We start from the raw sequence: 56,944 nt of genomic DNA on the forward strand, positions 1-56,944 counted from the left end.
CCGGATCGGCGGAGCTGAGCACGGTGACCGCACTGGTCAGCTGGATCCGCTCGGTGCGGGCCGCGATGGCCGCCAGCACCACCGCGGGTGCGGAGGCGGCGAAGTCCTTGCGGTGGTGTTCGCCGACGCCGTAGACGTCGAGGCCGACGCGCTCGGTGGCCACGGCTTCCTCCACCACTTCGCGCAGGCGTTGCCCGGCGCTGGGCGCGGGCTGCTCGCCGACCGGCATGACCTCGGCGAATGTTGTCAATCCCAGTTCCACGGCGGGGTCCTTGTCTGTGCGTGGGGACGTTGTCTAGCGGCTTAAACGGACCTTGGTCCGGATCTATTCCCCGGGTCGATCCGTCCAGCCGCCACCACCCCTCATCGTCGCGCTTCGCGCCGCTAGTCTGTCTACATGGCAGTTCGCACCCGCAAACCCCTAGTCCCCGGCACGCAGTCGCCCATCCGTGAAGTGCCGCGTTCCATCGAGCGGCCCGAGTACGCGTGGAAGAAGACCGTGAACGAGGGCAGCGAGCCCTGGGTGCAGACTCCCGAGACGATCGAGAAGATGCGGATCGCGGGCAAGATCGCGGCGCAGGCGCTGGAAGAGGCCGGCAAGGCGGTGGCGCCGGGCGTCACCACCGACGAACTGGACCGGATCGCCCACGAATTCCTGTGTGACCACGGGGCCTACCCGTCCACGCTGGGCTACAAGGGATTTCCGAAGTCCTGCTGCACCTCGCTCAATGAAGTGATCTGCCACGGTATTCCGGACTCGACCGTGATCGAGGACGGCGACATCGTCAACATCGACGTCACCGCCTACCTCGACGGAGTGCACGGCGACACCAACAAGACCTACCTCGCCGGCGACGTCGACGAAGAGGTGCGGCTGCTGGTGGAACGCACCGAAGAGGCCACCATGCGGGCGATCAAAGCGGTGCGGCCCGGCCGGGCGCTGAATGTCATCGGCCGCGTCATCGAGTCCTACGCCAACCGCTTCGGCTACGGCGTGGTGCGCGACTTCACCGGCCACGGCGTCGGCCCCACCTTCCACAGCGGCCTGGTCATCCTGCATTACGACCAGCCCGCCGTCGACTCGGTCATCGAAGAGGGCATGACCTTCACCATCGAACCGATGATCAACCTCGGCGGCATCGACTACGAAATCTGGGACGACGGCTGGACCGTGGTCACCAAGGACCGCAAGTGGACCGCCCAGTTCGAGCACACCCTGGTGGTCACCGAAACGGGCGCGGAAATCCTCACCCTCCCGTGAGCGGGGGCCTGCGGGCGCGCTGTGCGGAGCGCGGCTGGTGAAGGGCGCGCTGCTGGTCGCGGGCACCACCTCCGACGCCGGGAAAAGCGTTGTGGTGGCCGGGCTCTGCCGGATGCTGGCCAGGCGCGGGGTGCGGGTGGCGCCGTTCAAGGCGCAGAACATGTCCAACAACTCCGTGGTCACCGTGGACGGCGGCGAGATCGGTCGCGCTCAGGCGCTGCAGGCGCAGGCGTGCGGGTTGGAGCCGAGCGTGCGGTTCAATCCGGTGCTGCTCAAGCCGGGCAGCGACCGCCGCTCCCAGCTCGTGGTGCGCGGCAAGGCGATCGGCACCGTCGGCGCGCGCGACTATTTCCAGCATCGGCAAGATCTGCGGGAAATCGTTGCCGCCGAACTGGATTCGCTGCGGGCGGAATTCGATGTGGTGATCTGCGAGGGCGCGGGCTCGCCCGCCGAGATCAATTTGCGCGCTACCGATCTGGCGAACATGGGGCTGGCAAGGGCAGCCCGGCTGCCGGTCGTCGTGGTGGGCGATATCGATCGCGGCGGTGTGCTGGCACACCTGTTCGGCACCGTCGCGGTCCTGGAACCCGAAGACCAGCAACTGATCTCGGCCTTCATCATCAACAAGTTCCGTGGTGACGTCGAACTCCTGCAGCCCGGCTTGGACCGCCTCACCGAACTCACCGGCCGCCGCACGCTCGGCGTCATTCCCTACGCCGACGACCTCTGGATCGATGCCGAGGATTCCCTGAGCACCGTCGCCGATGCCCCCGTCGGCCGTCCCCGCCCGCCCCGCGGTACCGAATGGCTCACCGTCGCCGCCATCCGCCTGCCTCGCATCTCCAACTCCACCGACATCGAAGCCCTGGCCTGTGAGCCGGGTGTTTCGGTGCGCTGGGTCACCGAACCCTCCCGCCTCCTCGACGCCGACCTCGTCGTGCTGCCCGGCAGCAAGGCCACCGTCGCCGACCTGGAATGGCTGCGCGGCAATGGATTAGCCGCCGCGCTCCAGGCGCGCGCCGCCGCGGGCCGCCCCACCCTCGGCCTCTGCGGCGGCTACCAGATGCTGGGCAACCGCATCGACGACGCGGTCGAATCCGGCGCGGGCACCGTCGCGGGCCTGGGTCTGCTCGACCTGGACATCGAGTTCGCCGACCCCAAGGTGCTGCGCCGAGCCACCGGGCACGGCGCGGGAATTCCCGTGCAGGGCTACGAAATCCACCACGGCCGGGTGATCGCCAACAACGACCCGGCGTGGCTGCAGGTCGAGGGCGCACCCGAGGGGAGCGTCAACGGGTCCGTCTGGGGGACGCACCTGCACGGCTTGCTGGAATCCGACGCCTTCCGGCGCGCCTGGCTGCGCGAGGTGGCAGCGGCGGCGGGTCGCTCAGGTTTCGCGGTCGCCGAGGACGTCTCCGTTGCCGCCGTTCGCACCGCCCAGTTGGACCTACTCGCCGACCTGATCGAGCGGCACCTGAACATGGCGCAAATCACCGAACTCATCACCCGGGGTGCGCCTGCGGACCTGCCGCGGATCACCGCCGCCCTGCACCAGCCGGAACCGCGTTGATCGGCTGGCCCGAGCCGAACGACCGGACGATCCCTGGAGCGGCTCGGTTCCGCGCCGCGACCGGCCACGGCCGAGTGCGACGGCTCGGTCGCTGCCGGGTGTGACGGCTGGCGCGAAAGACCAGACGCGCGGGCGCGTTAAGGTCGGCGGTGTAGCGTTCTGCGGCATGAAATCTCGGCAAATCGCGGTGGGGGACCGGGAATGGACCGTACGGGTCGACGGCCCGGAGTCGCGGCACAGCGTGCTGCTGTTGCCGGACGCCGGCGATCCGGCGGACGTGTTCGATCAGGTCTGTGCCCGATTGCACAATTCCGATCTTCGGACCATCTCGGTGGCCTCGATCGAGGGGCTGGAGCCGGCGGATATCCACGCGATCCTCGACGAACTCGGCGTGCCCTACACCCATGTCGCCGGGCGCGGCGCCGGAGCGCGGCTGGCCTGGCGATTGTGCGCGGGCACGTTCGGGCGGTTCATCAGCCTGGTGGCCGCCGATCACGGTCACCCGGCGGTTCCCGGGCCGGACGGCGTGATCGCCGATCCGGAATGCCGTCCGATGGAGCTGCCCGTCACGGTGATCGCGACCAAACGATTGCCGCGCGGGGTGGCCGACACCTCCGGACGCTACGTCTACGGCGAGTTCCGGGTCGTGCAGGTCGACGTCGACAACGTGGCCACCGAGGCCGACCACGAACTGGCCACGGAGATCGTGCTGCGCACCAGTCTGTGGTGAAGTAGACCGCTTGCGGCAAGCACTGCGCCGCGCGGACTCGAGGTGAGGTATCGATGCGGGGGATGTTGGCGATCGGGGTCGCCACAGCACTGTTGACCGGCTGTACCAACTTGGTCTCGGGTACTCCGGCGCCGGAGGCGGCAGCGCGCGCCCCGGTCACCATCGGCGACTACGGATTGGACCTGACACCGCGCCAGCGCGGCGAACTGCAGGCCGCCGCGGTCATCCGCACGGTGGACCCGTGCGGCTTCGTCAGTCGCGCCCAACTGGCCGAGTACGGGCAGGTAGCGCAGGTGGCCCCGTATCTGAGTCCCGAAAGCTGCCAGGTGCGCATCCACTCCGGACCGGCTCGCGCGGAAACCATCCGGATCGTGCTGAACGTACGTGCGCCCTCGGCGGCCACCGACCATCCGGTCGATGGCGGCACGGTGTTGCGCGAGAAGGAGCCGGTCGCCGATGAGGAATGCGAACTGATCGTCCCGATGCGGCTTCCCGCCGCTGGTGTGGGCGGTGACAGCGCGAGCATGTTCACCGACTACGTCCGGGTGACCGCCGATTCCTTCCGCGGCGACAACTGCGCGCCCGCCGGTGACGTCGCCGCGAAAGTACTTGTCGCGGCCCGTGATCTGAAGGTGCCGCTGCGCCGCTATGCCGTGGGAATTCTCCCGGGCGCGGATTACGATCCGTGCGCGCTGCTGGGGCGGCTGCCGGCGGGCTGGAGCGCGGCTCGGTTGACGGCGGTGTCGAGCCCCTACGAGTGCGCGTTCTACGCCCGCAAGGATGCGGTGGAGCAGTATTTCGCGGTACGGCTGGAGGTGGACCAGGCGGATGCTCCGGCCTCCTCGCGCACCACGACGGTCGATCTGAACGGCCGCCCAGCGACGAGCTACTGCCCCGGGACCTCCTCACCGGAGGTCCCGGAGACCTGCTTCCTGGACTTCGCCCTGGACGGTACGTTCGACGGCAACATCGCGAATTCCCCGCTGCGGGCTTCGGAACAGTCCTACGGCAGAGTCCGTACCAGCGTCAGCGTGTACGGCGACAAGACCGTCGTCCAGGACATGGCGGCAGCCGCCACCGCGATCTACCGCTGACTACGCGTCCGGTCCGGGCGACTTGGCCTGGTACTCGGTCAGCCAATCCAGCCAGTTGTCGAGTTCGGTGAACGCCCGCGCCAACGGCTCTGCCGCGGAAAGGAATACGTCGTGGCGGGCGCCGTCGATCGGCACGATATTGGTGCGGTCGCCCAGGCAGCCCGCCCAGCGCTGGATCTGGCGCACGTCGAGCACTACGTCGGCGACGTCGGCGGCGGGGCCGTATTCGCGGGCGAACTTCGTCAATCGCGAGCGCAGGATCAGCGAGGGCACGCCGATGTCGAGGCCGCGCTGCAACTGCGCGTGGCCGGTGCGAATGGCGCGCAGCCAGCCCAAGCGCACCGGGAACCCGGCCAGCGGCTTCCAATCCAGGTTGTAGTCCCATTCACCGGCGGCGGTGCGGTGCAGGCTCTCCCCGTAGGTGCTGACCTTCGCGGCGGGCAGTTCGAACATCGATCGGAATCGGCCCACCGCGTTGATGATCGGCGTGCCGATGGTCCGGTAATAGGACGGGCCCTGCAGATCGAACCAGGGGCTGTTCAGGACGAGCCCGATGATCCCGGAGGCGGCGACCCCGGCCGACTTGTTCAGCCGGTCCAGCCACAGCGGCATGATCAGCCCGCCGGTCGAATGCGCTACCAGCAGCACCGGAGCGCCGGTCTCCGCCTTGACGATGCGCAGCGCCTCGTCGAGTTCCGCGTCGTAGAGCGCCAAATCGGTGACGTAGTGCGGTGTCTGACCGTCCCGCAGCGAGCGGCCGCACTTGCGCAGGTCGAGTGCGTAGAAACGGTGCCCGCGCTGCGCGAAATGCTCGGCCAGATGCTGCTGGAAGAAATAGTCGGTGAAACCGTGCAGGTAGAGCACCGTGGCCTCGGTCGCCGCCGCGCCGTTGTCGGGGGTGTAGCGGACCAGCGTCGCTACCGCCTCGCCTTCGCCATCCGGGTCCGGGCCGAGCGGGATCGTGCGATGCTCGTAGCCGGCGCCGAGTACGTCCGGGTGCCAGTCCGCCGTAGTGATGTCGGACACGCTGACCGAGGTTTTATCCGTCACGAGACTCAATCTAGGCCAGGTCGGGCCCGGATCGAAGACCCGCGGGGAGGACTTTATCTATGTCACATTCACCGGGTTCGTTGCGGGTATTCGCTGCGGTGAGGTGCACAATCGGGGGGAGGTGACTCGAGGGTAACCTTTTGTTCACCTAGCGCCCGTGCCCACGCGGCCCACCCTTCGCCCGGTGGGCGGCGAGAAGTGACAAGGAAGTCGATCAACCGTGCCGAACGCTGCCATGACTGAAAAGACCGATGTTGTCCTCATCGGTGCCGGCATCATGAGTGCCACTCTCGGCGCGCTGCTGCGGCAGCTGCAGCCGAACTGGTCGATCTCCATGTTCGAGCGCCTCGACGCCGCCGCGGCCGAGAGCAGCGACCCGTGGAACAACGCGGGCACCGGTCACTCGGCGCTGTGCGAACTGAACTACAGCCCGCAGACAGCCGACGGCTCCGTCGATGTCACCAAGGCCATCGACATCAACGAGCGCTTCCAGGTATCGCGCCAGTTCTGGGCCTACGCGGTGGAGAACGGCATCCTCGGCGACCCGTCGCGCTTCATCAACCCGATCCCGCACGTCAGCTTCGTGCACGGCGCCGACGACGTGCAGTACCTGCGCAAGCGCTACGAAGCGCTGGCCGGGCACCCGCTGTTCGAGGGCATGGAGTACATCGACAGTCCCGACGAGTTCGCGCGGCGACTACCGCTGATGGCGCGCGGCCGCGACTACTCCGACCCGGTAGCGCTGAACTGGACCGACGGCGGCACCGACATCGACTTCGGGTCGCTCACCAAGGAATTGCTCGCCTACCTCGGCGCGTCCGGCGCGGACATCGCGTTCGGTCACGAGGTGCGCAACCTGACCAAGCAGGCCGACGGCAGCTGGCTGGTGAAGGTCGAGAACCTGCGCACCGGCAGATCGCGCACCCTCAACGCCAAGTTCGTCTTCGTCGGCGCGGGCGGCGGCGCGCTGCCGCTGCTGCAGAAGTCGGGCATCAAGGAGATCAGCGGCTTCGCCGGTTTCCCGGTGTCCGGCCAGTTCCTGCGTTGCACCAACCCCGCGCTGATCGCCCAGCACGAGGCGAAGGTGTACGGCAAGGCCGCCGTCGGCGCGCCCCCGATGTCGGTGCCGCACTTGGACACTCGCGTCATCAACGGCGAGGCCGGGCTGCTGTTCGGCCCGTACGCCGGCTGGACCCCCAAGTTCCTCAAGGACGGTTCCAACGGCGACCTGTTCAAGTCGATCCGGCCCGGCAACCTCGCGCCGATGCTCGGTGTCGGCCTGACCGAGATGTCGCTGGTCAAGTACCTGGTCAGCGAGCTGCTGAAGTCGTACTCGGGCAAGGTCTACACCATGGAGGAGTTCATCCCGCGCGCCGACGGCCGCGACTGGGAGATCATCACCGCCGGTCAGCGCGTCCAGATCATCCGCCGCAAGGGCGCGGGCGGCGTGCTCGAGCTCGGCACCGCCGTGATCGCGGCCGAAGACGGGTCCATCGCCGGCCTGCTCGGTGCTTCGCCGGGCGCGTCCACCTGTGTCACCGCCATGCTCGACGTGCTGCAGCGTTGCTTCCCGCGCGAATACGCCGAGTGGACGCCGAAGCTGCAGAACATGGTGCCGTCGCTGGGCGTGAAGCTCTCCGACAACAAGTCGCTGTACGGCGAGGTGTGGGACTGGACCTCCAAGACGCTCAACCTCACCTCGGTGGAGCACACGGCGAACACCGTGAATTAGGCCCGGACGCTCGCGCCGACGGGCTCGGCATGGTAGCAAGATGCGATGATGTCAACGGTTGTTCTCAAGCGGTCATGGGCACAGGATCTCGACACCGCCACCCTCTACCAGCTGTTGAAACTTCGCGTCGAAGTCTTTGTCGTGGAGCAGAAGTGCGCGTACCCGGAGCTGGACGGTATCGACCTGCTCCCGGAGACCAGGCACTTCTGGCTCGACGATGAGGGCGAAGTCGTCGCCACCGCACGGCTCTCCGAGGAGCACGACGACGGGGTGAAGTCGTTCCGCATCGGCCGGGTCTGCACCGAGAAGTCGGCCCGCGGGCACGGCTACGCGAACCGTCTCGTCAAAGCCGCGATCGCCGAGGCCGGTTCGGACCCGATCCGTTTGAGCGCGCAGAGCTATTTAGTGGATATGTACACCAAGCTCGGTTTCCATGTGGACGGTGAGGAATTCATCGAGGACGGTATTCCACACGTCCCCATGCGCAAGGGCTGAATCGTGGTCGGCACCCCGGTCGGCCCCTGAACGCCCGTTGTACGGGCCGTCAGGACGCCGCGCGGGGTGCCCACCGGGGTGGTGCGGGCAGGATGGGCCGGCGCGCATAGAGTTGGGGCGTGTCCTTGTCCCATGCTGAAGTTGCACTGTCGTCCCAGACCGGGGAGGCCGGATTCCCGTTCTCCGCTGTGGTGGGGCAGGAGCGGTTACAGCTGGCGCTGATCCTGTGCGCGGTGCACCCCGGCATCGGCGGCGTGCTGGTGCGCGGCGAGAAGGGGACCGCGAAATCCACTGTGGTGCGCGCGCTTGCGCAGCTGCTGCCGCCGGTGGTGGACGAGACCGGCGCGCGGCCCGCCCGACTGGTGGAATTGCCGGTCGGCGCCACCGAAGACCGGGTGGTCGGGTCGCTGGACCTGGAGCGGGTGCTGCGCGACGGTGAGCAGGCGTTCCGGCCCGGACTGCTGGCGGCCGCCCATCACGGCGTGCTCTACGTCGACGAGGTCAACCTGCTGCACGACCATCTGGTGGACGTGCTGCTCGACGCGGCCGCCATGGGGCGCGTACACATCGAGCGAGACGGTGTCTCGCATTCCCACCCGGCCCGGTTCGTGCTCGTCGGCACGATGAATCCCGAAGAGGGCGAGCTGCGGCCGCAGCTGCTGGACCGCTTCGGGCTCACCGTCGATGTCACCGCGTCGCGCGACGTGGACGTGCGGATGGCCGTGGTGCGCCGCCGTCTCGATTACGAAGCCGACCCGAATGGATTCGCCGCCCGCTACGCCGCGGCCGATCGCGAGGTCGCCGACCAGATCCTGACCGCCCGCGACCTCGTCGCCCGGGTGCGTCTCGACAATGTGGAACTGCGCCGGATCGCCGCACTGTGCGCCTCTTTCGACGTCGACGGCATGCGCGCGGACCTGGTGGTGGCACGCGCCGCGACCGCGCATGCCGCGTGGCGGGGTGCGGATCGGGTCACCGAAGAGGACGTGCGTGTAGCCGCGGAACTCGCGTTGCCGCATCGCCGCCGCCGGGATCCGTTCGACGAACCGGGCATCAGCACGGAGCAGTTGGACGACGCGATGCGGCAGGCGGCGGAAGAGGCGGCCCGGGAGCAGAACGGTGCCGAATCCGAGTCGGGCCCAAGCGAACTCGATGACAGCGGTGCCGACGATTCGGATCGGACCGCCGACGATCTCGACCGGACCGCCGACGATTCGGACCAGGCCGACGACGCGGGCAACCTTGCCGACGCGGGCAACCCGGCCGACAACGCCGGTGCAGACACCGGTACCGACCCGGATGACGATCCGGACGGTGGACCTGAGAACCCCGACAGCCCGCCGGACGGCCCAGGAGACCACAAACCGCCACCGCGCGGCCCGCGGAGAAGCTCGGGCGACTCGGACAAACCCAACGGCCCCCTGCGCGAAAGCAGCTCCGGCGCACCGGCATCCGGCAAGATCGCCGCACCACGCTGGGAAGTACCCGGCATCGGTGAGGGCGCACCGGGCCGCCGCTCGCGCGCCCAGACCAGGCAGGGACGAGTAGTACGCCCAACCCCCGACACAACCACGGGCCTGCACCTCCTCGGCACGATTTTCGCCGCGGCTCCCCACCAGCACCGCCGCCGCGCAATCCTCGGGACGACTGCGGGAACCGACTATCAGGGGCGAGAGGCGAACGACAGCAACGGTTCCGAACGCGAGGTATTCGATGTCGTGAACTCCCGGCGCGGCCTGGGTGACTCGGGGACCGGCGAGGTCGGCCAGGGCGCGATCGATGGCGGTGCGAGGGGCAGGCGGCTGCTGTTGCAGGCGGAGGATTTGCGCGGCGCGTATCGCGAAGGGCGCGAAGGCAATCTGGTGGTGTTCGTGGTCGACGCGTCGGGTTCCATGGCGGCGCGGGACCGGCTTTCCGCTGTCACCGGGGCGGTAGTCGCGCTGCTGCGGGACGCTTATCAGCGCCGGGACAAGGTCGCCGTGATCACGGTGCGCGGCCAGGACGCCGAACTCGTGCTGCCGCCGACCTCGTCGGTCGATATCGCGGTGCGGCGGCTATCGGGTATGCGCACCGGCGGTAAAACACCGCTTGCCGCGGGCCTTTTGCAGGCGCGCGAGGTGATCGGACGGGAACGGGTGCGGGATCCGCGCCGCCGGCCGATGCTGGTGCTGCTCACCGACGGCCGCGCCACCGGTGGCACCGACCCGGTGATCCGGGCCCGCGCCGCGGCCGAGATGCTCGCCCGCGAGTCGGTCACCGCCATGGTGGTCGACTGTGAGCGCGGCATGGTCCGCCTCGGTCTCGCCGCGGATCTGGCCCGTGATCTGCGTGCCGGCTATCTGCGCCTGGCCGAACTCACCGGGGACGCGGTCGCCGATGTCGTCCGCGCCGGTTCCGGCCGACCGGCCGCCCGCGCCGCGTGAACGCGCGCGCGCCGATGCGACGTGGTGGCCAATTACCTGTGACAGCAAGGAGTTTCGATGCCTAAGGGTGTTCCGGAGACGGTTCCGGATGACGGGTTGACGACTCGGCAGCGGCGCAACCAGCCGGTGCTGGCGGTGCATACCGGGCCCGGCAAGGGAAAGTCGACGGCGGCGTTCGGAATGGCGTTGCGGGCCTGGAACCAGGGCTTCGACGTCGCGGTGTTCCAGTTCGTGAAGAGCGCGAAGTGGAAGGTCGGGGAGGAAGCGGCTTTCCGCACGCTCGGGACATTGCACGAGGAGACCGGCGCCGGGGGACCCGTGGAATGGCACAAGATGGGCGAAGGCTGGTCCTGGACCCGCAAACAGGGCTCCGAGGAAGACCATCAGGCCGCCGCGCTGGCAGGCTGGCAGGAGATCGCCCGCCGCCTGGCCGCCGAACAGCACCGCTTCTATGTTCTCGACGAATTCACCTACCCCTTGAAGTGGGGCTGGGTCGACGTCGACGAGGTCGTCGAAACCCTGGTGAACCGGCCCGGCAACCAGCATGTCGTCATCACCGGCCGCGACGCCCCGCGGGCGCTGCTGGACGCCGCCGATCTCGTCACCGAGATGACCAAGGTCAAGCACCCGATGGACGCGGGCCGCAAGGGCCAGCGCGGTATCGAATGGTGAGCCGGGGCGTCCGATGAGCGTGCCCGCGGTAGTTATCGCCGCGCCCGCCTCGGGAAGTGGGAAGACCACGCTCGCAACGGGTTTGATCGGAGCGCTGCGCCGGGCGGGGCACAGCGTCGCGCCGTTCAAGGTGGGCCCGGACTACATCGATCCCGGGTATCACGGTTTGGCTGCCGGTCGGCCGGGTCGCAACCTGGATCCGGTACTGGTCGGAGCCGAGCGGGTGGTGCCGCTGTACCAGCACGGGACGCAAGGCTGTGATGTCGCCGTGGTCGAAGGCGTGATGGGCCTGTTCGACGGCCGCATCGACGACAACCATGCCGGGCCGGTGGCGGAAGGATCGACCGCGCAGGTCGCGAGTCTGCTCGGCGCGCCGGTCATTCTGGTGGTGGACGCGCGCGGGCACAGCCAGAGCCTCGCCGCCCTGCTGCACGGCTTCGCGACCTTCGACAGCGGAATCCGGCTCGGCGGAGTGATTCTCAACCGCGTCGGCAGTGAACGCCACGACCAGGTGCTGCGTGCCGCATGCGCTCGTGTGGGCCTACCGGTGCTGGGTTCGTTGCCCCGCATGGCCGAGTTGGAAGTGCCTTCACGCCATTTGGGCCTTATTCCCGCCGTTGAACACGGCACCGCCGCCACCACCGCTGTTGCCGCGATGACGGATCTCGTTGCGGCGCACGTCGATCTGGCCGCGATCGCCAGGCTGGCGCGTTCGACGGTCGCGGGTCCGGCCTGGGACCCGCGGCAGGCTGTGCGCCCCGATACGTCCGACGTTGTCGCTCGGAATCCTGATGCGCCGCCGCGAATCCCGGCTCCGATCGTGGACGTGGGATCGGCCGACGAAGTCAGGTTCGCTCGATCGAGCCCGGGTTATCCCGGTGCGGTCGCCGATCGCGCGGATGCCGGGACGCCGAGCGGCGTCGTGATCGCGATGGCGGGCGGGCCCGCGTTCACCTTCGGGTACGCCGAGCATCGGGAGTTGCTGGTCGCGGCGGGCGCCGAGGTGGTGGTCTTCGACCCGTTGCACGACGAATTGCCCACGGGCACCGCGGCTCTCGTGTTGCCCGGTGGTTTTCCCGAGGAGCATGCCGCCGCACTCGCTGGGAATACCGTGCTGCTGCGAGCGGTGGGAGACCTGGCCCGCCGCGGGTTGCCCATCCACGCGGAATGCGCGGGGCTGCTGTATCTCACCCGCTCGCTGGACGGGCACCCGATGGCCGGTGTGGTGGATGCCGACGCCGAATTCGGCCCGCGCCTGACCCTCGGCTACCGCGACGCGGTGGCGCTGTCCGATTCCGTGCTGTGGCGGGCAGGTCAGCGGGTGCGCGGCCACGAGTTCCACCGGACCCGGCTGACGGCCGCCGGTACCGCCGCCCCGGCTTGGGCCTGGCACGGCAGCCAGGGTGAACGAGTCCGCGAGGGCGCGCTCGTCCAGCACGTCCACGCCTCCTACCTGCACACCCACCCGGCCGGAAACCCGGAAGCCAGTACCCGTTTCGTGACCGCCGCCGCCGACTACGCCCGGAATCATGTCGCCACGTGAACGAAGGCAGCACAGCCTGCGCAAGACAGTGCCGGTCGCCGATCTGGTGGTCGGCATCGGCCTACGTCCGGGCGCCTCGGCCGCGGGAATTCGCCGTGCGGTCCGGGAAGTGCTGGGCAACAACGTAATCCACTGTCTGGCCACGATCGACCGGCGCGCCGCCGAACCCGGTCTGCTGACGGTGGCAGCGGAACTGGGTGTGCCGGTGCGCGGCTACTCGGCGGCCGAGCTGGATTTGATCGCGGTGCCGAACCCGGCGGGGCGCACCCGGGACGCGGTCGGTACGGCCAGCGTCGCCGAGGCCGCCGCCTTGCTGGCGGGTGTAGGTCCGCTGCTGATCGACAAACAGAACGTCGGCGGCATCGTCATCGCCGCCGCTCGCTTCCAGCCCGGCTCGGTCTGAGCCGGGCCGGCAGGCGCCCGATCGACCGCGGGCACCTGCCGATCGGCGGCCTTACGGCGCGACCGAGGTCCAGTCGGCGAAGCCGGTGGGGTCGTGCCGGCCGAGACTGGCGTGTTCGAACAGGCCCCAGCCTTCGGCGTCGCCGCAGCGGGCGCGGGCGACGTGATCGATGACGCCGTAGGGGATGCGGCCCGCGATGGCGGGGTCGGTGAGGTCGTAGCTGCGGGAATCGACCCAGTCGCGGCCCTTCCATTGCCCGTGCAGCCAGTCGGGGTCGCCGCCGTAGCCGCAGCCGACGTGCAGCGGTACGCAGGTGCCGGGCGTGACCTCGATGTCGAGCGGTTTGCCGTCGGGGGTGGTGCATTCCAGCCGCGCGGCGATGGGAAACCGTGTGCCGGAACGGTATTGGATGGATATCCGCGGCCAGCCGAGCTGTTCGACGCGGCCGTCCGGCCAGATCCGGGTGGCGTCGTTCAGGGTGCGTCTGCCGTCGGGTTCTTCCTGCACGATGACGATGATGGAGAAGTCGTCGAAGCGCAGCGGCACGTAGAGCCACCAGAAGCCGCCGGAGGGTTCGGCGGCGGCGCGGCCGGCGGGTTCGGTCTCGCCGATCGGCCGGATGCCCCAGGAGCGGTCGCGGGTGCCGGTCCACACCGCCGGGTCGACGGCGATGTCCGTGCCGTCGACGGTCAGGGTGCCTGCCCAGGAGCCCACCTGGGCGAAACGGCTGGCGTCGATGATGGGCCGGTTGCCGTTAAGGATGAGATGCGGTTGCTCCTGGACGACCGGGAAGGCGCCCTCCCAGGTCAGATCCATGCTGAGGTCGTCGTGCTCGCAGATCACGCGAAGCTTCTGGAGCGCTTCGAGGACCTCGATACGGTAGCCGCCGACCGCCATGTCCAGGCTGCGGTCGCCGAGGGCATCGGAGAACCGCACCGAACGCTGTGAATCACCGCGCCGCACACAGACATACGCGTCGGTGACGCCGAGGTTCGGGTAGACGCCGAACCCCGTGATCAGCATGGTGCCGCCGGCACGGTCGTGGCCGTTGAAGTAGCTGCGGTCGTAGAAGTTGCGGTCGCTGGAGGCCACCCGTGCCATGGTGAGCGGTGTCTGGTGGATCGGGTATTCGTCCAACGGTGCGGGCGCGGAGCCCGGATTGCGTTCTGCCATGGTCGTTCTCAATCCCACTGGTAGGTTCCGTCGAGCAGGGCCTCGAGGCCGGCCCGGTGCATCACGTAGTCGTCGCGATCCGGTGTGTCGGTGTCCTCGCCGAAGTGGATCATCCGGCGCTTGACCCGGGCCATCACGATCGCGTGCTTGAGCGCGGAGAAGACGAGGTAGAAGTCGAGATCGCGCAGCGTATACCCGGTCAGCTCCGCGTATTTAGCGACGACGTCCGCGCGGCGGCAGAAGTCCGGCAGGCCGGGCTGCCCGAACTTGACCGCCAGATCCTGGAAGAAGCGGTGCAGGAAGATGAGCCAGGCCACGTCGAGTTCGCGGGGGCCGATGGTGGCCATCTCCCAGTCCAGGACGGCGGCCGGTTCGAAACCGCGGTAGAGGATGTTGCCGGGACGGGAATCGCCCCAGGACAGCACATCCGGGCCTGGATCGGCCGACCAGTGCTCGTCGAGCCAGTCGAAGCCCCGCTCGATGATCGGGATGACGTAGCCGTCATCGGCCAGCCCCCACCGATACCACGCCCGGTACCAGTCGACATTGCGGCGCAGTGCCTGTCCGGGTCCGGCCAGCATCGGGAATTTCGTTGTGGGGTCCGGTATCTCGTGGATCTTGGCGATCACGTCCACCGTCCCGGCGACCAGCTGCGCGCGTTCTTCGGGGGTGGCGTCGAACAGCCAGCCGAGGAAGACGTACGGGGGATTGTCCGACACCACCCGGCCTTCGGACTTCTCCATCACGAAAAACGCCGCGCCGAGCACGCTTTCATCGGTCTCCAGCCAGCGCAGCACCGGCACCGGTACCGCGGAGGCCGCCGCGACTCCGGCTATCACCTGGTATTGCATGGTCAGGTCGTAGGTCTCGAAGACCGGAAAGTCGCTGTCCTGCGGCGCCAGGCGGGCTACGAACGACCCGCCCTCCGGCGTGCCGCCGACCGTCCATTCGGCGTCGAAGAACACCGAGGTGCTCGACATGCCCGCACCCTCCGGACGCGACAGCCCCGAGATCTTCGGCGGCTCGTCGGCCGAGACCCGGCCGCGCAGCCAGCGCGACAGATCCTCGGCGAGACTGTCCAGATCACGTCCACTGACGGTGAGTCGCACCCGCGCGGTGGGGTCGGGCTCGTCGGCCATACTTCGTCCTCCTGCAACCTGTTTCACTCGAGCGCGAATGTAACCCGCGTAGTGCAGCGCCGCAGCGAAATCCGGGTCCGCCGCGGAACAAGCCCACTGCGCGGGCGAGCCGGTCCACTGGACGGAATCGGTGGTTGACATATCCGGCCACGGCGCGTTCCCTTGCGTCCCGGTCGGTGCGGAGCGAGGCCGGTGGTAGCGCTGGCACCCCGGCGGCGGGTACGGCTGTCACCCCGGGGAGCTAGGGGTAGCACGTAGGCCGGAAGAAGTAGGGGAAGACCAGGGATTTCCTGGAGGCGGGCACCCGGCCGGGGCCGATAACTTCGCCTCACCAGATGTTGCCGGTGAGAGGGAGGTGGCCGCGTGGGCGCGGTGCTGATGGAACGGGACGACAGTGCGGAGGTCGGGGCGCCCGCACGCGCTCCGGGGGCGCCGTGGCATCCGCTGGCCCGCTTGGGGTTCCGGTTCTGTGTCGCCTATTTCGGCCTGTTCTGCGCGATCTTCGCGCAGATCCTGTTCGTCTTCGCCGGTATCGCGGTCTCCGTGCTGCCCGACGACGCGGTGCAGTGGCAGATGAAAAAGGTTGCCCCGCTGGCGGACTGGGTCGGCGAGCACGTCTTCGGGGTCGAGGCGCTGCTGTACGAGAGCGGCAGCGGCGACCAGACGGTGATCTGGGTGATGGTCTTCTGCATGCTGGTGCTCGCCGCGGTGATCACCGCGGTCTGGACGCTGCTGGACCGGCGGCGCACGGAATACCGCACGCTGGGCACCTGGTTCGTGACTTTCATCCGGCTGTGCGTGGCGGGACAGCTGCTGTGGTACGGCTGGGCGAAACTCGTGCCCAATCAGATGTCGTATCCCACGCTGACCACGCTGTTGCAGCCGTACGGCAACCTGACCAAGATCGATGTGCTGTGGAACCAGGTCGGCGTTTCGCCGGTCTACCAAATGCTGCTGGGTGCCGCCGAGGTGCTGGCGGGATTGCTGCTGTTCCTGCCGCGCACCGCGACGCTGGGCGGGATGATCGGCCTGGTCAGCATGCTGCAGGTCTTCCTGCTGAACATGACCTACGACGTGCCCGTGAAGATCCTGTCGTTCCACCTGGTGCTGATGTCGTTGATCGTGCTCGCGCCGCAAACCCGGCGGATCCTGAACTTCCTTGTGCTGCAGCGTGTTACCGAGCCCGCGACGCAACGCCCGTTGTTCGGCAGCCGCCGGGCGAACCGGATCGCCGCCGCCTTCCAGGTGGTCCTCGGGCTGTGGGTGACGACGGCCTGCCTGTACGACGCGCACCGGGCTTGGTACGAATGGGGCTACGGCGCACCGAAACCCGAGCTGTACGGAATCTGGAACGTCACCGAGTTCACCCGCGACGGCCAGCCACTGCCGCCGCTGACCACCGACGAGAACCGCTGGCAGCGACTGGTCGTCGATCGGGGCTTCATCACCCGTCAGGAAATGGACGGCACCCTGGTCAAGTCCATGGGTGAGGTGGATGGGGCGGCCCGCACCATCACCCTGGCCGCACCGGCCCAGTCGCCCGACGCCGCGCCCGCTCCGTTCGCCGAACTCACCTTCGACCGGACCGCGCCCGATCGGCTGACCTTGCAGGGCACCGTCGACGGCCACCCGGTCACCATCACCCTCCAGCAGCAGGATATCGACGGCTTCCGCCTGCGCGGTCCCGGTTTCCACTGGGTCCAGAACACGCCGTCGTTCAGCTGATCGATCCGAGCCCGTCGCCTGGACGCTGTCTGTCCGGTGCGGCGGGCCGCTCCGCATGGCTCCAGCGCCTGAGCGCGGCTAGTTTTGCTGCGCGGCAGGTGTTCGGAGAAGTGAGGTGGTCGTGTGGGTCCGGTCGGCGTTGCGGCGCGCGAGGGGGAGACCGTTCCCATCGACTCCGGCGGACCCGCACCGTGGCATCCACTGGTGCGGCTCGGGTTCCGGTTCTGTTTTGTCTATTTCCTGCTCTTCGGCCTGGTCTTCACGCAGATCCTGTTCCTGTTCGCGGGGTCTGTCACCGACTTCCTGTCCGAGGAATCGGTGCTGTGGCAGCTCCCTTGGCTGACGGCGGGCCCGAAGTGGGTGGGCCGGAACGTCTTCGGCGTGGATGTGTCGCTGCGGATGAGTCAGAGCGGTGATCAGGCCTATATCTGGGTGCTGGTCTGCTGTCTGCTGGTGCTCGCCGCGGCTTTCGCCCTCGCCTGGACCCTGTTCGCTCGCCGCACCGAATACGCCGGGCTCGGCGCGTGGTTCGTGTTCGGGGCCCGAATCTGCCTGGGCACGCAGCTGCTCTGGTACGGGATCGCGAAACTCGTCCCGAACCAGATGCCGTACCCGCCGCTGACCACGCTGCTGGAGCCGTTCGGCGACTTCACCAGGATGGAGGTGCTGTGGAATCAGATCGGGATCGCACCGGCCTATCAGATGCTGCTCGGCGCGGCCGAAGTGCTCGCCGCCGTGCTGCTTCTGGTGTCCCGCACCGCGACGCTGGGCGGTGTGCTGGCGCTGATGTCACTGGCTCAGGTGTTCGTGCTGAACCTGACCTACGACGTGCCGGTGAAGCTGTTCTCGTTGCATCTGCTGCTGCTGGCCGTGGTGGTGCTGACGCCGCAGGCTCGCACACTGGCGAATATCTTTGTGCTGCAACGTCCTTCCGGTCCCGCCGGGCAGCCGCCACTGTCCGGCCGCGTTGTCAAGGCGCTGCCGCTGGTTCTCGGTCTGCTGGCGAGCACCACCTGTGTCCGCGACGCGTGGCAGTGCTGGCACGAATGGGGTTACGGCGCAACGAAGCCGGAGCTGTACGGGATCTGGGATGTCACGGAATTCAGCGTGCACGGACGCGCCTTGCCGCCGTTGACCACGGACGAAATCCGTTGGCAGCGGCTGATAGTCGATATCTCCGGCTTGGCATATCAACGCATGAACGACACGCTGGTGCCTGTGCGGGGTGCGGTGGACGCCGGTCAGGGTGTCATCGAAGTGACCGGGGTCGCCGCCTTCGCCTATCACCGACCGGCTCCCGAGCAACTGGTTCTGCGGGGAGACCTGGACGGCCAACCAGTCACTGTGTCACTGATCCGGCACGACCTGGCGGATTTCCGCGTCCGCGGCCCCGGGTTCCATTGGATACAGGAATCCCTGCCGCGCGATTGATCCCGGCTCGCGGGTGTGTTCAGGCACACGTCGGGGCTGCCGCGCAAGAGCGGGTGGCTGGGTCCCGTAGGCTCGAACCTTGTGTCGAACACGTCAGCCAACACCGATGAGCATGCGGAAACCACCCTGGACGGGGATCCGAACTACCTGGTCGGCCTCGATCTGAACGGTCGGCGCGTGGTGGTCGTCGGCGGTGGCTCGGTGGCGCAGCGCCGTCTCGGCCTGCTGATCGCCTCCGGCGCCGACGTGCACGTCATCAGCCGCACCGTCACCCCCGCCGTCGAGGGCATGGTTACCTCCGGGCAGATCACCGTCACCCTGCGCGCCTACGAAGACGGCGATCTCGACGGGGCCTGGTACGCCATCGCCTGCACCGACGAACCGGACACCAACGCCGCCATCGTCGCCGAAGCCACCAGCCGCCGCGTCTTCTGCGTGCGCGCCGACACCGCCCGCCTCGGCACCGCCGTCACCCCCGCCACCGCCCGCTACGACGGCCTCAGCCTCGGCGTGCTGGCCGGCGGTCAGCACCGCCGCTCCGCCGCGATCCGGAACGCGCTGCTGGAGGCGCTGCAATCCGGTGTGGTGACCGATGATTCGGCTCCCGTCGCCGCGGGCGTCGCCCTCGTCGGCGGCGGCCCCGGCGACCCCGACCTGATCACCGTCCGCGGCCGCCGCCTGCTGGCCCGCGCCGACCTCGTCGTCGCCGACCGCCTGGCCCCGCCGGAACTGCTCGCCGAACTCGGACCCGACGTCGAAGTCGTCGACGCCGCGAAGATTCCGTACGGCCGCGCCATGGCGCAGGAAGCCATCAATGCCGCCCTGATCGAGGGCGCGAAGGCCGGCAAGTTCGTCGTCCGCTTGAAGGGCGGCGACCCCTATGTCTTCGGCCGCGGCTTCGAAGAACTCGAGGCCTGCGTCGAAGCGGGCATCCCGGTCACGGTCGTGCCGGGCATCACCAGCCCCATCTCGGTCCCCGCGGCCGCCGGTATCCCGGTCACCCATCGCGGCGTCACCCACGAATTCGTCGTAGTCAGCGGCCACGTCGCCCCGGACCACCCGGATTCCCTGGTGGACTGGCCCGCCCTGGCCCGCCTGCGCGGCACCCTCGTCCTGATGATGGCCGTCGAGCGGATCGACAAATTCGCCACCGTGCTCCTGGCAGGCGGCCGCCCCGCCGACACCCCGGCCACGGTCATCCAGGAGGGCACCCTCCGCACCCAGCGCGTCCTGCGCGCCGACCTCTCCACCGTCGCCGCCCGAGTCCGCGACGAGGGCATCCGCCCCCCAGCCATCGTCGTCATCGGCCCCACCGCGGGCTTCTCCGCCGACCAGAACTGACATCCGCCGCGTTGAGCGCTGTTGTCGTCTCCCTGCCGTGGTCACCCACAGCAAACGGAAGTGCGCGCTCGCCGGTTGACCTCGTGACCGTTCTCGGCCTGCCCCTAGAGTCCCTGCGGCGGCGTTGATCCCCCGGTCGGCAGGCGCTGCCGCGCCGCTCGTTCGCCCTCTGGGGGCTGGCGATCGGGGGCAGGTCCACTACAGTGGCTTCCTGTGCTTCAGAATCCCGCTGCGCCTATGCAGTATCCAGTGAAGGAGCGGGCTTTCGGGCTCGCCATTCTCGTACTCAGTGGGATGCAGTTGATGACCGTGCTCGACGGCACGGTGACGATCTTGGTGGTGCCGCGGCTGCAGGCCGATTTCGGGATGTCCGCGTCCAGTGCGAACTGGGTGATCACCGCGTACGCGCTCACCTATGCCGGGCTGATGCTGCTGGGCGGGCGGGTCGGTGACGCGTTCGGGCGCAAGCGGATGTTCCTGGTGGGTGTGGGATTGTTCGCGTTCGCGTCGCTGCTGTGCGGTCTCGCGATCAACGGCGGGATGCTGATCGGCGCGCGGGCGTTGCAGGGTGTGGGCGCGGCCTTCGCCTCGCCGACCGCGATGGCCTTGGTGGTCACGACGTTCGCGCCGGGCAAGGCCCGTAATCAGGCGATCGCGATCTTCGGTTCGATGGTCGGCGTCGGTTCCGTCGCCGGGCTGGTGGTCGGCGGTGCGCTGGCCGACGTGTGGTGGCGGGGCATCTTCCTGATCAATGTGCCGATCGGCCTGCTGGTCATGGTCGGTGCGATGAGATGCCTGAAGGACACCGAGCACCATCGGCTCACCCTCGACGTGCGCGGCGCGGTCCTGGCCACCATCGGTGTGTCGGCTCTGGTGTTCGGCGGTATGGAGGGCCCCGTGCTCGGCTGGACGCATCCGGCCATCCTCGGTTCGCTGCTGGGCGGTGCGGTCCTGCTGGTCGCGTTCGTCGTCGCCGAGGGCACCGTGGACAACCCGCTGCTGCCGTGGTCGCTGTTCGGCAGCCGGGATCGGGTGGCGACGTTCGTGGCGGTGCTGCTGGCCGCCGGCGTGATGGGCGGCATCTCCATCTACGGCGCGCAATACGTGCAGAATGTGCTGGGCTACACCGCTTTACAGTCCGGTCTGATCTTCATCCCGTTCACCATCGGCATGGGCATCGGTGGTGGGCTGTCCTCGAAGCTGGCCGTCCGGGTCGCACCGCGGTGGGTGATCGCGCTCGGCGCGGGTCTCGCGGCCGCGGCCCTGCTGTTCGGCTCGACGCTGGACCGGTCCGCCCACCTGCCGACGCTGCTGGTGCTGTTCCTGGTGATCGGCACCGGTGTGGGCGTGGTGCTGGTGATCGTCCCGCTGTGCCTGATCGTCGGCGTCGAGGTGACCGAGGTCGGTCCGCTCAGCGCGGTGGGTCAGATGCTGATGGCTTTCGGTCCGGCGTTGGCTCTGGGTTTCCTCGGTCCGGTCGTGGTGTCGCGCAGCCTGGCGATGGGCGGCAGCGACACCGTCAAACCCAGCGACATGAACACCACCCAGCTGGACGCGCTGAGCAGCGGTTACACCCTCGCGCTGTTCCTCTGCGGCGTGGGTGTGCTGCTGACTCTGCTGATCGCGCTCACCATCCGCTATTCCGCGGCTCAGGTCGCCCAGGCGCAGCACGCCCAGGAAGAAGCTCAGCAGTCCTGACAAAACCCGCTCCGACATGGGAAGATCGCGTAGGTGACGAGCAAGCCGACCCCGGCGGAACGCCTCAGCGACCTCACGCGCCTGCGCCGGGTCCGCGACCGCATCGACCGGGAGTATGCCCAGCCGCTCGATGTGGAGGCGCTCGCCCGCGACGCGCATATGTCGGCGGGGCATCTCAGCCGCCAGTTCAAGCTCGCCTACGGCGAATCGCCCTACTCCTATCTGATGACCCGCCGGATCGAGCGCGCCATGACGCTGCTGCGCCGCGGTGACCTGAGCGTCACCGAGGTGTGTTTCGAGGTCGGCTGTTCGTCGCTGGGCACCTTCAGCACGCGGTTCGCCGAGCTCGTCGGCATGCCGCCCAGTGCGTACCGGGAGCAGGAGGCGATGGCCACCGAGGGCATGCCCTCGTGCGTGGCGAAACAGGTGACCCGACCGATCAGGAATAAAGAAGCGCGGGCTACCTAGCCGCAATTAGCCTGATCAGCATGGAAATCGCCATTTATCAGAGCTATCTCCCGCAGACCGATCCGGATGCCGCGCTGGCCTTCTACCGTGACACCCTCGGTTTCGAACTGCGCAACGACGTCGGCTACAACGGCATGCGCTGGCTGACCGTGGGCCCGCCGGGACAACCCGAGATCGGCATCGTCCTCTACCCGCCGGGGGCCGACCCGGGCATCACCGACGAGGAGCGCCGCGTCATCACCGAGATGATGGCCAAGGGCACCTACGCCAGCATCAACCTGGGCGCCAAGGATCTCGACGGTGTCTTCGAGAAGCTGCGGGCCGGTGGCGCCGAGGTGGTGCAGGAGCCGACCGATCAGCCCTACGGGGTGCGCGACTGCGCCTTCCGCGACCCCTCGGGCAATATGATCCGCATCAAACAGGCGAGTTAGCTCACGGACCGGAGCCGCTGCAGGGTGGGTTGATCGAGATCCAGCTCGAGTTCGATCGGCCCGAGTTCACCCGCGATCCGCTCGAACTCCTCGGCCCAGCGGCTGACCTGACCGGCGCGATGTACGAGACCCCAACTCAGCGTGGGCTTTTCGTCGATCGGCAGGTATACGGCCTCGCCCCGGTCGTAGTACTTGATGCCCTGCCCGCAGGCGAAGGCCACCGCGTCACCGGTACTGACGGCGAACAGGATTTCCTCACGGGTGGGCGGTGGTGCCTCGGATTCGCGTGGCGGCAGCGGGGAGAAGGACTTCTCCCAGTAGTCCGGCAACGGCAACCCGGAAGGCAAGATCTCGTACTCGGCGATCTCGGCCAGCGACACCGAGGTGCGCCCGGCCAGCTCGTGCCCGTGCCGGACCACCAGCACGATGGGCTCGGTGAAGGCCGGCGGTCCGACCCGCAGATCGGGTTCGAGCACGGGCAGGGCCACCAGGGCGAGGTCGACGTCGCCGCCGCGGATCAGGGCGAACGGGTCGTCGATGCGCACCTCGCGCATACGCAATCGCACCTGGGGACAACGGGTTCGGAACAGTGCGGTGATCGGCGCGAGGTCTTGCCACATCGGACCGAGCACACCCAGCGTCAGCGTTTCGGGGCCGCCGCGAGCAGCGCTCGCCGCCGATTCGACACCGTCGAGAATGCGGCGATAACCGGCCTGCAAGTCGTCGCGTAACTGCTCGCCGAGCGGGGTCAAGGTGACTTTGCGGCTGGTTCGCTCGAACAGCGGCGCGCCGATGCGGCGTTCCTGTTTGGCGATGGTCTGACTGACCCGCGGCGTCGAGATGTGCAACCTCTCCGCGGTCCGGCCGAAATGCAATTCCTCGGCCAGGGTCAGAAAGATCTCGATGTCACGCAACTCCATCCCGCAATGGTCCGCGATCGTTAACCCCCGGCGCAACTGTCGTTTCGTGATTGCTCATTGTTCGCCCCCTTGCCGAACGGAAAACTGAGAGTCGTAAGGGAAACGACGGGAGCATGACGATGAGAGGTCAGGACCATGGCAGTCGTTCGGACTCACCGATACACCGTGGTGACCGGGAAGCTGGCGCAGTTGCTCGAACAGCGCACGCGATTGATCCGCGGCCTGCGGTCGGCGAATCCCGCGTTCACCGCTGCCACCCTGATTCGCCAGGAGGACGGGTCCTATCTCGACATCTGGCGTTGGGAATCGGCCGAGGCGCGACGCGGCGCCAGGGCTGAAGCCCTCGGATTTCCTTTGACCGCGGCGACCGCGGCCCTCACCACCGACCACAGCGTCGTGGACGGCGAGGTGCTCGTCGAACGATGAGGTTTGGCGCGCACCACTCGAACAATTCGCCCCACTCAGCACATCGGAGCAGACAATGACCACGCAGCCGGCTCACCGCGCGCTGAGCGAAAAGGAGAACATCATGTCCTACAGCAAGAACAACCGGAAACTGCACCGCGCGATGTCGGTCACCTTCACCGCGACCGTGCTGCTCTGCTTCATCGCCGTCCCCTTCGGCGCGCTGGAAGCCGCGCCGTGGATCTTCTACCTGCCGCTGCCGCCGCTGTTCGTGCTGATGGGCACCGGCCTCTACATGTACGTCCAGCCCTACCGGGCCAAGCGCCGCGTCCCCGCCGGCCAACCCTGATCAGGCAAGATCGAACAACCACCCCGCAGCAGATGGAGACCCCGATGACCACCGCCGCCGACAGCCACGATCTGATCCGCGTACACGGTGCGCGCGTCAACAACCTCAAAGACGTCAGTATCGAGCTGCCCAAGCGCCGGTTGACCGTATTCACCGGTGTCTCCGGCTCGGGCAAGAGTTCGCTGGTGTTCGACACCATCGCCGCGGAGTCGCAGCGGCTGATCAACGAGACCTACAGCACCTTCGTGCAGGGTTTCATGCCGACGCTGGCCCGCCCGGACGTCGACGTGCTCGACGGTCTCACCACCGCGATCAGCGTCGACCAGCAGCGGATCGGCTCGGATCCGCGCTCGACGGTCGGCACCGCCACCGACGCCAACGCCATGCTGCGCATTCTGTTCAGCCGGCTCGGCAAGCCGCATATCGGTTCGCCGCAGGCGTTTTCGTTCAATGTCGCCTCGATCAGCGGCGCGGGCGCGGTCACCGTGGAGAAGGGTGGCCAGCAGGTCAAGGAGCGCCGCAGCTTCAGCATCACCGGCGGCATGTGCCTGCGCTGCGAGGGGCGCGGCGTGATCAACGACATCGATCTGACCCAGATCTACGACGAGAACAAGTCGCTGAACGAGGGCGCGCTCACTGTTCCGGGTTACAGCATGGACGGCTGGTTCGGCCGGATCTTCAGCGGCTCCGGCTTCTTCGACATGGACAAGCCGATCAAGAAGTTCACCAAGAAGCAGCTCAACGATCTGCTGCACAAGGAGCCGACCAAGATCAAGGTCGACGGCATCAACCTGACCTACGAGGGCGTCATCCCGAAGATGCGCAAGTCGATGCTGTCCAAGGACGTGGACTCGTTGCAACCGCATATCCGCGCTTTCGTCGAGCGTGCGGTCACCTTCGGCACCTGTCCCGACTGCGGCGGCACCCGGCTCACCGAGGCGGCGCGCTCGTCGAAGATCAAGAAGCTCAGCATCGCCGACGCCTGCGCCATGCAGATCAGCGACCTGGCCGAGTGGGTTCGCGGCTTGAACGAACCGTCGGTGGCGCCGCTGCTGGACAAGCTCGCGCACACCCTGGACTCGTTCGTCGAGATCGGTCTCGGCTATCTGTCGCTGGATCGCCCGGCGGGCACGCTGTCCGGCGGAGAAGCGCAGCGCGTCAAGATGATTCGCCATCTCGGGTCCGCGCTCACCGATGTCACCTACGTCTTCGACGAGCCGACGGTCGGTCTGCATCCGCATGACATCCAGCGCATGAACAACCTGCTGCTGCAATTGCGGGACAAGGGCAACACGGTGCTGGTGGTGGAGCACAAGCCGGAGGCGATCGCGATCGCCGATCACGTGGTGGACATCGGTCCGGGTGCCGGCACGGCCGGTGGTTCGGTCTGCTACGAGGGCACCGTCGAGGGGCTGCGCGCCAGCGGCACCGTCACCGGCAAGCACCTGGATGACCGTGCCACGCTGAAAGATTCGGTGCGTGAGCCCACCGGTAAGTTGCCCATCCGCGGCGCGAACAGCCATAACCTGCAGGACGTCGATGTCGACATTCCGCTGGGCGTGCTGTGTGTCGTCACCGGCGTGGCGGGGTCGGGCAAGAGTTCGCTGATCCACGGTTCGATCCCGGCGGCGGAAGGCGTGGTGGCCGTCGACCAGACGCCCATCCGCGGTTCCCGTCGCAGCAACCCGGCGACCTACACCGGTCTGCTGGAACCGATTCGCAAGGCCTTCGCCAAGGCCAACGGCGTGAAACCCGCACTGTTCAGCGCCAATTCGGCGGGCGCCTGCCCGAACTGCAACGGCGCCGGTGTCATCTACACCGATCTCGGGATCATGGCGGGCATGGAAACGGTCTGCGAGGTGTGCGACGGTAAGCGGTTCCTGGCGGAAGTGCTGGACTACAAGCTCGGCGGCCGGGACATCAGCGAGGTGCTGGCCATGCCGGTCTCCGAGGCGGAGCGGTTCTTCCGCGCGGGCGAGGCGAAACTGCCTGCGGCACATGTGATCCTGGAACGCCTGGTCGATGTCGGACTCGGTTACCTGACCATCGGCCAGCCGCTCACCACGCTGTCCGGGGGCGAGCGGCAACGGCTGAAGCTGGCCACCCACATGGGCGACAAAGGCGGGGTCTACGTCCTCGACGAGCCGACCACCGGCCTGCACCTCGCCGACGTCGAGAACCTGCTCGCGCTGCTGGACCGGCTGGTCGAATCCGGTAAGTCGGTCATCGTGATCGAACATCATCAGGCGGTCATGGCGCACGCGGACTGGATCATCGACCTCGGTCCCGGTGCGGGTCACGACGGCGGCAAGATCGTCTTCGAGGGCACGCCCGCGGAATTGATCGCCGACCGGTCCACCCTCACCGGTCAGCACCTCGCGGAATACGTCGGAGCGCCCGCCAAGAGCACGCGGAAGAAGGCCGCCGCGAAGCGGTAGGCGCAGCGTCACCAGGGGTCGCTCGCCACGGAGCGACCCCTTCGGCGATGTACGCGAGCGGGCCGTGGTTCTCGGCCCGCATAACTGGTTACAGGCGGCCGACGACCTTTGTCGGCGTGACCCGCACGACGATGCGCGCGCCGTCGTGCACCGAGGCCGGGTTGAATTCGGCGTAGGGGAGTCCGGTGTACTTGCGCGACAGCTTGTCCGGCAGCGACCGGTCCGGGTCGTCGGTGACGGTGACCGAGCCCCGCACCTCCGCGTAGACGTACGGATTCTCCGGCGGGTTGATCATCAGGGTGACGCGCGGATCCCGGGCGATGTTCTTGGCGTGCCTTCGCTCCACGGTGGTGGAGAACAGGATGTCGTCGCCGTCGCGGTCGACCCAGATCACGCTCAGATGCGGTTGCCCATCCGGGTTGATGGTCGCCGCGGTGGCGAACACCTTCGACTCATCGAGGTACTTCTTCAGTTCGGGTGAGAGCTCAGCCGTCATGACCTGGTGGAACACCGGGTCGGCCGGCGGATATTCCCGCTCAGAGCCGGGCGACCACGAACCGCGCGGCTTCGGGCATGAAGTGCTGGTAGTTGGTGTGCGCTTCGAAATCCGTCCCCGGGGCGGTCATTCCATTGCAGACGGGGTCGCCGGGCGCGCAGTAGTCGTGGAAGCGAGCGGTATACGGCTCGGGCACAGCCTGGTCCCGGGTGCGCAGCGGGCTGCCGAAGAACAGCACGGCGCTGATTCGTGCGCTGAGTTCGGCGGGAATGGTGACGGCGACGGGTCCGCCGACCGTGGCCGAGCTGCTGTCCATGCCGATGGAATTGCCGACCACGTTGGCGCCCTGGGAGTAGCCCGCCAGCACGAATACCTGATCCGGACAGGCCGCGGCCTGGGTCCGAAGGTGGGCGACCAGGTCCTGATTGCCGATCGGCACGCCGCGGGCACCGATCAGGTCGGCCGGGTAGGCCACGTTGTACTGGCTCCAGCTGCGCTCGGGGGCCGCCTCGCGCAGGGCCGCGTAGAGCGGTTCGCCGACGTTGTAGTCGGGAATCGCATCCGGAGCGGCGAAGAACAGTCCGTCGTCGAAGTCGGTGCCACGGGCCATGATCAGCTGCGCGTCGGTGCAGCCCGGATCCGCCGACGCGGTCGCCGCGAGCGATACCGGGCTGAGGAGGGCGGCTGCGAGCACTCCCGCGGACAACAACTGACGTCGCGACATGGCGTTCCTTCGTGCGGTTCGATATGAAAACCGAACGTTACGCTGTATTCGCCCCTGGCGGAACAGCGCCTCCCACCAGGCGGGTGCCGCTCACTTGTTCTGCGGAAAGCCGAGTTCCAGGCCGCCGTGGCTGGGGTCGAGCCAGCGCGTGGTGACCGCCTTACCGCGGGTGAAGAAGTGGACCGCGTCGGTGCCGTGCGCGTGCGAGTCTCCGAAGAGCGAGTTCTTCCAGCCACCGAAACTGTAGTAGGCCATGGGAACCGGGATCGGCACGTTGATGCCGACCATGCCGACCTCGACCTCGTAGTGGAAGCGGCGGGCGGCGCCGCCGTCGTTGGTGAAGATGGCGGTGCCGTTGCCATAGGGGTTGGCGTTGATGAGGGCGAGCGCGTCGTCGTAGGTGCCGACCCGCACGACCGACAGCACCGGGCCGAAGATCTCATCGGTGTAGACGCTCATCTCCGGCTCGACGTGATCGAGAATCGTTGGGCCCAGCCAGAATCCGGCCGCGGCACCGTCGGCCTCGATACTCCGGCCGTCGAGCGCGACGGTGGCTCCCGCGGTCTCGCCGGCCTCGATGTACCGCGCCACGCGGTCACGATGCTCGCGGGTGACCAGCGGCCCCATGTCGACGCTGCGGGTGCCGTCACCGGTCTTGATGGTCGCGGCCCGCTGGGTGATCTTCCCGACCAGCTCGTCGCCGACCGGATCGACCGCCAGCACCACGCTGATCGCCATGCAGCGCTCACCCGCGGACCCGAACCCGGCGTTCACCGCGGCGTCGGCGGCCAGATCCAGATCGGCGTCCGGCAGCACCACCATATGGTTCTTCGCGCCGCCGAGCGCCTGCACCCGCTTGCCGTTCGAGGTGCCGCGCTGGTACACATACCGCGCGATCGGCGTGGACCCGACGAACGACACCGCCTTGATCGCCGGATTGTCGAGCAGCTCGTCCACGGCGTCCTTGTCGCCCTGCAATACGTTGAAAACCCCGGCGGGCAAACCCGCTTCGGCCCACAGCTCGGCCAGCCACAGCGACGACGACGGGTCTTTCTCGCTCGGCTTCAACACCACGGTGTTGCCCGCGGCGATCGCCACCGGGAAGAACCACATCGGCACCATCGCCGGGAAATTGAACGGCGAGATCACCGCCACCGGGCCCAGCGGCTGCCGGACGGAGAAGATGTCGACCTTCGTCGACGCGTTCTCCGTGTACCCGCCCTTGAGCAAATGCGGTACCCCGCAAGCGAATTCGACGACCTCCAGGCCCCGGCTGACCTCGCCCATCGCATCGGCGTGCACCTTGCCGTGCTCGGCGGTGATCAGCGCCGCCAACTCTTCCTTGCGGTCGTTCAGCAGTTCCCGGAACCGGAACATGATCTGCGTCCGGTGGGCCAGCGAGGTATCCCGCCACTCCGCGAAAGCCGCTGCGGCCGAGGCGATCACGGCTTGCGCGTCGGCCTGGTTCGCCAGCGCCACCTGACCGGTGACCGCCCCGGTCGCCGGATTCGTCACCGGCGCGGTCCGCGCACTCGTCCCACCGAATGCCTTACCGTCGAGCCAGTGCGCGATTGTCTGCATGATCGTCCTCGATTCGGTCGGTGCGTCCGGGCATTGCGCCTCAATCCTGCCCGCGCACCTGGGCGCCCGCACCGGAAATGGGGAGACCCCAAGGGTCTTGCCTTCCCTTGGGGTCCTGTATGCCACCCAATTCGCACAACCGGATCGGTGGGATCGGATCACACTCACCGCGACGCGTCCTACGTTTGGACCATCTCCCATCGATAAATGGCTGGGAGAGCCGGGGTTGAACCGGCACCTCGTCGCTCCGCGTCCTTTCCTCGTGATCGGTGTTCGGTGGCGAATACTCAAGCTGGAGCGAGAATCTGAACTTTACGCACGGCTTGATCGACCGCCGGGGTTCCCGGGCGAGAACCGGGTCCCGTCTGGTCACCGTGTCATTCAGTCTGAACTTCAGTTTGAGTTTCGCGCCTTTTCGGCGCACCCCCGCGCTCCAGCGGGGGAGTTCTCCGGCTCAGCGACGGCGCGTCAACGCTCGCCCACGTGCGCAGTGCGGAACAGATAATCGAAGATCACCTTGCCGGTCTTCTGATCGGTGACCTCGCTGCCGTTGGCCTCTTCGCGCGCGAACTTCACCGCCTGCTGCAACTTCTCGATCCGCGCGGTGAGCTCGTTGATGCGCCGCGCGGGCAGCGCGCCGCTGAACTTCACCGTGGTCCAGTAGCCGACGGCGATGTCCTCGTAGTACACCTCCACCTGCGCCGGGTGCTTCTCGGTCGCCTCGGCCTTGACGTGGTTGCGCGGCACCTTCTTGGTCCGGATGGTGCGGACCGGGTCGGTGCGCCAGGTGTCGGTGGAATCGTCGAACGACCACGCCTCGGCCGCGTCGAGCACCGGCAGCCGCTTCACGAAGGTCTGCAGATCGGCCAGCTGCTTCTCCAGGAACAGCAGGTAGGACACCGGGACATCGGTCAGCAGCGTCTCGCCGTCGACCGTGATGTCGGCCTTGGCCGCGCAGTTCGCCCAATCCTTGGTGGCGGTCACGTCGAACAGCCGGGTCAGCGTGCTCGCGGTTTGCCGCAGCACTTCCTCCGATTTCACCTGCACCCGAGTCGACTCCGGCGGAAGCTGCTCGCCCTCCTCGTCCTTGGGCTGGTAGGCGCGCGTGATACCGGCCAGCAAACCCGGCTTGTTCAGCAGGTTCTGCTTCTCCGCCAGCTCCCGCAGCGAGGAGCTCTTCACGCCCTTCTCCACGGCGATGATCTGATTCAGCTTTGTCATCTCCACCTCCCCGCAACGCCCACGCGCCGCTCGCAAATGTCCTCCGCGGCACCAGTTCTCGATGCCCCCACGTTGCTGCGGCCACAGTACCCAGCCCCGCCGCGGGCCGCATCCCAATTATCGGCCGGTGGTGAAATCCACAGCGATTCGGCATTGTCGGCGCTCCGCCGCCGGACCAGACTGGGCGGATGGGAGGACAGGTAGATCAGGATGTGCTGGCGCGGTGGGTGCGGTTGGCGGGTGCGGGGGCCGAGCCGGTGGGCGCCGATCTGGTGCGTCGCTACCGCGAGCCGCATCGGCGTTATCACACGGTCGAGCACCTGGCGATGATGCTCGGCGTCATCGACGAGCTCGCCGCCGACGCGGCGGACCCGGACGCGGTGCGCTACGCCGCGTTCTTCCACGACGCGGTCTATGCCGTGGACCGGCCCGACAACGAGGAACGCAGCGCGGAGCTCGCCGAGGACGTGCTCGGAAAGCTCGGTGCCGCACCCGATCTCGTGCGCGAGGTGGGCAGGATCGTCCGCCTCACCGCCGCACACGACCCGGCGGCCGGGGACCGGAACGGTGCAGTCCTGTGCGACGCCGACCTGGTGATCCTCGCCGCCGACGCACCCGGCTATGCCGCTTACACGGCCGCCGTCCGAGCCGAATACCAGCACGTCCCCGACGATCTGTTCCGTGCCGGGCGCGCCGCCGTCCTCCAGGGCTTGGCTCGGCAGCCGCGCCTCTTCCGGACGCCCACTGCCAGGGCGCGTTTCGAAGCGGCCGCCCGCACCAATCTGGCTACCGAACTGGCGGCGCTCACGGCCGCGCGATAGCCCGGAAATCGCCTGAGCGGCACCAACTTCCGATTCCGTCATACCGCGAACGGAACCGCGCGCCGGAATTAATCTCCGAAGGAACACAGCCACGATGCTCGGAGTTGGAGCGGACATGACAACGCTTGGTTTGATCGGCAGCGGACGCATCGGCGGCACGGTGGCGCGGCTCGCCGTGGACGCCGGACTCGAAGTGGTACTGAGCAATTCGCGCGGTCCCGAAACCCTCGCCGACCTGGTGGCCGATCTCGGTTCCCGGGCCCGCGCCGCCACCGCGGCAGAAGCCGCCGAAGCCGGCGACCTCGTGGTCGTCACCACGCCGTTCCGGGTCTACCGCGACGTGCCGGCCGCTCCGCTGTCGGGCAAGGTCGTGCTCGACACCACCAACTACAACGCCGAGCGCGACGGCACGATACAGGAAATCGAAGACGGCACCGTCACCAACAGCGAACTGGTGCAACGGCATCTGTCCGCCTCGAAGGTCGTCAAAGTGTTCAACACCATCTTCTTCCCGCACCTGGCCGCCCTGCCCCGGCCCGCCGGCGCCGCGGACCGCTCCGCCCTGCCCATCGCGGGCGACGACACCACCGCCAAGACCAGCGCCGCCGCCTTCCTCGACACCCTCGGCTTCGACACCGTCGACATCGGCCCGCTCGCGGAGTCCTGGCGGCTGCACCCCGGCACCCCCGCCTACGGCACGCCCTACGCCGCCGGTACGCCCTTCTGGGAACACGACGCCAGCCCGGCCGGCACCGCCGCCATCCGCGCCGCCGTCGAAAAAGCCACCCGCTGAGCGGCACCTCGAAAGCCTTTCGCGCACGAGCTCGGTGCTTCGTGGCCGGTCGGCATCGGGTGCGAAACCTCAGGTGAGGATGAGCAGTTCGGTGGGGGAGGCGATTTCGGTGCGCAGACCGGACTTTTCGGCGACTCGGGCGACCCCCTTGATGTCGGTGGGGTCGGCCCGCGTCATAACCAGGGCGCGGGCGAGCAGGCCCTTGTGGTGTTTGTTGAAGTGACTCACCACCGTCCGGGATCCGTCGGGATGTTCGGTCAGCACGTTGGCGGTGACGGCTCCCGGGACACGGCCGAGTTGCTGGTAGGTCCCGGAGCGCAAGTCGATGACGAGCTCGCCCGCGGCTTCGGCCACCAGCGCCTCGGGGAGGCAATCGCGCCAGAGGGCCGAGAGCGTGGGCAATCCGGGGAGTTTGGAGCCGCCGGAGAGCCGGTAGGCCGGGATGGGGTCGCCGGCGCGGATCGCGCCGAACAACGCCGAGCCGATCCCGAGGCGGGCGTAGGCCTTCTCGCGCTGTGCTTTGCTGAACGCTTTCGCGTCCAGCGCGTCGTAGAGAACCCCTGTGTAGCGCTCCAGCGCGGGGCGGGTGGGGGAGGTGCGCAGCGCGGCGTTGCGGGCGATCTCGACGTCAGCCCCCTTGCCGAGGGCGAGGGCCTTGCGGGTGGCGTCGGGGTCCTTGGCGAGCTCGATCAGCTCGGTGACCAGCTTGTCGCGCACCGCGGTGAGCTGCGGCATCGCGAGCCCGGCGAGATCCAGGGGTGCGCCCGCACCACCGTCGGACTTGGTTTCGGAGGGAGGCAGCAGCACCAGCACGAGCGGATACGGTACCGGCGCGCGCGGCGGCGGTGGTTCGGGCACGCCTGAATCGGTAATGCGTTGGAGGCATCGATCGGCCAGCGACTACGCTGAGCACCCGTGATCACCCGCCTCTCCCAACTGTTCCTGCGTACCCTGCGCGACGATCCCGCCGACGCCGAGGTGCCCAGCCACAAACTGCTCGTCCGCGCCGGATACGTGCGCCGCGTCGCCCCGGGTGTGTACTCGTGGCTGCCGCTGGGCTTGCGCGTGCTGCGGGAAGTGGAGCGTGTGGTCCGCGAAGAAATGAACGCCATGGGCGCGCAGGAGATCTCGCTGCCCGCACTGCTGCCGCGCGACCCGTACGAGACCACCAACCGGTGGACCGAATACGGCGACGCCCTGTTCCGGCTGCAAGACCGCAAGGGCGCGGACTACCTGCTCGGTCCCACCCACGAGGAACTGTTCGCGCTCACCGTGAAGAGCGAATACAACTCGTACAAGGATCTGCCCGTCTCGCTCTACCAGATCCAGACCAAATACCGCGACGAGGAACGCCCCCGCGCGGGCATCCTGCGTGGCCGCGAGTTCATCATGAAGGACTCCTACTCCTTCGACCTCGACGAAGCGGGCCTGAAGGCCTCCTACAACGCGCACCGCGAGGCCTACCAGCGCATCTTCGACCGCCTCGGGGTCAAGTACGTCATCGTGGCCGCGACCTCCGGCGCCATGGGCGGCAGCGCGTCCGAGGAGTTCCTGGCCGACAGCCCCGTCGGCGAGGACACCTATGTGGTGTGCCGCGAATCCGGTTACGCCGCGAACGTCGAGGCCGTGATCACCCCCGCGCCCGCGGCTCAGCCGGTCGACGGGCTGCCCGACGCGGTGGTGCACGACACCCCGAACACGCCCACCATCGCGACCCTGGTCGACTGGGCCAACGAAGCGGGCATCTACGGTCGTCCCGTCACCGCCGCCGACACCTTGAAGAACGTCATGGTGAAGCTGCGCCACCCGGACGGCAAGGCCGAGATCGTCGGCATCGGCATCCCCGGCGACCGTGAGGTCGACGACAAGCGGCTCGGCGCGTCCGTCGAACCGGCCGAGGTCGAACTGCTCACCGACGAGGACTTCAAGGCCAACCCGTTCCTGGTCAAGGGCTACATCGGCCCGAAGGCGCTGCAGGACAACGGCGTTCGCTACCTGGTCGATCCGCGCGTGGCCACCGGCACCAGCTGGATCACCGGCGCCGATACGCAGGGCAAGCACGTGGTCGGCCTGGTCGCGGGCCGGGACTTCACCCCCGACGGCACCATCGAGGCCGCCGAGGTCCGCGACGGCGATCCGTCGCCCGACGGCCGCGGCACCCTGGTCGCCGCCCGCGGCATCGAGATCGGCCACATCTTCCAGCTCGGCTACAAGTACACCGACGCCTTCGAGGTCGACGTGCTCGGCGAGAACGGCAAGCCGGTCCGGCTGATCATGGGTTCCTACGGTGTCGGCGTCTCCCGCATGGTCGCCGTGATCGCCGAACAGCAGCACGACGAGAAGGGCCTGCGCTGGCCCGCGGAGATCGCCCCGTTCGACATCCACGTCGTCATCGCGAACAAGGACGACGCCGCCCGCGCCGGCGCGGAACAGGTTGCCGCGGGCCTGGATTCCCACGGCCTCGAAGTTCTCTTCGACGACCGCACCGCCTCGCCGGGCGTCAAGTTCAAAGACGCCGAACTCCTCGGCATGCCGTGGGTGCTCGTCATCGGCCGCGGCTGGGCCGAAGGCAAGGTCGAGTTGCGCAACCGCTTCACCGGCGAAGCCGAAGAACTCCCGGCGGATTCCGCCGTCGACGCGGTTCTCGCCAAACTCCGCGGCTAGGCACCGACGCCGCCCCGGGCTGTACCTCGGCACCGGGCGCGGTCGGCCGGGGCCGGAGTGCGTCGAAGATGGTGTGGTGGAGGCTGTTTCCCGCGCGTCCGATGCCGAGATGCGATTAGATCGGGGTATGGCACCTGACGAGTATCTGGCGTTGTTGCGGGCCGAATTGGACGCGTTCGGCACCTGCGTCAGCGGGGAGTTGGACGCACCGGTCGAGCATTGCGGCGACTGGACGCTGTATGACCTGATCAATCACGTGGGTGTGGGGAATCTGTGGGTGGTGGCCGCGGTGCGGGAGCAGCGGCGTGACTACCAGGCCCCCGACGGACCCAAGGACCCTGCCGCGGTGAAGGATTGGTACGCCGAGACGGCGGACGCGCTGGTTTCCGCCCTCGACGCCGACCCGGATACGCCCGCCTGGACCTTCGCTCCGCCGCACACCGTCGGCTTCTGGCGGCGTCGTCGCTGGCTGGAGACCCTGGTGCACCGTTTCGACGCCGAGCACGCCCTCGGCATCGACAGCCGGATCGAGCCGGCGCACGCCGCGGACGGGATCGCCGAGGTCATCGAGGTGTTCGTGCCCCGCATGGTGAAGCGCGGGCTGGCCGCGGCGCCCAGCCACGCGGTCCGGCTTTCCGCGATCGACACCGGCGGCTCCTGGGTGCTCGGCCCCGGCGATCCGGTCGCCACCGTCAGCGGCCCGGCGGCCACGCTGTTCCTGGCGCTGTGGAATCGAGTTCCGGCGACGCGGCTGTTCTGGTCCGGTGACGTCGCCACCGCCCGCGACGTGCTGAAGGGTCCGCTGGTTCCGTAGCGCGGCGGCGCACTTTCCGGGGGCGGTGCCCGCCCGCCGCTGGTCGGCGGCACCGCCCGCAGACCTACGGTTCCGTAGGTGGAATCTGCAGGTCAGCGGTTGATCACACCTCGCCCGCGCTGCTGTTACCCGCTGGTAAGTTAACCGGCATGACGAGCACCGACCCGCTGTTGTTCAACCCGGCGACCTACGACCCGGCGCACTTCGATCCCGAGACCCGTCGCCTGTTGAAGGCGACCATCGAGTGGTTCGAGTCGCGGGGCAAGGCGCAGCTGCTCGCCGACGACGCGCAGGCCACCTGGGTTTCCGACTTCCTCGAGTTCGTCAAGGAAGAGAAGCTCTTCGCGACCTTCCTCACCCCGGCCGCCTACGCCGACGGTGACGAGAACCGGCGCTGGGACGCCGCCCGCAACGCCGCGCTCTCGGAGATCTTCGGGTTCTACGGCCTCGCGTACTGGTACGCCGAGCAGGTCACCATCCTCGGCCTGGGCCCGATCTGGCAGAGCGACAACGAGATCGCGAAGCGCAAGGCGGCCGCCGACCTGGCCGACGGTCAGGTGATGGCCTTCGCGCTGTCCGAGCAAACGCACGGCGCCGACATCTACAACACCGACCTGGTGCTCACTCCCACCGAGCCGGGCAGCGCCGACCACGAAGCCGGAATCCTGTTCCGCGCCAACGGCGAAAAGTACTACATCGGCAACGGCAACGTCGCCAGCATGGTCTCGGTGTTCTCCCGCCGCGCCGACCTCGAAGGCGCCGACGGCTACGTCTGGTTCGCCGCCGACAGCCGGCACGAGAACTACCACCTGATCGGCAACGTGGTGCACCAGCAGATGTACGTCTCCACCTTCCGGCTGGAGAACTACCCGGTGCGCGCCGAGGACATCCTGCACACCGGCCCGGAAGCCTTCTCCGCGGCGCTGAACACCGTCAACGTGGGCAAGTTCAACCTCTGCCACGGCGGCGTCGGCATGGTCGAACATTCCTTCTACGAAGCCATCACGCACGCCAACAACCGGATCCTCTACGGCAACCCGGTGACCGCGTTCCCACACGTGCGCAACAACTTCGTCGACGCCTACAGCCGCATGGTCGCGATGAAGCTGTTCAGCGACCGCGCCATCGACTACTTCCGCACCGCCAGCCTGGAAGACCGTCGCTACCTGCTGTTCAACCCGATGACCAAGTCGAAGGTGACCTCCGAGGGCGAGGTCGTGATGACCCTGCTGCTGGATGTGCTGGCCGCCAAGGGATTCGAGAAGAACACCTACTTCAACGAGGTGCAGCGCCTGATCAGCTGCCTGCCCCGGCTGGAGGGCACGGTGCACGTCAACGTGGGGCAGATCCTCAAGTTCATGCCGAACTACCTGTTCAACCCGAAGGACTACCCGGAGGTCGGCACCCGTCAGGACGCCGCCGACGACGCGTTCTTCTGGCGGCAGGGTCCCGCGCGCGGCGCCGGCAAGGTGCAGTTCGCGGACTGGACTCCGGTGTACGAGAAGCACTCCGAGGTTCCGAACGTGGCTCGCTTCTACGAGCAGGCCCAAGCGCTGCGCGCCCTGCTGCTGCACGCCGCGCCGGACGAGGCCCAGCAGCGGGATCTGGACTTCATGCTGACCATCGGACACCTGTTCTCGCTGGTGGTCTACGGTCAGCTGATCCTGGAGCAGGCCGCGCTCACCGACCTGGACCGTGACCTGCTGGATCAGATCTTCGACTTCCAGATCCGCGACTTCAACGGCTACGCCACCACGCTCTACGGCAAGCCCTCCACCACCGCGGCCCAGCGCGAATGGGCCGTCGGCGCACTGCGCACCCCGCTGGCCGATCGGGACCGCTTCGACCGCGTCTGGAACCAGGTGGCTTCCTACGACGGCGCCTACGAGATGCGGGGGTAGCCGGGACGACACCTCGCTGCGCTCGGCTTTCGTCCCGGCTACCGGTGTCCGAGTGGCACCGGGGGCGCTTCGCTTCCCCGGTGCCGCGCTGCTTCCGGTCGTGGCGCACTGTTCCCCGGTCGTGGCGCGCTGTCCCTGGTCCTGCCGACTGTCCCTGGTCGTGGCGCGCTGGTCCTGGTCGTGGCGCGCTGGTTCCGGTCGTGCCGCACTGGTCCTGGTCGTGCCGCACTATTCCCCGGCCGTGCCGCGCTGGTCCCGGTCGTGCCGCCGTGCTCGGGTTCGGGGAATCGTCAGGACTTGCCCGGGAACGCGATCGTCGGCGGTTGGGTGCCCAGGATCGCCTGCCAAGTGGCTTGGCGCACAGCCGATTCGGTGAGCGCGTCGATCCCGATGCGGCGCACGTCCGCGGCGTCGGCGCGCTCGACCACGGCCCGCCACGCGACGGCGCAGTCGTTTTCCACGGTGACCGCGAGCTTCGCCGCCGGAATCGGATCGTCCACCGGGAACGGGGTGGTGTACGCGGCGTCCGGGGCGGGCACGGCCACACCGGCGACCTTCAGGGCGTCGATCGTCGAGTCCCGCCGAGCCCGGTGCGCGGCAACGTATTCCGCGACCAGCCGGGACCGATCGGTATTGGCGTAGGCCGCGATCACGCCGTAGGCGTACACCGCGGCGTACTCGGCGTCGAGCGCGTCGAGCAGCGCCTGCTGCTGGCCGGTCGTCATGCGAGCAGCACCCCTACTTCGGTGGCGCAGGACGCGCTGATGGACGCGAGCAGTCCCGCGCGGTAGCCGGACAGTGCCCGCGCCAGTTCGGCCGCCGCCTGCCGGGACCGGCCGAGCTGTTCGCCGAGCTGCTCGAGACTCATCGGCGCCGCCGGCGGCGCCTGCGTACCGGTCGTCCCGCCGGGGGCCGCCGCTCCGGAGGGTGTGGCCGCGGCGCGGGTCCGGGGCACCGGAGTGGTCCCGTCACCGTAAACGCCGATGACACGGTCGATTTCGGCCTGCAATGCCTCGGCATGCGCGGTGCGTTCGGCGGCGATGGCGGTCAGTGCGCTCTGTTTCTGCGGTGCCAGCGCGATCGCGGCGGTCGCGGCGGCGGCATCGGCCTTGGCCGAGCTGACCTGTGCGGCAAGTGGATCCGGCGCCTGTAGCGGCTCCTCGCCGCAGGCCGTGCTCGCGCCGAGCGCGAGCGCCCCGAGGGCGCCGCCACCGGCCAACCGGAATGCGGCGCGGCGGGTGAAGGCAGTGCCCGGGGACGGCAGGAGACGAAGCCGGTGGGGTGGGTAAGTAGAGTGGCCGGGCGAGCACCCGGCAGGCGGGGCGAGGAGGCGGATGGGCACGGCACCATCGTGCCAGATTCGATCTTCCGGTCCGGTGGCGGCGCGGGCGCGCCGACTGGGTGACCACGCGTGTGATGCACCCAGCAAACTTGCCTACGGTAGCTGGTCCTTTACACTCTCCGAGCGCGTTACGCTAGATCTTCGGTACATAAACTTTCTCCCCTCGTCACAACTGAACCAGGAGCCGCCCCAGATGCCGATGCCGACCGAGGAAAGGGTGAGCCAGCTAGTAGCTGGGCTCGTCGAACGCCGAGGGCTCGACCTCGAGGGCGTTGAGATCGCCACTGCCGGACAGCAAAACGAGGCGGGCGATCCGGGTCAGTATCGGGTCAAGATCGTCGTCGACAGTGACGCGGCGGTCGATCTGGACGCCGTCGCCGCACTGAGCAACGAGATCTCCGAGGCACTCGACGCGGCGGGCGATTTCGGCGAGACGGCGTACCTGCTGGAAGTCACCACCCCGGGCATCAACCGTCCGCTCACCGCGGACCGGCACTGGCGGCGCGCGCAGGGCCGCAAGGTCCGGGTCAAGCTACGCGCGGACGCGACCTCACCGGACCCCGCCGGGGCAACCAAGTTCGAAGCCCGCGTCGGCCGGCTGGACGGCGAGCGGATCGCACTGGTGCTCGGAGGCAAAGCCAAACCGCGCCTGGCGACGGTGCCGCTGGCCGATATCGCCGAGGCCGTGGTCCAGGTCGAGTTCAACCAGCCCGGCGCCGAAGAATTGGAGCTCGCGGGCGGCATCGCACCCGGCAAGCCGCTGCCCGGTTCCGAACCCGAAGACCTCTCATCCGAATCAGCATCCGAAGGGATCGTGGAATGAACATCGAAATCGAAGCCCTGCGCGCGATAGTCGCCGACAAGGGGATCTCGATCGAGACGGTGATCTCCGCGATCGAGTCCGCGCTGCTCACCGCCTACCGGCACACCGAGGGGCATCAGCCCAACGCGCGCATCGACATCAACCAGAAGACCGGCAACGTCCGCGTGATGGCGCGCGAGCTCGACGCCGACGGCAACGTCATCTCCGAATGGGACGACACCCCTGAGGGTTTCGGCCGGATCGCGGCCACCACCGCGCGCCAGGTCGTGCTGCAGCGGCTGCGCGACGCGGAGAACGAGAAGTCCTTCGGCGAGTTCTCCACGCACGAGGGCGACATCGTCGGCGGCGTGGTGCAGCGGGACGCGCGTGCCAACGCCCGCGGCACCGTGGTGGTCCGCATCGGCAGCGAACTGCACGGCACCGAGGCGCTGATCCCGTCGGCCGAGCAGGTGCCGGGGGAGACCTACGAACACGGCGATCGCATCAAGGCCTATGTCTACGGCGTCTCGCGGGGTCCGCGCGGTCCGCAGATCACGCTGTCCCGGACACACCCGAATTTGGTTCGCCGCCTGTTTGCCCTCGAGGTACCCGAGATCGCCGACGGTTCGGTCGAGATCGTCGCGGTGGCGCGCGAGGCGGGGCACCGCTCCAAGATCGCCGTGCGCTCCACCGTGCCCGGCGTCAACGCCAAGGGCGCGTGCATCGGTCCGATGGGCCAGCGCGTGCGCAACGTGATGAGCGAACTGGCCGGGGAGAAGATCGACATCATCGACTGGGCCGAAGATCCGGCGACCTTCGTCGGTAATGCGCTGTCCCCGTCGAAGGTGGTATCGGTCACCATCGTCGACCCGGAGGCGCGCGCCGCCCGTGTCGTGGTGCCCGACTTCCAGCTGTCGCTGGCGATCGGCAAGGAAGGCCAGAACGCCCGCCTCGCGGCGCGTTTGACCGGGTGGCGCATCGATATCCGCAGCGACGCCGCCCCCGACATGGGCGAAGGCGTGCGGTCGGAGGCGCAGCGCGGTTGACCGGAGCGCACGAGGAAGGCGGCAACCCGGCCGTGTTTTCCCAGGAATCGGGTCGCCGGGATGGCAGCTCGGCAACTTCCGCGGGGGCGGAGTTCGTCGTTATGACCGGGTCGGCGGTAGAGTGGTCTCAGGTTCAGCGCGAGCCTTCGGTTCCTTTGCACGAACGCACCAATGAGAAGACCCTTCGGGTGGCTCCGGTGCGCACATGTATCGGGTGCCGGAAGCGCGAGTTGGCCGTCGATCTGTTGCGGATCGTGGCGCAAGATCGGGAATCGGATGACGGATCCCGTATCGTCGCGATCGTTCCCGATCCGCGGCGCAGACTTCCCGGGAGGGGTGCCTGGTTGCACCCCCTTTCGTCTTGTCTGAGCACGGCAGAGCGACGCCGAGCATTCGGCAGAGCACTACGAGTGTCCGGACATCTGGATATCTCAGCCCTGGAGCATTACCTCGAGAACAGGCACGAGCACTCATGAGCACACCGTGAAGTACCAACGATGAACGTCCATCGGAGATAACCCGAGGTCGTGCGGGCCGCCGTCCCCTGAAACGGCGGGGCTGCTCGACCTCATGTAGAGGAGAGCAGTGGCAGGCAAGGCCCGCGTGCACGAGTTGGCTAAAGAGCTCGGTGTCACAAGCAAAGAACTACTCGCGAAGCTCAAGGAGCAGGGCGAGTTCGTGAAGTCGGCGTCCTCGACGGTGGAAGCACCCGTCGCACGTCGTCTGCGCGAGTCGCTGGCGGCGAAGAGCGCCCCCAGCACCGAATCCAAGTCCGGGTCCAAGCCCGGCCCCGCTTCGTCGGCCAAGCTGGCCGCGAAGCCCGCACCGGGCGGTCCGCGCCCGGGTCCCAGGCCCGCGGCACCGGCTCCGGCCGCCGCCGCTCCGGCGGCTCCCGCCGCCGAAACCTCCGCGGCTCCGGCTGCCGCGACGCCGGCCCAGGCCGCTCCGCGTCCGTCCGAGGGCGCGCGCCCCGGTCCGGCCGTGAAGCCGGGTCCGGCCCAGACTCCGGCCGCTCCGGCGGCCGAAGCCCCCAAGACGGCGCCGGCTCCGGCCGGTCCCCGTGCCACGCCCGCGGCCGCCCCGCAGCCGGGTCAGCAGCAGCGTCCCGCTGCCGCGGCCCCCGCGGGTCCGCGTCCGGGTGGCCCGAAGCCGGGTCCGAAGGCCCCGCGCGTCGGCAACAATCCCTTCTCCTCGGCTCCCGAGCGTGAGCGTGCGCCGCGTCCGACTCCCGGTCAGGGCGGTCCCCGCCCCGGTCAGGGTCAGGGTGGCCCGCGTCCCGGTCAGGGTCAGGGCGGTCCCCGCCCGGGTCAGGGTCAGGGCGGTCCGCGTCCCGGTCAGGGTCAGGGCGGTCCCCGCCCGGCCGCTGCCCAGGGTGGCGGCGCTCGTCCCGGCGGCCCGCGGCCGAGCCCCGGCTCGATGCCGCCGCGGCCCAATCCCGGTGCCATGCCTGCTCGTTCGGCCCGTCCGGGTCCGGGCGGTGCCGGTGCGGGTCGTCCCGGTGGTGGCGCAGGTCGCCCCGGTGGCGGTGCCGGTCGTCCCGGTGGCGGCGGTGGCGGTGGCTACCGCGGCGGCGGTGCGGGTGGCGGCACGGGTGCTCCCGGTGCCGGTGCTCCCGCGGCCGGTGGTTTCCGTGGACGTCCCGGTGGCGGCGGCGGTCGCCCCGGTGGTCCCGGTGGCCGTGGTGGTGCGGCCGGTGCGTTCGGTCGTCCCGGTGGCGCTCCGCGTCGTGGCCGTAAGTCGAAGCGGGCGAAGCGCGCCGAGTACGAGTCGATGCAGGCGCCCGCCGTCGGCGGCGTGCGGCTGCCCCGCGGCAACGGCGAGGTCATCCGCCTCGCTCGCGGTGCCTCGCTGTCGGATTTCGCGGAGAAGATCGACGCGAACCCGGCTGCCTTGGTGCAGGCCTTGTTCAACCTCGGCGAAATGGTCACCGCGACCCAGTCGGTGAACGACGAGACCCTCGAGCTGCTCGGCGGCGAGATGAACTACGTCGTGCAGGTCGTCAGCCCGGAGGACGAGGACCGCGAGCTGCTCAGCTCGTTCGACCTCACCTACGGCGAGGACGAGGGCGACGAGTCCGACCTCGAACAGCGTCCGCCGGTGGTGACCGTCATGGGTCACGTCGACCACGGTAAGACCCGACTGCTCGACACGATCCGTAAGGCCAACGTCCGTGAGGGCGAAGCCGGCGGCATCACCCAGCACATCGGCGCCTACCAGGTGCTGACCTCGCTGGACGGCAACGAGCGCCTGGTCACCTTCATCGACACCCCGGGTCACGAGGCCTTCACGGCCATGCGTGCCCGTGGCGCCAAGGCCACCGACCTCGCGATCCTGGTAGTCGCCGCCGACGACGGCGTCATGCCGCAGACGGTGGAGGCCATCAACCACGCCCAGGCGGCCGATGTGCCGATCGTGGTCGCGGTCAACAAGATCGACAAGGAAGGCGCGAACCCGGACAAGATCCGGCAGCAGCTGACCGAGTACGGCCTGGTGGCCGAGGAATACGGTGGCGACACCATGTTCGTCGACATCTCGGCCAAGCAGGGCACCAACATCGACGCACTGCTCGAAGCCGTCCTGCTCACCGCGGACGCGGCGCTGGACCTGCGGGCCAATCCGGACATGGACGCGCAGGGTGTCGCCATCGAGGCGCACCTGGACCGTGGCCGTGGCCCGGTGGCGACCGTGCTGATCCAGCGCGGCACGCTGCGGGTCGGCGACTCGATCGTGGCGGGCGACGCCTACGGTCGTGTGCGCCGCATGGTCGACGAACACGGCGAGGATGTCGACGCGGCGCTGCCGTCGCGGCCCGTCCAGGTCATCGGCTTCACGTCGGTGCCCGGCGCGGGTGACAACCTGCTCGTGGTCGACGAAGACCGGATCGCTCGCCAGATCGCCGACCGCCGCAATGCGCGTAAGCGCAACGCACTGGCCGCGCGTTCCCGCAAGCGGATCAGCCTGGAAGATCTGGATGCCGCCCTGAAGGAGACTTCGGAGCTCAACCTGATCCTCAAGGGCGACAACTCCGGCACCGTGGAGGCGCTGGAAGAAGCCCTCATGCAGATCCAGATCGACGACGAGGTGCGCTTGCGGGTCATCGACCGCGGTGTCGGTGGCGTCACCGAGACCAACGTCAACCTGGCCTCGGCCTCGAACGCGATCATCATCGGGTTCAACGTCCGCGCGGAGGGCAAGGCCACCGAGCTGGCCAACCGCGAAGGCGTGGACATCCGGTACTACTCGGTGATCTACCAGGCCATCGACGAGATCGAGAAGGCCCTCAAGGGCATGCTCAAGCCGATCTACGAAGAGGTCCCGCTGGGCCGCGCCGAGATCCGCGCGATCTTCCGTTCGTCGAAGGTCGGCAATATCGCCGGCTGCATGGTCACCTCGGGTTCGGTCAAGCGCAACGCCAAGGCGCGCTTGCTTCGCGACAATGTCGTGATCGCCGAGACCGTGACGATCTCCTCCTTGAAGCGTGAAAAGGACGACGCCACCGAGGTCCGCGAGGGCTTCGAATGCGGTTTGACGTTGACCTACAACGACATCAAGGAAGGCGACATCATCGAGGCCTACGAGATGCGCGAAAAGCCGCGCGACTAGTAGTTCTCGCAGTTGAGACGGCGACGGTTCCGACCTCCCCCCGTGGTAAAGGGGCCGTCGCCGCTGGACAGTGGTTCGCACCGCGAGCCTGAACGCCGCGCCTCCCGGGCGCAACAAGTCTCCGGGAGCGCGGCGTTCGTCCATCCACACAGCAAACGGGGGTTTATATGTTTCTTGGTGCGCTCGAATTCGACATCCTGCTCGGCGACGTTCATTCGCTGAAAGAAAAGCGTTCGGTGATCCGTCCGATATTGGCGGAGTTACAACGTTTCGGCGTCAGTGCCGCGGAGGGCGGGGAACAGGACCGCTACCGCCGCTCGTTGCTGGGGGTGGCCTTGGTCAGTTCCGGCATGGACCATCTGACCCAGGTACTCGATCGGTGTGAACGCACCGTGGCGGCACGTCCGGAGTTAGAGTTGCTGGCAGTGCGCCGGCGTATCTTCGGACCTGAAGACTGATTTAGAGAGGGGATGGCCATGGCAGATCCAGCCAGGGCACGCCGACTCGCCAAGCGGATTTCCGAGATCGTGGCAACCGCGATCGACCACGAGGTGAAAGACCCGCGGCTGCGTTTCGTCACGGTGACCGACGCCAAGGTCACCGGTGACCTGCGCGACGCCACGGTGTACTACACGGTCATGGGTGAGACGGTGGACGCCGAACCCGATTACGCCGCGGCGGCCGCCGGTTTGGAGAAGGCCAGGGGCGTTCTGCGTTCCAAGGTCGGCGCGGGCACCGGGGTGAAGTTCACGCCCACGTTGGCCTTCGTGCTCGACAAGGTTCCCGAGGTCGCCCGCGACATGGAGGAACTGCTGGCACGCGCCAGGGCCGCCGACGAGGCAGTCGCGGCGGCGCGGGCCAATGCCACGCCGGCGGGTGACGCCGACCCGTACAAGATCGACCGCGGCGACGAGTAACGAGCGTAATGACACTCAGCGGGAAGCCGGCGGGGGACGGCCGCGATCGGATCGGTGCGATGTCGCATGGATCGAGCGCGGTCGTCGGGGCGGCTGAGCGGGCCGCCGAGCATGATGGGGCCGCCCCCGCCGCGCTGCCGTTCGACGCCGCCATCGCGGCCTTGGCGGCGGCGAAGTCGGTGACCGTCGTCTGCCATGTGCAGCCGGACGCCGACACCGTCGGCAGCGGCCTGGCCCTGGCCCTGGTGTTCTCGCGACGCGGCATCCCGGTGTGGGTGTCTTTCGCCGAACCGGCCGAGCTGCCGCTGTCCATGCATACACTGCCGGGGCTGCGGCATCTGGTACCGCCGGCCGAGGTGCCCGCGGAAACCGACCTGCTGATCGCCGTGGATTGCGGCAGCGCCGGTCGGCTCGGCGCGCTCGCCAGTCGATTGGCCGGCGCCGCAACGACTTTGGTGATCGACCATCACCGCTCCAATACCGGGTTCGGCACCATCGGCGTGGTCGATCCCGATGCCGAATCGACGACCGCCGTGATCGCGCGCCTGCTCGATGCCTGGGGTGAGCCGATCGACGCGGATGTCGCGCATTGTCTCTACGCGGGCCTGGTCACCGACACCGGGTCCTTCCGCTGGGTTCGTCCCGGCACCCACGCGTTGGCCGAGCGTCTGCTGGCCACCGGCATCGACGGCCCCGAAATCGCTCGGACGCTGCTCGACACCCACCCGTTCGCGTGGCTGCCGATGCTGGCGCGCGTCCTCGGCACCGCACGCCTGGAGCCCGGCGTTCGCGATGGCACCGGTCTGGCCTACGTCTTCGTTCGCCGTGCGGACGAAGACGGTGTCGGTTCGGAGGAAGTCGAAAGCGTCATCGACATCGTCCGTACCACCACCGAAGCCGGAATCGCCGCGGTCTTCAAGGAATCCCGCACCGTCGACGACCGCTGGACGGTGTCGCTGCGGTCCCGGGACTCGGGGCCGGGCATGCGTGACGGCATCGACGTCGCCGCAGTGGCGACGGCCCTCGGCGGTGGCGGGCACCGCTACGCCGCGGGCTACACCACCTACGGCAGTCCCGACGCGATCGTCGCCGCCCTGCTGACCGCACTCGGCTGAATCGCCGGATCGCTACGCGCGCAACGGATTCCGTCAGCGGCGCATATGCAGGGAACGCTCGCCGCCGAACTCCTCGGCCGTGTGGACCTCGAACCCGAGGCGCTCGGCGACTCGGAGCGACGGCTCATTGGACACCGTGATGTCGGCGGCTATCGGCACGCCGGGCAACTGCCGCTGCGCCCAATCGACGACCGCCGCGGCCATTTCGGTCGCGTAGCCCTTTCCCCAGGCCCGCGGCCAGAAACGGTAGGCGAGGTTCAATACCTGTTCGCCGTGCCATTCGAGATACCGCACGCCGCCGAAGCCCAGAATGTCGTCGGGATGATCTCGCTCGGACACGATCAGGTATCCGAAACCGTGCTCGGTCCACTGCTGGAGCCACATGTCGAACAGTGCGCGCGCACCGTCGGCGGTATGTGGTTTCGGGTTCAGCCGCTCGGCTTCCGGGTCGGTCTGTAGCGCGACCACGGTCTCGCGGTCCGACTCGCGCGGCTTGCGCAGGACCAGCCGCTCGGTCCTCATCTCGGTCAGCATCGGATCGACTGTATCGCCGCGCGCGGTTGGCCGCTCATCGATAAACGGCCCGGAATTCGCGGAGGCGTAGGACGAATTGTCGGTGCGGGATGGTTGGGTGGGGAGGTCGGGTTGTCGAGGTGGGAGGTTCGGAGTGAGTCGGCGACGAGAAGGTTCGCCGCACGGCGATCCGGCGCTGGATGTCGGGCCGAAGCGGATTCTCGGGTTGGCGTTGCCTGCGCTCGGAGTGCTGGTGGCCGAGCCGATGTATCTGCTGTTCGATATGGCCGTCGTGGGGCGGCTGGGTGCGCTGGCGCTGGCAGGGCTGGCGGTCGGCGGATTGATCTTGGCGCAGGTGAGTTCGCAGCTGACGTTCCTGTCCTACGGCACCACGGCCCGCTCGGCGCGGCGGCACGGCGCGGGCGATGATCGCGGAGCGGTGGCCGAAGGAGTGCAGGCCACCTGGATCGCGGTGGCGGTGGGTGCGCTGATAGTCGTGGTGGTGCAGGCGTTCGCGGTGCCGCTGACGAACGCGATCGCCGGTGGCGGCGACATCGCGGCGGAGGCGTTGCTGTGGCTGCGGATCGCGGTGTTCGGGGTGCCGTTGATCCTCATCTCGATGGCGGGCAACGGATGGCTGCGCGGTGTGCAGGATATTGTGCGTCCGCTGATGTATGTCGTTGCGGGCCTGCTGCTTTCGGCGGTGCTGTGCCCGGTGCTGGTGCACGGCCTGCTCGGCGCGCCGCACCTGGGGCTGCCCGGATCGGCGGTGGCCAATCTCGCCGGGCAGTCGGTGAGCGGCGTGCTGTTCCTGTATGCGCTGGTGCGCGAACGGGTTTCGCTCGCACCGCGCTGGTCGGTGATCAAGGCGCAACTGGTGCTGGGCCGCGACCTGATCGCCCGCAGTCTCGCCTTCCAGGCTTGCTTCGTGTCGGCGGCGGCGGTGGCGGCCCGGTTCGGCGCCGCCTCGGTGGCGGCGCACCAACTGGTCCTGCAACTGTGGTCTTTCCTGGCCTTGACACTGGATTCGCTCGCCATCGCGGCGCAGACCTTGGTGGGGGCGGCACTGGGCGCCGGTCAGGCAGCCGGTGCCCAGCGACTGGCGCGGCGCATCACCGAGTGGTCCACGGTGTTCGCGCTCGTCCTGGCCGCCGCTTTCGCGGCGGGCTACAGCGCGATCCCGAAGCTGTTCACCACCGATCCCGCCGTGCTGGACCGTACCGGCGTGGCGTGGTGGTTCTTCGTCGCGATCATCCCGGTGGCGGGTGTCGTCTTCGCTCTGGACGGCGTCCTGCTCGGCGCGGGCGACGCCGCGTTCCTGCGCACCGCGACGCTGGGTGCGGCCCTGGTCGGCTTCCTGCCCGCCATCTGGCTGTCGCTGCTCTTCGACTGGGGTATCGCGGGCATCTGGACCGGTCTGGTCGCCTTCATGCTGCTGCGGCTGGCCGCGGTCGTATGGCGGGCGCTGTCCGGGCGCTGGGCACTGGTGGGCGCCGATGTGCCCGCGGGCAGTGCGTAGCGCTCAGGCCGGATGGTGGTCGGTGACGGCGCTCAGTTCGAGATCGTGCTCGAGCAGGGCTTTCATCGAACACAGCGCGGTGGAGAAGCCGCCGACGGTGTCGTTGAGCCACTGGACCAGTTCGTCGCCGGTGCCGTGGAACCCGGTTTCGGTGACTTCGACGAAGGTGGTTTCCGCGGCCTGCGGGGTGAATTTCAGTTCGACCGTGGTCGGCTGCTCGTAGTTGCCCCACTCGAAGCGGATTGTGCGGTCCTGGTCGACCGCGAGCACCTTGACGTCGGCGGACGCGCCGTAAGTCTCCCATTCCCACCGTAATTCGGCTCCGGCGACCATCGGCCCGCTGCTCCGGCTGTACCAGAACCGGGAGGTTACGGCCGGGTCGGTGAAAGCGCGGAACACCTCCTCGGCCGGCCTGCGGACGAGCATGCAGGCGTATGCCGCCGGAACGTGGGTGAGCTCGAATCGCTGCATGGACACGATCATGCACGCCGGCGGCTGGTCGCGAGGCCGGATGCCGATCGTGTCCGGCTAAGCGCGCGGCAGCGGTACGAGACCGCAGGTGAATTCGGCGGTCTCGAAGAGTTCCGGTGTGATGTGCACACCGGTGAGCCGGTGCGCCAGGGCGAAGGCGGCTTCGGTGTGCGCGTCGTAGTCGCGGTCGTCCTCCTCGCTCAGGTCGAAGCCCGATTCGCGCATCACGGTGCTGATCTCCTCGGCCCGGCTGCCCGCACGGTCGTGCGCGAAGAGCGGTTCGAAATGCAGGCGCAACTCACCGTCCTCGTACCAATAGAAGTGGTCCACCGCGTTGACATTGCGAAAATGCGACACGACGGTGCGGCCACGCGACAGGGCTGCCAGCGCCGGAGTCGTGCCCAGGTACCCGTTGAACTCGACCAGCAAGGACCAGTCGCCGATCGGGGTGATGCCGACGAACAGTTTGTCGCCCGCGTGGTCGTCCCAGGCGTCGAAGCTCGGCTCCTGTAAGGCATCCACGCCCGTCCGTGCGGCCGCCGGTGCGGCGTTCAGCGCACTGAGCAGCGTCTCGGGGGTGATATCCCGAATGAGCGTGAGGCAGTACGCCTCCATCAGGTCCGGGTATAGCTCTTCCAGCCATTCGTAATCCGCTGCGGTTGTCGTGCCAGTCATGCGGTCAGCCTCGCACGCGGTCGCGGAGCAGACATACCTGGAAACGATATTCAGTACTGGCAAGATGTGGGCATGCTCGAGAAACAGCCGGTGCGGGGCGGAGTGTCCTCGACGTATGTGCTCGTCGGCTTGCTGGTGCTCGGAGCTCTGGTGCAGACGTGGCTGGCATCGGCGGTCGGGGCGACGGCACGGTTGCAGACGGCGCTGACGGTGTTCGTCGGGGTGTTCGTGCAGGCGGTTCCGTTCCTCGTGCTGGGCGTGCTGGTCAGCGGGTGCATCGCGGCGTTCGTTTCGCCTGCGGTGTTGCGAAAGGTGCTGCCGCGCAACGAGTCGGCCGCGATCGGGGTGGCCGGCCTGGCGGGAATGGCGTTGCCCGGATGCGAGTGCGGGGTCGTCCCGGTGGCCCGGCGCCTGATCGATCAGGGTGCGCCCAGTTCGGTGGCGCTGGCGTTTCTGCTGTCCGCGCCCGCGATCAATCCGGTGGTGCTGGTGGCGACGGCGGTCGCGTTTCCGGGGGAGCCGGGGATGGTGGGGGCGCGGTTCGCCGGTTCGCTGGCGACCGCGATCGTGATGGGGCTGATCTGGTCGCGCATCGGACAGCCGGGCTGGATGCTGCCGCGCGGCGGGCACGACCACTGCGCGACCGGCCGCACTCGATGGGAGGTTTTCTCCGAGGCCGCTCGGCACGACTTCCTGCAGGCCGCGGCATTTCTGGTGCTGGGCGCGGCCGCGGCCGCGGCATTGCATGTGCTGGTGCCGCCGTCCTGGTACGAGCGGCTCGCCGGTCAGATGCTGATCGCGATCCTGGTGCTGGCCGTGCTCGCCGTGGTGCTCGCGCTGTGCTCGGAAGCCGACGCTTTCGTCGCCGCGAGCATGTCCAGCTTGCCGCTGCTGCCGCGCTTGGTGTTCCTGGTGGTCGGACCGGCCGTCGACGTGAAGCTGTTCGCCATGCAGGCGGGCAGCTTCGGCCGCCTCTTCGCCCTGCGCTTCTCGCCGCTGACCTTTCTCGTCGCGGTCACCTGCGGCACGCTCGCCGGGTACGTCTTCCTCGGCGGTGCCCGGTGACCCGCGAGGCGCAGAACCTGCTGCTGCTACTCCTCGGCGCGGCGGTCCTGATGATCACCCTCGACGGCACCTACCTCAACTACGTCAAACCGGGACTGTTCCCTTTCCTGCTGATCAGCGGCCTGGTCATCGTGGCATTGGCGCTGGTGGCCATCGGCCGCGACATTTGGGGCGGGCGCGCGACTCCCGGGCACGAGCACGGCACCGGCCGGTCCCAATGGCTGCTGCTGATCCCGGTCGCGGCGCTGCTGTTGATCGCTCCGCCCGCGCTCGGCGCGGGCGGAGCGGAGACCACCGCGCCGGTGCGGGTCGTCCCGGATTCGCCTGGTGAGCAACCGCGGACCTGGCCGTTCCCGCCCCTGCCCGCGGAACCCGTTCCGGCGCTGTCGATCTCCGAACTGGTCGCTCGCGCCACCCTCGACTCGCTGCATTCGCTGGACGGGCGGACCGTGCTGATCCGCGGTTTCGTCCTGCGCGGCGAACGCACCGAGGGGATAGACCTGGCCCGCGTCGCCATCACCTGCTGCGTCGCCGACGCGCGCTACGTCCGCGTCCACCTGGCGGGCCTTCCCGAGGAGTTCGCCGAGGACACCTGGCTCGAGATCCGCGGCCGGATCGAACCCGGCAGCGCCCACCGTGATCCGGACCGCACGCCGACCCTCGCCGTCGCCGAGTACCAGCCGATCGAACGGCCGGAACATCCCTACGAAAAGGTGCGCTGACCAGCTGAAGCGGATTCAGTCCGCGTCGCGGTGCCGGCGGACGACCACGCTCGCCGGGCGGATCGAGCGATCGGCGACCGACAATCCCGGCTGGATCACAGCGTCGACGGTGCGGTCCGCCGCCGGATCGGCGGTCGGGGCGACAGCGCTGGCTTCCATGGTGCGGGGGTCGAAGGCGTCGTCGGGCCGGGGCGCGACCAGGAGCGCGCCACGGCCCGCCAGCAGTCGCTCCACCCGGGTGGCGATGGCGGCGAAACCGTCGCGCTCACGGTCGGATTCGGCGGTCGAGGCGCATGCCGCGGCATCGTTGTGCAGGGCGAACAGTTCGACGATCATGGGTAGGTCCGCACCCGCGCGGTCCTGCTGCGCGCGGGCTTTCGCGTCGTCGGTGAGGCGTTCGATGGTGGCGGCCTGGCGGGCGATCACCCGCGAGAGGTCGCCGACCTGCTCCACCAGGCGAGTGAGGGTCTGCTGCACGGGATCGGATTGCGCCGCGGTCGCTTCCGGTTCGGGGCGGGCGCGCCGGATCGGTCCGGTCGGTCCGTCGAATTCCTCGGCGTGCTGCGCGACTGATTCAGACATATCCGCACGATAACCCGCATCGCCGTGGAAGGGGCGGGGCGGCAGTCGAATTGGCTGATCGCCTGCTGGGACGGTGTCGGATTCGGCTGCTACCATCGCCTGCCATGGGGGTCTACGGGATCGACCTGGGCACAACGAACTCGGCAATCGCGCGGATCGACGCCGACGGTCGTCCAGAAGTCATGGTTGGAATGAACGGCGAGCCGACGGTGCCGTCGGTAGTGCTGTTCGCGTCCGCGTTCGATCATCTGGTCGGGGAGGGCGCCCGGCGGCAGGCCCGGCTCGATCCGGAACACGTGTGCGCGCTGGTGAAGCGGCGGATGGGTGATGCCGACTGGCGGTTCACCGCACACGGGGAAAGCTGGTCCGCGCCCGCGGTGTCGGCACTGATCCTGAAGAGCCTCGCCGCTGACGCCGAGTTCGGCGGTGGCGGCCCGGTGCAGCGTGCGGTGATCACAGTGCCCGCCTACTTCGGCGACGAGGAACGCCGCGCCACCATCCAGGCGGGCAACTACGCGGGCTTTGATGTGGCGGGCGTGCTGTCCGAGCCCATTGCCGCCGCCCTCTCCTACGGGTTCGGCCGGCTCGACGGCAGCACCGACATCGGCGCCGGACTCAGCAAAGACGCGGCCCCCCGGGAAACGGTTCTGGTCTACGACCTCGGCGGCGGTACCTTCGACGCCACCGTCATCGAGTTGGCCGACCGCCGCATCTCGGTGCTCGCGGTCGAGGGTGATCACCAGCTCGGCGGAGCCGACTGGGACGAGCGCATCGCGCTGTATCTGTCCCAGCAGTTCTGCGCGGCCAACCCGGAGGCCGAAGACCCGCTGGACGATTCGGCCGGTTCGCAGATGCTGGTGCTGGCCGCCGAACGCGCCAAATGCGAGCTGAGCGAGGTCGAGCGCACCGATGTGGTGGTCGCGCACGACGGCGCCCGCGCGGTGATCTCGCTGACCCGCGCGGAAGTCGAATCGATGACCTCCTCGCTCATGCGGCGCACGCTCGACCTCACCAGGGACTGCCTGGCCGCCGCGGGTAAACGCGGGGTCGCCTCGGTCGACCGGCTGCTGCTGGTCGGTGGTTCCTCGCGAATGCCGATGGTGGCGCGGGAACTGCAGGCCGAGCTCGGTTTGACCGGAGAGCTACGCGACCCCGATCTATCGGTGGCCCGCGGCGCGGCGCTCTACGGTGAGAAGCTGGAGATGGAGCGGTTGATCATCGCGGATCTGGTCACCCGCGGCCGGCTCCGTGACGGTTCGCCCCTGACCGAAGCCTCCCCGGCGGACCTCGACCAAGCCGTAGCCCGGGTCGCGGCGTCCTTCGGCCAGCCGGTGAGCCTGGTCCGCCGGATGCTGGAAGTCCAAGTCGACACGGTGGTTTCCCGCGGTTTCGGCGTGCTGGCGCTGGACACGCATTACGGGCTGTCCGCCGCCTGGCTGGTGCACCGCAATCAAACGCTACCGGTGCGGGTGCGCAGATCCTTCGGCACCATCCGCGAGGATCAGGATCAAATCGAACTCACCATCGTCGAACAGCAGGGCCAAGCCGCGTCGGTCCGGCCAGAGGACACGAAAGTGCTGGTGGAGGGCCGCATTCGGGGGATCCCGCCCGGCTATCCGGCGGGCAGCGAGGTGCGCGTCACCTTCGAGATGGGGTTCGACGGCGTCCTGCACGTCACCGCCCACCACGTCGACGCCGATATGCCGTTGACCTTGTCCGCGCAGACCGGCGCCACCCTGTCCCAATCGGATGTGGCGCGGGAGCTGGACCAAGTGCAGCGTTCCCGCCGTCGCGCGAGCTGAGCCGCCATGGAAGCCTTCGTTCCCAACGACTACCGCAAACGCGTCCTCGCCGACGTAGAACGCCGCGGCGGGATTGAGTTCTCGGATCCGTTCGAGCTCTACGACATTCCGCTCGACGAAGCCGAAACGCTCAGCGACGCCGAGGTTTCCGCGCGAGTCGCGGAGGTGTGGGGCTTCTGGCAGAAACAGCGCGACCATCCGAAATATCGAGTGCTCGTCGGGCTGCTGGTCGATGGGCACGAACACCGCTCGGAGTTGCTGCTGCACAGCGGTTCTCGTCGCGCCGAAGCGCTGCGGGTCCGCAACGAACGACAGCAGCGCGACGCCGAACGTTTCGAAATGCTCGACACCGCCATCTCCCGGCTGGTGCAGCGCTACGGGGGTGTGCCCGCCGGTAAGGTCGCCGGACTGGAGGAAATCGGCGCGATGGGCGGCCTCACCGCCGCCGAGGTCGCCGCCCGGCTGCGCCGCCATCGCGTCATCGAGGATCAGGCCGCGCCGAGCGTACTCACCGACCAGCGGCGCAAACAGATCCGCCAACTCCTCAGCGAATGGGAGCGCCTACTCGACGGCCCGCCCACACCGACGCTGTTCGCGCTGCTGCAAGTCGAGCCGAGCAAGGCAACCCACCCGAACGAGATCCGGCTGCGCGCCGACGCGCTGCGCGCCCGATCCCGCGAACTGCCGCCCGGCCGGGTCCGGGTGGTGCTCGACGAACTGCTGGTGCACGTGCACGACCTGCTCGAGGCCGGTCCCGCGGTCGCCGAGGACTACGTTCGCTCGATCACCGAAGACGTTGCCGCCGAACTGCGTCCGAAGGTCCGCGCCGCGGTGCTGGTGGAGGACCAGCTGGTCGGCGAAGACTACGAATTCCTGCTCGAAGAAGCGATCGAGCTTGGCCTCGCCCGTCCTGACGCGATCCGCTTGCTCGCCGAGCTCGCGGGTGCGCTCGGGGCGCGCATCGAAAGCGCCCCGGCCGCAACGCCCTACGCATCGGACACGCGACCCCCGGTCAACGCCCGCGCGGCGCGCTCGGCCCCGCATCGGAGTGCGAGTCCTGGCTCGTCGCGCGAGTGGGAAGAGCCGCTCAAGGCCGCGCGCGCCGCACTACGGGCGGGCCGTCCGCAGGAGGCCGCGCGCCACGTCGCGGAGGCCAGACAGCTCGACGCGGGCGCGCACGGCGGCGCCACCCCCATCCGCCCGGTCGCCGACGAGGTCGAACGAGTCCTCGCCGAAGCGGCCGCCCACTGGCGCGACGCCACCGCCGCCTGCGCCGCGAAACGCTTCGTCGCCGCCACCCAGCACCTGGAATACCTGCGGCGCAATGCCGCCGACGTCCCTCCGCCCACCGGCCAGAGCACCACCCTCGATCAGCTGCTGACCCAAGCCCGAGAAGCCGTCGCCACCGCGGATCGACTGGTCGCCGAAGCCGACTCCGGCCCGGCCCAAGACCGCACCCGCACCCTGCTCGCCGCCCAATCCGCCTGCGCCGACCACGCCGCCGCGGCCGCCGCCCTCGCCGCCACCCCCATCGAACCCCCCGGCAGCATCCACGCCACCCGCCTACCCAACGGCTCGGTCCATATCACCTGGACCCCTTCACCCACCGCCGACGCCGACTACAAAGTCACCCGCCTGCAACCCGACGGCTCCTGGCGCGTCGTCGGCCGCACCCGCACCACCGAACTCGAAGACGGCGGCGCCCCACCCACCGGCCTCCCGGTCTACGGAGTAGCCGCCACCGTCGCCGGCCGCTACTCCGACACAACCCGCTCCGACGCCCCACCCACCAGCGCGCCGCCACTGAGCCAGCCGCTCGCCGCGGCCCAGCCGATGTCCCCCGCGACCTCATCGAACCAAGCCCTCGACCCCACCCAACCAGCCTCACCACCCCAAACAGCCCAGCCGCATCCGGCGACGCATACCACCCCGAACCAGCCTGAGTCGCTACCGAATTCACCGGAACCGGCCAATGGTGCCGGGTCGACCCCGCCGATTTCCATGTCCCGGCCGTCGAGGCTGTCTGGGACCATCCCGTCGAGTGAATCCGGTGGCGCTGCGACTTCGGAGTCCGGGCCTGATCAGCCGGTCTTCACAGCTCCATCATCGAGATCGTCTGACACCGCGCCATCGAGTGAGCCCATGGAGGCGATGCCAACGGCTTCGGAGGTCCGGCCTGGTCAGCCCGTTCCGGCTGCGCACACCGCCGACGCGAACCAGTCCGCGCGGATGCCGTATCAGGCTGAACCGGCCAACGATCCCGGGGCGGGTCCGCCGATTTCCATGTCCCGGCCGTCGAGGTATGGCGAGCCGGAACTCTCAGACGAGTTCGGTGGCGGCGGGGCGGGTTCTGGGTCCCGGACCGAGTCGGCGGCTGGGGGTCAGGCTGAGTACTCGGTTGGGGGCGCGGTTCGGGACGCCGATGCTCTTCCGGATGAACCGAATCCGAGTGGGATCCCCACCGTTGGCAATCTAGCTCTCCGCGATGGGCGGTTGACCTTCGAGTGGCCTGCCGGAGTCACCGAGGTCATGGTGGTATCGCGGCCTGACGCGCCGCCGATCACGCCGACCGACCCGCAGGCCGTTTCGTGGAAGGTCACCAACACTCGCTACGAAATCGATGGCGGGGTTCCGATCCAGCCGACTCTTACGCCGTGTCATCTTGCTGTGGCTTCTTGTCGGCGCGCGCCCAATGGGACGCTCGTCGTCGCCTCCGGTTTCGCGGCGACGGCTCGGCTGCATTGCGGTCCTTGATCGCGCGGGGTTATGGCTCCGAGGGCGCAGTCGCCCGCGGCGTAGTCCTCCGGTCCGGACCGCTCAGGTCGTGCTAACGCCCTGTTCAGCCCCACATCGGCACGGGGTTTCCCGGAGCTGATCGTGCTCGTCTCGCGCGCGTGTGCCAAGGTGGGTGTGGTGATACCCAAGTTGATGGCGGTGAGCGATATTCATGTCGGGCACCAGGGGAATCGGCCGGTGGTCGAGCAGATCACGGCGGATTCGCCGGAGGATTGGCTGATCGTTGCCGGGGATGTGGGGGAGAAGACCGACGATATCCGGTGGGCACTGGAGTTGTTGCGGAGCCGGTTCGCGAAGGTGATCTGGGTGCCGGGGAACCACGAATTGTGGACCACGCCAAAGGATCCGGTGCAAATGCATGGTGCGGCCCGGTACGACTATCTGGTGTCGATCTGCCGGGATCTGGATGTGGTGACGCCCGAGGATCCGTTCCCGGTGTGGGCGGGCGCGGGCGCGGAGGAGTTCGGC

Annotated in this window: 53 protein-coding genes (2 of these 53 cut by a window edge); 37 read left to right on the plus strand and 16 right to left on the minus strand. The window is 68.5% G+C overall.

Going from position 1 to position 56,944, the window contains the following annotated elements; genetic code table 11:
* Positions 1-262 carry the beginning of an LLM class flavin-dependent oxidoreductase gene (locus BJ987_RS15540; protein ID WP_209890045.1) on the minus strand. The gene continues 749 nt to the left of window position 1, outside the view, so 262 of the gene's 1,011 nt are visible here — the first part of the coding sequence; the start codon lies at positions 260-262; its stop codon lies off the left edge, out of view.
* Between the two features lie 135 nt (positions 263-397).
* On the opposite strand from BJ987_RS15540, the gene map reads away from it, so the two are divergent.
* The 4 genes from map (at position 398) to BJ987_RS15560 (ending at position 4,655) form a co-directional block, all read left to right on the plus strand.
* A complete protein-coding gene (gene map, locus BJ987_RS15545) occupies positions 398-1,261 on the plus strand; it encodes a type I methionyl aminopeptidase (protein WP_209890048.1) in 864 nt (287 codons plus the stop codon).
* Between the two features lie 37 nt (positions 1,262-1,298).
* Positions 1,299-2,831 carry a cobyric acid synthase gene (locus BJ987_RS15550; RefSeq protein WP_209890051.1) on the plus strand — a complete coding sequence of 511 codons (1,533 nt, stop codon included), beginning with the start codon at positions 1,299-1,301 and terminating at the stop codon, positions 2,829-2,831.
* A gap of 166 nt (positions 2,832-2,997) precedes the next feature.
* Positions 2,998-3,561 (plus strand): alpha/beta hydrolase, encoded by a 564-nt coding sequence (locus BJ987_RS15555; RefSeq protein ID WP_209890055.1) that lies wholly within the window; start codon positions 2,998-3,000, stop codon positions 3,559-3,561.
* Positions 3,562-3,614: 53 nt separating this feature from the next.
* A complete protein-coding gene (locus BJ987_RS15560) occupies positions 3,615-4,655 on the plus strand; it encodes a hypothetical protein (protein ID WP_209890058.1) in 1,041 nt (346 codons plus the stop codon).
* Here BJ987_RS15560 and BJ987_RS15565 read toward each other — a convergent pair whose 3' ends face one another.
* Complete coding sequence (locus BJ987_RS15565) at positions 4,656-5,705, minus strand: alpha/beta hydrolase (protein WP_307869622.1); 1,050 nt, start codon at positions 5,703-5,705, stop codon at positions 4,656-4,658. It lies immediately after the preceding gene.
* Positions 5,706-5,925: 220 nt separating this feature from the next.
* On the opposite strand from BJ987_RS15565, the gene mqo reads away from it, so the two are divergent.
* From mqo to BJ987_RS15595, 6 genes are all read left to right on the plus strand, one after another.
* Positions 5,926-7,437, plus strand: a complete 1,512-nt coding sequence (mqo, locus tag BJ987_RS15570; RefSeq protein WP_209890061.1) for a malate dehydrogenase (quinone) — start codon at positions 5,926-5,928, stop codon at positions 7,435-7,437.
* 45 nt (positions 7,438-7,482) lie between these two features.
* Positions 7,483-7,932: a GNAT family N-acetyltransferase gene (locus BJ987_RS15575; protein WP_209890064.1), complete on the plus strand. Its 450-nt coding sequence runs from the start codon at positions 7,483-7,485 to the stop codon at positions 7,930-7,932.
* A 119-nt stretch (positions 7,933-8,051) separates the two neighbouring features.
* Complete coding sequence (locus BJ987_RS15580; RefSeq protein WP_307869623.1) at positions 8,052-10,355, plus strand: VWA domain-containing protein; 2,304 nt, start codon at positions 8,052-8,054, stop codon at positions 10,353-10,355.
* A gap of 57 nt (positions 10,356-10,412) precedes the next feature.
* Positions 10,413-11,027: a cob(I)yrinic acid a,c-diamide adenosyltransferase gene (gene cobO, locus BJ987_RS15585; protein ID WP_209890067.1), complete on the plus strand. Its 615-nt coding sequence runs from the start codon at positions 10,413-10,415 to the stop codon at positions 11,025-11,027.
* Positions 11,028-11,040: 13 nt separating this feature from the next.
* Positions 11,041-12,570, plus strand: coding sequence for a cobyrinic acid a,c-diamide synthase CobB (locus BJ987_RS15590; RefSeq protein WP_209890070.1), 1,530 nt, complete (start codon positions 11,041-11,043; stop codon positions 12,568-12,570).
* Positions 12,557-12,973, plus strand: coding sequence for a cobalamin biosynthesis protein (locus BJ987_RS15595; RefSeq protein ID WP_209890073.1), 417 nt, complete (start codon positions 12,557-12,559; stop codon positions 12,971-12,973). The genes BJ987_RS15590 and BJ987_RS15595 overlap by 14 nt, the downstream gene beginning before the upstream one ends.
* Before the next feature lie 51 nt (positions 12,974-13,024).
* Here the strand turns inward: BJ987_RS15595 and BJ987_RS15600 are convergent, their stop codons facing one another.
* Both BJ987_RS15600 and BJ987_RS15605 read right to left on the minus strand, forming a co-directional pair.
* Positions 13,025-14,146: an Rv3169 family protein gene (locus BJ987_RS15600; protein ID WP_209890076.1), complete on the minus strand. Its 1,122-nt coding sequence runs from the start codon at positions 14,144-14,146 to the stop codon at positions 13,025-13,027.
* An 8-nt stretch (positions 14,147-14,154) separates the two neighbouring features.
* Positions 14,155-15,285, minus strand: a complete 1,131-nt coding sequence (locus BJ987_RS15605; RefSeq protein WP_209890079.1) for a phosphotransferase family protein — start codon at positions 15,283-15,285, stop codon at positions 14,155-14,157.
* 363 nt (positions 15,286-15,648) lie between these two features.
* On the opposite strand from BJ987_RS15605, the gene BJ987_RS15610 reads away from it, so the two are divergent.
* From BJ987_RS15610 to BJ987_RS15635, 6 genes are all read left to right on the plus strand, one after another.
* Complete coding sequence (locus tag BJ987_RS15610) at positions 15,649-17,010, plus strand: DoxX family protein (protein WP_307869624.1); 1,362 nt, start codon at positions 15,649-15,651, stop codon at positions 17,008-17,010.
* Positions 17,011-17,133: 123 nt separating this feature from the next.
* On the plus strand, positions 17,134-18,441 hold the full coding sequence (locus BJ987_RS15615; RefSeq protein ID WP_307869625.1) for a DoxX family protein: 1,308 nt from the start codon (positions 17,134-17,136) through the stop codon (positions 18,439-18,441).
* 81 nt (positions 18,442-18,522) lie between these two features.
* Positions 18,523-19,782 (plus strand): uroporphyrinogen-III C-methyltransferase, encoded by a 1,260-nt coding sequence (gene cobA / locus BJ987_RS15620; RefSeq protein ID WP_307869626.1) that lies wholly within the window; start codon positions 18,523-18,525, stop codon positions 19,780-19,782.
* A 237-nt stretch (positions 19,783-20,019) separates the two neighbouring features.
* Complete coding sequence (locus BJ987_RS15625; protein ID WP_209890082.1) at positions 20,020-21,480, plus strand: MFS transporter; 1,461 nt, start codon at positions 20,020-20,022, stop codon at positions 21,478-21,480.
* A gap of 33 nt (positions 21,481-21,513) precedes the next feature.
* A complete protein-coding gene (locus BJ987_RS15630) occupies positions 21,514-21,948 on the plus strand; it encodes a helix-turn-helix transcriptional regulator (RefSeq protein WP_209890085.1) in 435 nt (144 codons plus the stop codon).
* Between the two features lie 20 nt (positions 21,949-21,968).
* Positions 21,969-22,379, plus strand: a complete 411-nt coding sequence (locus BJ987_RS15635; protein WP_209890088.1) for a VOC family protein — start codon at positions 21,969-21,971, stop codon at positions 22,377-22,379.
* On the opposite strand, the gene BJ987_RS15640 is transcribed toward BJ987_RS15635, so the two are convergent.
* A complete protein-coding gene (locus BJ987_RS15640) occupies positions 22,376-23,299 on the minus strand; it encodes a LysR family transcriptional regulator (protein ID WP_209890091.1) in 924 nt (307 codons plus the stop codon). The two genes, BJ987_RS15635 and BJ987_RS15640, sit on opposite strands and share 4 nt — an antisense overlap.
* A 135-nt stretch (positions 23,300-23,434) precedes the next feature.
* Between BJ987_RS15640 and BJ987_RS15645 the strand changes: the two genes are divergently transcribed.
* Genes BJ987_RS15645 through BJ987_RS15655 form a run of 3 tightly spaced genes read left to right on the plus strand, consistent with a single transcriptional unit; the run spans position 23,435 to position 26,491 of the window.
* Positions 23,435-23,725, plus strand: coding sequence for a hypothetical protein (locus tag BJ987_RS15645; RefSeq protein WP_209890094.1), 291 nt, complete (start codon positions 23,435-23,437; stop codon positions 23,723-23,725).
* A 55-nt stretch (positions 23,726-23,780) separates the two neighbouring features.
* The gene (locus BJ987_RS15650) at positions 23,781-24,053 is read left to right on the plus strand and encodes a hypothetical protein (RefSeq protein WP_245365980.1); all 273 of its coding nucleotides are present in this window, start codon (positions 23,781-23,783) and stop codon (positions 24,051-24,053) included.
* Between the two features lie 44 nt (positions 24,054-24,097).
* A complete protein-coding gene (locus tag BJ987_RS15655; RefSeq protein ID WP_209890096.1) occupies positions 24,098-26,491 on the plus strand; it encodes an ATP-binding cassette domain-containing protein in 2,394 nt (797 codons plus the stop codon).
* An 88-nt stretch (positions 26,492-26,579) separates the two neighbouring features.
* Here the strand turns inward: BJ987_RS15655 and BJ987_RS15660 are convergent, their stop codons facing one another.
* The 4 genes from BJ987_RS15660 to BJ987_RS15675 all read right to left on the minus strand — a co-directional run bounded on the left by BJ987_RS15660 (position 26,580) and on the right by BJ987_RS15675 (position 30,513).
* Positions 26,580-26,987, minus strand: coding sequence for a PPOX class F420-dependent oxidoreductase (locus tag BJ987_RS15660; protein WP_209890099.1), 408 nt, complete (start codon positions 26,985-26,987; stop codon positions 26,580-26,582).
* 40 nt (positions 26,988-27,027) lie between these two features.
* Complete coding sequence (locus BJ987_RS15665; protein WP_209890102.1) at positions 27,028-27,711, minus strand: cutinase family protein; 684 nt, start codon at positions 27,709-27,711, stop codon at positions 27,028-27,030.
* Positions 27,712-27,801: 90 nt separating this feature from the next.
* Positions 27,802-29,292 (minus strand): CoA-acylating methylmalonate-semialdehyde dehydrogenase, encoded by a 1,491-nt coding sequence (locus tag BJ987_RS15670; protein WP_209890105.1) that lies wholly within the window; start codon positions 29,290-29,292, stop codon positions 27,802-27,804.
* A gap of 468 nt (positions 29,293-29,760) precedes the next feature.
* Complete coding sequence (locus tag BJ987_RS15675; protein WP_209890108.1) at positions 29,761-30,513, minus strand: DUF7873 family protein; 753 nt, start codon at positions 30,511-30,513, stop codon at positions 29,761-29,763.
* Positions 30,514-30,701: 188 nt separating this feature from the next.
* On the opposite strand from BJ987_RS15675, the gene BJ987_RS15680 reads away from it, so the two are divergent.
* Both BJ987_RS15680 and BJ987_RS15685 read left to right on the plus strand, forming a co-directional pair.
* Complete coding sequence (locus BJ987_RS15680) at positions 30,702-31,334, plus strand: HD domain-containing protein (protein ID WP_209890110.1); 633 nt, start codon at positions 30,702-30,704, stop codon at positions 31,332-31,334.
* 115 nt (positions 31,335-31,449) lie between these two features.
* On the plus strand, positions 31,450-32,127 hold the full coding sequence (locus BJ987_RS15685; RefSeq protein WP_209890112.1) for an NADPH-dependent F420 reductase: 678 nt from the start codon (positions 31,450-31,452) through the stop codon (positions 32,125-32,127).
* Positions 32,128-32,196: 69 nt separating this feature from the next.
* On the opposite strand, the gene yaaA is transcribed toward BJ987_RS15685, so the two are convergent.
* A complete protein-coding gene (gene yaaA / locus BJ987_RS15690) occupies positions 32,197-32,940 on the minus strand; it encodes a peroxide stress protein YaaA (RefSeq protein ID WP_209898466.1) in 744 nt (247 codons plus the stop codon).
* 102 nt (positions 32,941-33,042) lie between these two features.
* Between yaaA and BJ987_RS15695 the strand changes: the two genes are divergently transcribed.
* The 3 genes from BJ987_RS15695 (at position 33,043) to BJ987_RS15705 (ending at position 37,506) form a co-directional block, all read left to right on the plus strand.
* Positions 33,043-34,791 carry a proline--tRNA ligase gene (locus BJ987_RS15695; protein ID WP_209890115.1) on the plus strand — a complete coding sequence of 583 codons (1,749 nt, stop codon included), beginning with the start codon at positions 33,043-33,045 and terminating at the stop codon, positions 34,789-34,791.
* A 127-nt stretch (positions 34,792-34,918) separates the two neighbouring features.
* Entirely contained in the window at positions 34,919-35,605 is a 687-nt protein-coding gene (locus tag BJ987_RS15700) for a maleylpyruvate isomerase family mycothiol-dependent enzyme (protein WP_209890118.1), read from the plus strand.
* A gap of 149 nt (positions 35,606-35,754) precedes the next feature.
* A complete protein-coding gene (locus BJ987_RS15705) occupies positions 35,755-37,506 on the plus strand; it encodes an acyl-CoA dehydrogenase family protein (protein WP_209890121.1) in 1,752 nt (583 codons plus the stop codon).
* 290 nt (positions 37,507-37,796) lie between these two features.
* Here BJ987_RS15705 and BJ987_RS15710 read toward each other — a convergent pair whose 3' ends face one another.
* Both BJ987_RS15710 and BJ987_RS15715 read right to left on the minus strand, forming a co-directional pair.
* A complete protein-coding gene (locus tag BJ987_RS15710) occupies positions 37,797-38,231 on the minus strand; it encodes a ferritin-like domain-containing protein (protein WP_209890124.1) in 435 nt (144 codons plus the stop codon).
* A complete protein-coding gene (locus tag BJ987_RS15715; protein WP_307869627.1) occupies positions 38,228-38,848 on the minus strand; it encodes a hypothetical protein in 621 nt (206 codons plus the stop codon). Before BJ987_RS15715 ends, BJ987_RS15710 begins: the two co-directional genes overlap by 4 nt.
* A gap of 193 nt (positions 38,849-39,041) precedes the next feature.
* Here BJ987_RS15715 and rimP point away from each other — a divergent pair, with 193 nt between their 5' ends.
* From rimP to BJ987_RS15750, 7 genes are all read left to right on the plus strand, one after another.
* Positions 39,042-39,671, plus strand: coding sequence for a ribosome maturation factor RimP (rimP, locus tag BJ987_RS15720; RefSeq protein WP_209890127.1), 630 nt, complete (start codon positions 39,042-39,044; stop codon positions 39,669-39,671).
* Positions 39,668-40,696: a transcription termination factor NusA gene (gene nusA, locus BJ987_RS15725; RefSeq protein WP_209890130.1), complete on the plus strand. Its 1,029-nt coding sequence runs from the start codon at positions 39,668-39,670 to the stop codon at positions 40,694-40,696. The genes rimP and nusA overlap by 4 nt, the downstream gene beginning before the upstream one ends.
* A gap of 101 nt (positions 40,697-40,797) precedes the next feature.
* Complete coding sequence (locus tag BJ987_RS15730; protein WP_209898472.1) at positions 40,798-41,172, plus strand: YlxR family protein; 375 nt, start codon at positions 40,798-40,800, stop codon at positions 41,170-41,172.
* Between the two features lie 109 nt (positions 41,173-41,281).
* The gene (infB, locus tag BJ987_RS15735; RefSeq protein ID WP_209890133.1) at positions 41,282-44,299 is read left to right on the plus strand and encodes a translation initiation factor IF-2; all 3,018 of its coding nucleotides are present in this window, start codon (positions 41,282-41,284) and stop codon (positions 44,297-44,299) included.
* A gap of 167 nt (positions 44,300-44,466) precedes the next feature.
* Complete coding sequence (locus BJ987_RS15740; protein ID WP_194814472.1) at positions 44,467-44,757, plus strand: DUF503 domain-containing protein; 291 nt, start codon at positions 44,467-44,469, stop codon at positions 44,755-44,757.
* A gap of 18 nt (positions 44,758-44,775) precedes the next feature.
* Positions 44,776-45,216 carry a 30S ribosome-binding factor RbfA gene (rbfA, locus tag BJ987_RS15745; RefSeq protein ID WP_209890136.1) on the plus strand — a complete coding sequence of 147 codons (441 nt, stop codon included), beginning with the start codon at positions 44,776-44,778 and terminating at the stop codon, positions 45,214-45,216.
* Between the two features lie 8 nt (positions 45,217-45,224).
* Positions 45,225-46,331, plus strand: coding sequence for a DHH family phosphoesterase (locus BJ987_RS15750; protein WP_245365981.1), 1,107 nt, complete (start codon positions 45,225-45,227; stop codon positions 46,329-46,331).
* A gap of 33 nt (positions 46,332-46,364) precedes the next feature.
* Here BJ987_RS15750 and BJ987_RS15755 read toward each other — a convergent pair whose 3' ends face one another.
* The gene (locus tag BJ987_RS15755) at positions 46,365-46,865 is read right to left on the minus strand and encodes a GNAT family N-acetyltransferase (protein WP_209890139.1); all 501 of its coding nucleotides are present in this window, start codon (positions 46,863-46,865) and stop codon (positions 46,365-46,367) included.
* 175 nt (positions 46,866-47,040) lie between these two features.
* On the opposite strand from BJ987_RS15755, the gene BJ987_RS15760 reads away from it, so the two are divergent.
* Positions 47,041-48,363, plus strand: a complete 1,323-nt coding sequence (locus BJ987_RS15760; protein WP_245367066.1) for an MATE family efflux transporter — start codon at positions 47,041-47,043, stop codon at positions 48,361-48,363.
* Between the two features lie 3 nt (positions 48,364-48,366).
* Here the strand turns inward: BJ987_RS15760 and BJ987_RS15765 are convergent, their stop codons facing one another.
* A complete protein-coding gene (locus BJ987_RS15765) occupies positions 48,367-48,834 on the minus strand; it encodes an SRPBCC family protein (RefSeq protein WP_209890144.1) in 468 nt (155 codons plus the stop codon).
* Positions 48,835-48,891: 57 nt separating this feature from the next.
* Complete coding sequence (locus BJ987_RS15770) at positions 48,892-49,509, minus strand: DUF6461 domain-containing protein (RefSeq protein WP_209890147.1); 618 nt, start codon at positions 49,507-49,509, stop codon at positions 48,892-48,894.
* 72 nt (positions 49,510-49,581) lie between these two features.
* Here BJ987_RS15770 and BJ987_RS15775 point away from each other — a divergent pair, with 72 nt between their 5' ends.
* Both BJ987_RS15775 and BJ987_RS15780 read left to right on the plus strand, forming a co-directional pair.
* Entirely contained in the window at positions 49,582-50,574 is a 993-nt protein-coding gene (locus tag BJ987_RS15775) for a permease (protein ID WP_209890150.1), read from the plus strand.
* Positions 50,571-51,296, plus strand: coding sequence for a TIGR03943 family putative permease subunit (locus tag BJ987_RS15780; RefSeq protein ID WP_209890153.1), 726 nt, complete (start codon positions 50,571-50,573; stop codon positions 51,294-51,296). The genes BJ987_RS15775 and BJ987_RS15780 overlap by 4 nt, the downstream gene beginning before the upstream one ends.
* Positions 51,297-51,311: 15 nt before the next feature.
* On the opposite strand, the gene grpE is transcribed toward BJ987_RS15780, so the two are convergent.
* The gene (grpE, locus tag BJ987_RS15785) at positions 51,312-51,878 is read right to left on the minus strand and encodes a nucleotide exchange factor GrpE (RefSeq protein WP_209890156.1); all 567 of its coding nucleotides are present in this window, start codon (positions 51,876-51,878) and stop codon (positions 51,312-51,314) included.
* Between the two features lie 104 nt (positions 51,879-51,982).
* On the opposite strand from grpE, the gene BJ987_RS15790 reads away from it, so the two are divergent.
* From BJ987_RS15790 to BJ987_RS15800, 3 genes are all read left to right on the plus strand, one after another.
* Positions 51,983-53,680, plus strand: a complete 1,698-nt coding sequence (locus BJ987_RS15790) for an Hsp70 family protein (protein ID WP_209890159.1) — start codon at positions 51,983-51,985, stop codon at positions 53,678-53,680.
* Positions 53,681-53,686: 6 nt separating this feature from the next.
* Positions 53,687-56,434, plus strand: coding sequence for a SaeA-related protein (locus BJ987_RS15795; RefSeq protein ID WP_209890162.1), 2,748 nt, complete (start codon positions 53,687-53,689; stop codon positions 56,432-56,434).
* 174 nt (positions 56,435-56,608) lie between these two features.
* A protein-coding gene (locus tag BJ987_RS15800) for a metallophosphoesterase family protein (protein WP_245367068.1) crosses the window boundary here: on the plus strand, positions 56,609-56,944 show its 5' end (the start). 606 nt of this gene lie beyond the right edge of the window; 336 of the gene's 942 nt are visible here — the first part of the coding sequence; it begins with the start codon at positions 56,609-56,611; its stop codon lies beyond the right edge, outside the window.

The organism is Nocardia goodfellowii (assembly GCF_017875645.1).
GTDB lineage: Bacteria > Actinomycetota > Actinomycetes > Mycobacteriales > Mycobacteriaceae > Nocardia > Nocardia goodfellowii.

Bases quoted from the DNA above. Each gene is read 5' to 3' on its own strand.
- map (WP_209890048.1), top strand. From the start codon at position 398: ATGGCAGTTCGCACCCGCAAACCCCTAGTCCCCGGCACGCAGTCGCCC.
- BJ987_RS15555 (WP_209890055.1), top strand. From the start codon at position 2,998: ATGAAATCTCGGCAAATCGCGGTGGGGGACCGGGAATGGACCGTACGG.
- BJ987_RS15560 (WP_209890058.1), top strand. From the start codon at position 3,615: ATGCGGGGGATGTTGGCGATCGGGGTCGCCACAGCACTGTTGACCGGC.
- BJ987_RS15575 (WP_209890064.1), top strand. From the start codon at position 7,483: ATGATGTCAACGGTTGTTCTCAAGCGGTCATGGGCACAGGATCTCGAC.
- cobO (WP_209890067.1), top strand. From the start codon at position 10,413: ATGCCTAAGGGTGTTCCGGAGACGGTTCCGGATGACGGGTTGACGACT.
- BJ987_RS15590 (WP_209890070.1), top strand. From the start codon at position 11,041: ATGAGCGTGCCCGCGGTAGTTATCGCCGCGCCCGCCTCGGGAAGTGGG.
- BJ987_RS15595 (WP_209890073.1), top strand. From the start codon at position 12,557: ATGTCGCCACGTGAACGAAGGCAGCACAGCCTGCGCAAGACAGTGCCG.
- BJ987_RS15600 (WP_209890076.1), bottom strand. From the start codon at position 14,146: ATGGCAGAACGCAATCCGGGCTCCGCGCCCGCACCGTTGGACGAATAC.
- BJ987_RS15605 (WP_209890079.1), bottom strand. From the start codon at position 15,285: ATGGCCGACGAGCCCGACCCCACCGCGCGGGTGCGACTCACCGTCAGT.
- BJ987_RS15625 (WP_209890082.1), top strand. From the start codon at position 20,020: ATGCAGTATCCAGTGAAGGAGCGGGCTTTCGGGCTCGCCATTCTCGTA.
- BJ987_RS15635 (WP_209890088.1), top strand. From the start codon at position 21,969: ATGGAAATCGCCATTTATCAGAGCTATCTCCCGCAGACCGATCCGGAT.
- BJ987_RS15640 (WP_209890091.1), bottom strand. From the start codon at position 23,299: ATGGAGTTGCGTGACATCGAGATCTTTCTGACCCTGGCCGAGGAATTG.
- BJ987_RS15645 (WP_209890094.1), top strand. From the start codon at position 23,435: ATGGCAGTCGTTCGGACTCACCGATACACCGTGGTGACCGGGAAGCTG.
- BJ987_RS15650 (WP_245365980.1), top strand. From the start codon at position 23,781: ATGACCACGCAGCCGGCTCACCGCGCGCTGAGCGAAAAGGAGAACATC.
- BJ987_RS15655 (WP_209890096.1), top strand. From the start codon at position 24,098: ATGACCACCGCCGCCGACAGCCACGATCTGATCCGCGTACACGGTGCG.
- BJ987_RS15660 (WP_209890099.1), bottom strand. From the start codon at position 26,987: ATGACGGCTGAGCTCTCACCCGAACTGAAGAAGTACCTCGATGAGTCG.
- BJ987_RS15665 (WP_209890102.1), bottom strand. From the start codon at position 27,711: ATGTCGCGACGTCAGTTGTTGTCCGCGGGAGTGCTCGCAGCCGCCCTC.
- BJ987_RS15670 (WP_209890105.1), bottom strand. From the start codon at position 29,292: ATGCAGACAATCGCGCACTGGCTCGACGGTAAGGCATTCGGTGGGACG.
- BJ987_RS15675 (WP_209890108.1), bottom strand. From the start codon at position 30,513: ATGACAAAGCTGAATCAGATCATCGCCGTGGAGAAGGGCGTGAAGAGC.
- BJ987_RS15680 (WP_209890110.1), top strand. From the start codon at position 30,702: ATGGGAGGACAGGTAGATCAGGATGTGCTGGCGCGGTGGGTGCGGTTG.
- BJ987_RS15685 (WP_209890112.1), top strand. From the start codon at position 31,450: ATGACAACGCTTGGTTTGATCGGCAGCGGACGCATCGGCGGCACGGTG.
- BJ987_RS15700 (WP_209890118.1), top strand. From the start codon at position 34,919: ATGGCACCTGACGAGTATCTGGCGTTGTTGCGGGCCGAATTGGACGCG.
- BJ987_RS15705 (WP_209890121.1), top strand. From the start codon at position 35,755: ATGACGAGCACCGACCCGCTGTTGTTCAACCCGGCGACCTACGACCCG.
- BJ987_RS15710 (WP_209890124.1), bottom strand. From the start codon at position 38,231: ATGACGACCGGCCAGCAGCAGGCGCTGCTCGACGCGCTCGACGCCGAG.
- rimP (WP_209890127.1), top strand. From the start codon at position 39,042: ATGCCGATGCCGACCGAGGAAAGGGTGAGCCAGCTAGTAGCTGGGCTC.
- nusA (WP_209890130.1), top strand. From the start codon at position 39,668: ATGAACATCGAAATCGAAGCCCTGCGCGCGATAGTCGCCGACAAGGGG.
- BJ987_RS15730 (WP_209898472.1), top strand. From the start codon at position 40,798: ATGACCGGGTCGGCGGTAGAGTGGTCTCAGGTTCAGCGCGAGCCTTCG.
- BJ987_RS15740 (WP_194814472.1), top strand. From the start codon at position 44,467: ATGTTTCTTGGTGCGCTCGAATTCGACATCCTGCTCGGCGACGTTCAT.
- rbfA (WP_209890136.1), top strand. From the start codon at position 44,776: ATGGCAGATCCAGCCAGGGCACGCCGACTCGCCAAGCGGATTTCCGAG.
- BJ987_RS15750 (WP_245365981.1), top strand. From the start codon at position 45,225: ATGACACTCAGCGGGAAGCCGGCGGGGGACGGCCGCGATCGGATCGGT.
- BJ987_RS15755 (WP_209890139.1), bottom strand. From the start codon at position 46,865: ATGCTGACCGAGATGAGGACCGAGCGGCTGGTCCTGCGCAAGCCGCGC.
- BJ987_RS15765 (WP_209890144.1), bottom strand. From the start codon at position 48,834: ATGCAGCGATTCGAGCTCACCCACGTTCCGGCGGCATACGCCTGCATG.
- BJ987_RS15770 (WP_209890147.1), bottom strand. From the start codon at position 49,509: ATGACTGGCACGACAACCGCAGCGGATTACGAATGGCTGGAAGAGCTA.
- BJ987_RS15775 (WP_209890150.1), top strand. From the start codon at position 49,582: ATGCTCGAGAAACAGCCGGTGCGGGGCGGAGTGTCCTCGACGTATGTG.
- grpE (WP_209890156.1), bottom strand. From the start codon at position 51,878: ATGTCTGAATCAGTCGCGCAGCACGCCGAGGAATTCGACGGACCGACC.
- BJ987_RS15790 (WP_209890159.1), top strand. From the start codon at position 51,983: ATGGGGGTCTACGGGATCGACCTGGGCACAACGAACTCGGCAATCGCG.
- BJ987_RS15795 (WP_209890162.1), top strand. From the start codon at position 53,687: ATGGAAGCCTTCGTTCCCAACGACTACCGCAAACGCGTCCTCGCCGAC.